Raw genomic sequence first — 57671 nt, 5'->3', positions numbered from 1 at the left:
TTTAGGCTGCTTTTGCCAGCCATGAAGACGGTAACCTAAAAACTGAATTTTTATGAGGTAATAATAGCGTTTTCGCTGCAAACCTGTATTTTTCGGTAAAGATAACAAGATAATCAAGAGCAGAAAGTGACGGCAAAATAGAGGTGTATGCAATCAGTAATAATAATATCCCTATTTTTAGTCCAAGTTTAAGCCTTCCTGCAAATGAGCAAAACAATCACAGAATTACTATACCAGGCCCGCATTCTAAAATTCTTTAACTATACCAGCACGGTAAAAATTAATAACAAAGGTTTTAAGATTCCCATTATGGGAGAAATGGGGTACACAAACCTTAGTACTTCTGAACCCTGGATGACGCGTTTACTGGAAATTCTTCTCCCGCAAAGCAGTGGAAATTTTTTAGATGTGGGAGCCAATATTGGGCAAACACTACTCAAGTTAAGAAGTGTAAACCCAAAAATAAATTACCTGGGATTTGAGCCTAATGCAGGCTGTCTTTTTTACTTAAGAAGACTGATTGAAGCTAATAATATCCAATTTGCTAAAATAATTCCGGTGGGTATATCTGAAAAGACTGGGATTGGAAAATTGAATTTCTTTTATGCAGATGATGCCGATAGTTGTGCTTCCATGCTTGAGGATTTCCGAAGTAAGAAGGTTTACAGGAAAGAATATATTCCTTTATTTCATTATGAAGAGTTAATTCCTGATTTGAAGGAAAAAACCGCTTTTTTAAAGGTAGATGTTGAAGGTGGGGAACTGGAGGTATTAAAAAGTTTTAAATCTAAAATTGCCTCAGATAAGCCTTTTATCCTGTTAGAAATTCTGCCGGTTTACAAACCGGAAAATCTCGATAGAAAAAATCGACAGGATGCTATACAGGACCTCCTAAACAGCCTGCAATATTCGCTTTACAGGATTTACAAAAAGGATGGAATGTTTAACGCAATCAATAAAGTGAATGATATAGGGATCCACTCCAATCTTGAAGAATGTGATTATGTTGCTGTCCCTTCAGCTAAAACAGAAGAATTTCTTGAAAGAATTGAAGATTATAAGATAAAGATTGCGTAATTATTGATATGTCTCCTATCGGAATAGTTTTTACTCAGTTCTGAATAATTTAATTCTTCTGCTTCTTAACTTCTTGGATCAATGCTGAAGATATTATCAGGAATGAAAAGCTCTTATGCTCGCCAAATTATTTTCTTTTATTCCGGAAACATTGCGAGCCTTGCATTTCCATAAATTGTGTGGTATTTCCTCTACAACAACTTCTAAATTTTTTAAGAAAATATTATTAGTTTTTATTTTTATTTAGTTCATTTATATTCTGAATCGATATAATTTTTAAATCATCAAATAATGATCAGGTTTTTTGCGATGCTGCTCTTTGGATTATTTTGTTTCTCCGGAAACCTGTATTCAGAGCAGTTAAATAATATTAATAAAAACACCCTGGTAGAAAAAACAGAACCTCTTGGTAAAGATAATATAGCTTATAAATGGGGGCATCTGGCGCTGGTGGCGACTGCTAATGATACTGAAAAATTTAAGCCCCGTCCCACGATAACTTCCCGCTATCTGGGCCTGATCTTTACGGCGGTGTTTGATGCCTGGTCCAGGTATGATGAAAGTGCTGTTCCCGTTTATCTTAAAGATGTGGCAAGAAGGCCTTCCCTGGAACAAAACCTAAATAATAAGGAAATTGCTATTAGTTATGCGGCCTTCCGGGCCATGAATGAATATTATTATAGCGATGAACAGCTCTTCAGGGATTTTATGCTGGAATTGGGGCTGGATCCGGACGATCACTCTTTAGATCCCTCCAATCCTGTGGGAATAGGGAATCTTGCCGCCAAAGCAGTTATTGAAGCCAGGCATAACGACGGGGCCAATCAATATGGCGAGGAAGAAGGTTCTCTAGGCAAGCATTATTTTGACTATTCCGGGTATGAGCCGGTAAATACTGCCGATGAAAATGTAGATCCTAACAGGTGGCAATCCAAATATTTTTCTGATGGGAAAGGAGGAAAATTTGCGCCTAAATGCCTTACCCCGTACTGGGACCAGGTAGAACCCATTGGTTTAAAATCGGCAGACCAGTTTAGGCCGGGACCCCCGCCTTTAATTGGTTCTGAACAACTTAAAAAAGAAGTGATGGAAGTTGTGGAGCTACAGGCAAATCTTACAGGGGAACAAAAGGCCCTGGTAGAGTTTATGCGGGATGGGCCTCAATCTGTTCAGCAGGCAGGCCACTGGTTGAATTTTTCGCAGCAGGTTTCGGTAAGGGATCAACACACGCTGGATGAAGATGTGAAAATGTATTTTTATGTGCAAATTACCGCCATGGATGCCTTTATAGCTTCCTGGGAATCTAAAATGTATTACGATTTTGCCCGTCCTTTTGCACTGGTTCATGAATATTATAAAGATAGCATCATCACCGGTTGGGGCGGCCCCGAAGAAGGCATGGTTAAAATGAAAGGAACCGGGTGGCGGCCTTACTCCCCTGCTACTTTTCTTTGTCCGCCATTTCCCAGTTATACTTCCGGGCACAGTACCATTAGCGGCGCCTGCGGGGAAGCTTTAAAATTGTTTACGGGAAGCGACAAATTTGGATCTCAGGTAAAGCTGATCCCCGGTGCGCTTACAGAGCCCAACCGATTAGAAAAAGAGGTAATCCTTAAATTTCCCACCTTTACAGAAGCAGCAGAAATGGCAGGTATTTCCAGGGTACTTGGCGGCTATCATATCCAGTCTGATAATCTTGCCGGGCTAAAACTTGGGCGCGACGTGGCACATGAAACCTGGAAATTTTATCAAAAACATCTTGGTGAAATGTAAGATTTCATCATTAAATAAAAATAAGCCATGTTTCAGGAGAAGACATGGCTTTTTTAGTTGCAGTAGTTTCTTATCTGTGCTCAGGTTTAAGTATTTTAGTGCCAATGGAAGATAAAATAAAGGAGCAGCTTTTAGGATTCTGGTCTACTCCTCCCCTATGGAAAAAGGACCAATTTGGGATGAAGCAATTTCATTTTCCGAAGAAAGATAAAGAATTTAATGGGCTGGATTCTGTTTATTCTTCTCACAATATTCTTGGGAAGAGAATGGAGAGCTTTTTTAAACACCTTATTAATTTTACGCCAGATTATGAGCTTATAGCCTCCAATATTCAGATTCACAGAGAAAAGATTACCATTGGTGAGATTGACTTTTTACTGAAAAACCCGCTGCAAAAAAAGTTTTATCATGTGGAACTGGTTTATAAGTTTTATGTTTATGATCCCGAAATTCAAAATGAAACTGAGCGTTGGATTGGCCCGAATAGAAGAGATACTTTACTCCAAAAAATTAAAAGGTTAAAAGAAAATCAATTCCCTTTACTCTTTAGACCCGAGACTGAAGAGTTTCTTGAAAACCACAATTTAGATCCTTCGGAAATCCTTCAGGAGGTTTGTTTTAAAGCTCAGCTTTTTCTTCCGAAGAAATTAAAGAAGGACACCTTTTCTCATATTAACAAAGAATGCATCAGCGGTTACTGGATAAAAGCAGGAGAATTCCGGGGAGCACCATACGAAAATGCCCTTTTTTACAGTCCGAAAAAGCCAGACTGGCCTGTAGATCCCATGCACAATAAAATATGGTACTCCTATTCAGAAATTATAGAACAGGTAAACGTATTTCTTCTTAAAAAAAGGTCCCCCTTAATCTGGATGAAAACTTCCGAAGAAAATTATGAGAAATTCTTTTTAGTCTGGTGGTAATTTATTTTAGCTAAGAGAGGCTTATAAAATCGTAAACATTAATTAAGAAACATTTAGCACCAATGGCCTTCAAAGCCCTTTGAATTGGCTATAATTCGGCTTATCTTGAAAAAAGCGAATAACCATAATAAAGGAAGCTGAAAATCCAAAATTCGCTTCCTTTTCAACCAAAAAATTTTAGATATGTCAATTATAAGTCAGGAAAAATTTAAAGAAATTTCAAACTTCCATGGAGAGCCTTGCGTGAGCATTTTTCTTCCTACGCAAAGAGGCGGAAAGGAAGTTTTGGAGCAAAAATCCAGGACGCAGTTAAAATCCATTTGGGATGAAACGAAAAAGGAACTGGAAGCAATGGAGGTTCCCGGTGAAAAAATAGAGCAATTAGGCAAGCCTGTACAGGAACTTATAGATGATGCCGAATTTTGGAGACATCAGTCCGATGGTCTGGCAATATTTTCTGCGGAAGGCTTTTTTGAAAAATTTACTGTTCCCGTAAACTTTGAAGCCTATAAGTATATTTCCAAAGAATTTTACGTGCGGCCACTGGTTCCTGTTTTTAATGGAGATGAACGTTTCTACCTGCTTGCGGTAACCCAGGACAGCGTTTCTTTTTATGAAGCAACAAAACACAGCATTGGGGAAATTGAAGTAGACGATCTTACGCCTTCCCAGCTGGAAGACAGGGTGGGTTATGATTATGAAGAAAAACACAGCAAGAGTAAAACGCAGAATTCCCAAACGGGTTCGGCCACAACGCATGGATATGATGCTGCAAACCGAGATGATAAAAATGAGATTCTCAGGTTTTTCAGGGCTATAGATAAAGGCCTTCATGAAATTTTGCGTGATGAAAAGGCACCTTTGGTAGTAGCCTGCCAGGATTATTTATTTCCTATTTACAAGGAGGCGAATTCGTATAAAAACCTGTTTGATGAAGTTGTTCCTGGAAATCCATCAGATTCCGATATGCTGGGCCTACATCAAAAAGCCCTTGGAATAATGGAGCCGCATCTGGAAAAAGAAAAAAGGAGTAAACTGGAAAATTTCAAAGAACATACTCCGGAGCAGGTTTCTTCTAAAGTAAGTGATATCATTCCGGCAGCTTTTGAAGGAAAAATTGATACCCTTTTCCTGGAAAACCGGGGAGAAGTTTGGGGAACTTATAATGAGGAAAACCGTAAAGTGGAAACCGAAGAACAGAGATCTTCAAAAAACACTTCGCTAACCAACCTTGCTGCCGCCAAAGTAATAGAAAACGGAGGAGCTGTGTATTTGGTGGAACATGCATTTATGCCTGAAAAAGACGCCGGTTTAAACGCTATTTTTAGATATAGCTAGAATCTTGATTATTCAAAAACATTTGAGGGCGGCAACTGCCGCCTTTTTTGTATCCAAAATGTTATCTTTAGGGTCTAAAAAAATTAAAATCTTATATGGACACCAATCTTGCAGTATTAATTGACGGTGATAATATCCCATCAGCATATATTAAAGAAATGATGGAGGAAATAGCCAAATTTGGCAATCCTACCGTAAAACGCATCTATGGGGATTGGACCAAGCCTCACCTCGCCAAATGGAAAGCGGTGCTTTTGGAAAATGCTATAAACCCCATTCAGCAATATGGGTACACCCAGGGAAAAAACGCTACCGATTCTGCAATGATTATTGATGCCATGGATATCCTGTATTCCAACAAAGTAGATGGGTTTTGCCTGGTCTCCAGCGACAGTGATTTTACCCGCCTGGCCACCAGGTTAAGAGAAGCCGGCAAAAAAGTGATTGGAATTGGAGAAAAAAAGACTCCGGAGCCATTTATTGTAGCCTGTGACCGCTTTATTTACATTGAAATTCTTAAAAATAAGGATAAAGAAACCGAACAGGAGTCTACCAAAGGCAAAACAGAGAAAAAGAGCAATGTAGATAAAATTACTCCAAAAGTGGTAAGGCTTCTTTCCGCCACTATTTCTGATGTTGCCGATGAGGATGGCTGGGCGTTTTTGGGTGACGTGGGAAGTTTGCTTCAAAAGAAACAGCCTAATTTTGATTCCAGGAATTATGGTTTTCAAAAATTAACACCAATGATAAACTCTATAGATAAGTTTGAAATTGAATCCAGGGAAAATCAGAATTCAAGATTTAAACTTATTTATGTTCGAAATAAATAATTAAACATGCGTAGTATTAAAAACATTCATAAAGCCGAATACCGGCCAATTGCAGACCTTATTACTTATTCTCCAATGCCCACTGGAAGTATCCAGATGATTGATCCTTTTTTATTTCTTAATCATCACGGGCCTCAAAAATATCCTGCAAATAATAATGGGTTGCCTTTTGGGCCGCACCCGCACCGGGGAATGGAAACTGTTACTTTTATTCTTGACGGGGACATCGCCCATAAGGACTCCGGTGGACATAAAAGCGTGATAGAAAGTGGTGGCGTTCAATGGATGACCGCCGGCAGCGGACTCATACACGCCGAAGTTTCTTCTGAAAAATTTAAAAAAGAAGGTGGTGACCTGGAAATTTTACAGCTTTGGGTAAATCTTCCTGCAAAATATAAGATGACAGAACCCAAATATCTGGGATTTCAGAAAGATCAAATTCCAACGATCTCCCTGGATGAAGGCAAAATTAAAGGGCAGGTAGTTTCAGGTAAACTTGAAGATACCACTGGAGCGTTTGATACTTTTACGAATGTTAACCTTTCTACCCTTCATTTTGAAGAAGGGGCAAAACTGGAACTTTCCATTCCCAGGGAAAACAATATTTTCTTTTATGTAATTAAAGGAGAATTTGAGGTAAATGAAACCCAGGTAAAAGCTTTGCATCTTGCCGAATTTAATAATGATGATGAAAAACTACTCATTAAAGCAAATGCTGATAGTACCTTATTGCTAGGTCATGCAAAACCGTTTGATGAACCGGTAGTTGCACGCGGTCCCTTTGTAATGAACAGCATGGAGGAAATAGACCAGGCCTACACCGATTTTCAATCGGGTAAGATGGGTGCATGGAGTGAATAAATTTTTTGTTAGTTATAATACTCTTAAACTACCCTGTCTTTCTTCCTGATTTCAGTAAATTAAGACAAACAAAAAATAGGTTATGGATATTACTTTAGAACAGGCACAGGCAGCAATAGAGGCTGCCAAAAAGAAAGCAACAGCAATAAATGTGATGATGAACATCGCTATTGTAGATTCAGGAGCAAATCTTAAGGCATTTGTCCGAATGGACGGTGCCTGGCTGGGTTCTGTAGATATAGCTGTAAAAAAAGCCAAAACCGCCAGGTTTTTTGATATGAACACTGGTGAAATTGGAAAAATTTCGCAACCCGGGAAATCGCTTTTTAATATTGAGCATTCCAATGGCGGGCTCATTACGTTTCCAGGTGGGATTCCCATTAAAAATACCGAAGGCGAAATTATAGGCGCGATTGGGGTATCGGGGGGCACGGTAGAACAAGACCACGAAGTTGCCACTTTTGGAATGAATGCGGTGAAATAGGCATTTTAACGAAATTACAAAAACAGAAAACCCCTTCTTGCGCAAGGGGCTTTTCTTTGGTGCTATTAATGCCTTTCTTCCAGCACCTTTACCACGTCCTTGAGCGAATAGCCCTTAGCTTTTAAAAGGATCAAATAATGAAAAAGTAAATCGGCACTTTCATTTAGAAACAGCTCTTCATTATCATCTTTGGCTTCTATCACGGTCTCTACCGCTTCTTCGCCAACTTTTTGGGCAATTTTGTTGATGCCTTCATCAAAAAGTGAAACAACGTAGCTGGATTTATCTTCCCGCAATTCCGGCTCCACTTCACTCATTCTTTTTCGTTTCGCGATAATGCCTTCCAGCTGAGAAAGAAACCCAAAATTTGGTTCATTTTTTTCTCCCCAGCAGGTATCGGTTCCTTTGTGGCAGGTGGGGCCTTCAGGATTAACGCTTATTAATAAAGTATCATTATCGCAGTCATTTTTAATAGCTACAAGATGGAGAAAATTTCCACTCTCCTCCCCTTTTGTCCATAACCGGTTTTTGGTCCTGCTAAAAAAAGTTACTTTTTTGGTCTCGCTGGTTTTCAGGAATGCTGCTTCATTCATATACCCCAGCATAAGCACATTTTTAGTTGAAGCATCCTGAATAATTGCCGGCACGAGTCCGTCTTTATTTTTACTGAAATCTATATTCATTTTATTAGTTTTTATTCCTTCCTCCATATTTCCCGTTTAACTAATCTACAGTCTAAAGTCTATCGTTTAATTTCCAACTTTTAAAGCCTGACTGCAATTCCATTCTTTCGCAATTCTTTTTTAAGATCATTAATTTCGATCTCTTTAAAATGAAAAACACTGGCGGCCAAAGCAGCATCAGCTTTACCTTCTTTAAATGCCTCGGTAAAATGTTGCATGTTCCCGGCACCGCCAGAAGCAATAATGGGAATATTTAAGTCTGAAGATAATTTGGCCAGTGCAATATTGGCAAAGCCATCTTTGGTACCATCATTATTCATGGAAGTAAAAAGAATTTCCCCTGCGCCACGTTTTTCCACTTCCTTGGCCCAATCGAAAAGATCCAGTTCTGTGGGAACTTTCCCGCCTACCAGATGTACCAGCCATTTTCCATTTACCTGCTTTGCATCTATGGCAACGGTGATACACTGGCTCCCGAATTTCTTTGCCAGCTCATTTATAAGCGCCGGATTTTTTACTGCGGAAGAGTTAATGGAAACCTTATCTGCGCCATTCTTTAGCAGGATATCCACATCTTCTACGGAAGAAATCCCACCTCCAACCGTGAACGGAATATTTACTTTTTCAGCCACTCTCAACACAAGATCGGCTAGTGTTTTTCTTCGTTCTTCGGTAGCCGAAATATCAAGGAACACCAATTCGTCTGCACCAGATTCAGCATAAACAGCGGCCAGTTCCACAGGATCTCCGGCATCCCGAAGATCTACAAAGTTAATCCCTTTTACCGTGCGGCCGTTTTTAATATCCAGGCACGGAATTATTCTTTTTGTAAGCATCTTTTTTAGTATTGAGTAGTGAGTACTGAGTATTGAGCACTAAGATTTTTCTGAATGCTCAATTCTATTGCCAACTACTTTTTTAAAATAAAATCTTCCAATTCTTTCAGGCTTATTCTTCCTTCATAAATGGCTTTACCAATTATGGCCCCTTCGCAGCCTATTTCAGCCAGTTTTGGAAGCTCATCAAATGTTGAAATCCCGCCTGAAGCAATCAAATTCAGTTTTCCGATTTCTAAAGTTTCTTCTAAAATCTTTCTATAGAGATCAAAAGAAGGTCCCTCCAGCATTCCGTCTTTAGAAATATCGGTACAAATCACGTATTGCACACCTTCCTGCTGGTATTCCTGGATAAAAGGAATCAGCTCCTTTTCCGATTCTTCCTGCCAGCCGCTAATGGCCACTTTTTCATTGTGAGCATCAGCACCCAGAATAATTTTTCCAGGACCAAATTTATTAATCCAGGATCTAAAAGTTTCAGGATCTTTTACCGCAATGCTCCCTCCAGTTATCTGCTGAGCACCACATTCAAAAGCGATTTCCAGGTCTTTATCTGATTTTAATCCGCCGCCAAAATCAACTTTTAAAGATGTATTTGAAGCGATTTCTTCCAAAATTCTATGATTTACAATATGTTTTGACTTCGCTCCATCCAGATCTACCAGGTGAAGGTATTCAATCCCATGGGCTTCAAACTTTTTAGCAACTTCCAAAGGATGCTCATTGTAAATCTTTTTAGTATTATAATCACCTTTAGAAAGCCTTACGCACTTTCCTTCAATGATGTCTATGGCCGGGATGATTCTCATCTTGAAGTTGAGTTTAGAAGTTTGAAGTACGATATTTCATACTGAATTTAATTATCCTTTTCCTGTGAATCTTCATAATTCTCATCTTGAAGTTAGAGTTTAGAAGTTTGAAGCACGATATTTCATACTGAATTTAATTATCCTTTTCCTGTGAATCTTCATGATACTCATTTTGAAGTTAAAGTTTAGAAGTTTGAAGTACGAATTACTTCAAATTATTTTTTCTAGTATTATTAATTGAAGTAACTATAATAGAAACTATTTCATTAGCCTCTTTGTGCAAAGCTCTTATTTCTTCATGATTTTCTTTTAAAACTTCTAGTAAAAGTTCCAGAAAGTACATGCTTTCATCAGCTTCCTCTTCAACAATTTTAAGTTTATTTAGAAAATCAGCTGTTGATTTAGCTCTTTGTGCCGCACGATAATTGGCGCCAACAGAACTGGATGAACGAATCAATTGATTAACGTAAGCATTGTATTCCCTGGAATATGGAATTTTTGAACAAAGTTTCCAGCAGTTTATCGCAAATAGCTTAGTCCTGTCTTTTAGGTTTTGCACAGTTTATTTCTTTATTTCTAATTCCATTCTTCCAAATTCGTACTTCTAACTTCGTACTTCTAACTTCAAAAAATTCTCCAGTATTTTCTCCCCTGCTTTGCTGCTTTTTTCGGGATGAAACTGGACGCCGTAAAAATTATTTTTCTGTATAGCTGAAGTATATTCTACTCCATATTCTGTAGAAGCAATGGTTTCTTTACATTCCGGAATGTAATAACTGTGCACCAGGTAAACATATTCATGCTCTTTTATCCCTTCAAAAAGAGCCGATTTTAAATCAAAAATCTCATTCCACCCAATCTGAGGCACTTTTAGTTTATTATTGAACTTTACCACCCGGGCATCAAAAATTCCCAATCCCGCAGTATCTCCTTCTTCACAATATTCACACATTAACTGCATACCAAGGCAAATTCCCAGCACCGGTTGCGTAAGTTGTGGAATAAGCTTTTCCAAACCGGTAGATTTCAACATTTTCATGGCGCTACTGGCCTCCCCCACACCCGGGAAAATTACTTTATCGGCATTCTTAATGGTTTCCGCATCGCTGGTTAGTACGGCTTCAAAACCAAGGCGCTTAACGGCAAATTTGATGCTCTGGATATTTCCCGCCCCGTAATCTATAATGGCTATCCTCAAGCCCCCTCTTGCTCCCCCATCGGGGGAATAATCTTTATTATTGTTAATCATAATTTGATTGAAATTAAAGAAGAATTTTAACTTCTAAATTCTTATTTCTAACCTCTTACTTCTAAAGCATTCCCTTTGTTGAAGGCAAAATCATCTTTTCAGCATCACGCTTTACCGCCATTTTTATCGCTTTTGCAAATGCTTTAAATATCGCTTCAATTTTATGATGTTCATTCGTTCCTTCAGCTTTAATATTGAGATTGGCTTTTGCGCCATCTGTAAAAGATTTGAAAAAGTGATGAAACATCTCTGTAGGCATTTTTCCTACCATTTCACGCCTGAATTCAGCTTCCCAAACCAGCCAGTTCCTGCCGCCAAAATCAATCGCTACCTGCGCCAGGCAATCATCCATTGGCAGGCAAAACCCATAGCGCTCAATGCCAAGCTTATTTCCTAAAGCTTTGCTGAAAACCTCTCCCAAAGCAATTGCGGTATCTTCAATGGTATGATGCTCATCCACTTCCAGATCACCTTTTACCGTTACTTCGAGGTCCATTTGTCCATGCCGGGCGATTTGATCCAGCATATGATCAAAAAAGGCAATTCCTGTGGCGATATTCGATTTCCCGGTCCCGTCCAGGTTCAGCTTGATAAAAATATCAGTCTCGTTGGTCTTACGGCTGATTTCTGCTGTACGGTCGTTCAGCTTTAAAAATTCGTAGATCTCTCTCCAGCTATCGGTTTTTAAGGCAATACAGCCATCCAGCTCTTCTTTCTTGTTTTTTACTTCTTCGGCTCCCAAATCTTCATGAGTATCAATAAAAATTCCTTTGCCGCCAAAGTTGAAGGCGAATTCAATATCGGTGAGCCGGTCGCCTACCATGAAGGAATTCTTCAAATCATACTCTGGCTTATCGAGATATTTTTCCTTCAGCAGACCAATATTAGGCTTTCTGGTGGGAGCATTGTCTTTAGCAAAAGTGCGGTCAATAAGCGCTTCTGAAAATATTATGCCTTCATTGGCCAGAGTTTTCATAATAAAATTCTGAATGGGCCAGAAATCATTTTCCGGAAAAGCATCGGTTCCCAACCCATCCTGATTGGTCACCATAACCAAGTCATAATCCAGCTCTTTGGCTATTTTTGACAAATAATAAATGCATTCCGGGTAAAATTCCAGTTTATCCAAACTATCGATCTGATAATCTTCCGGTTCGTGAATTAAAGTGCCATCGCGGTCTATAAACAATATTTTTTTCATAGTCGAATTGTCTTTTCTGAAGTAAGATGATTAACTAATCTCCTTAAGCGCTGCTATTAATTTTCTGTTTTCTTCTTTTGTACCAATCGTAAAACGCAGGCTATTTTCACAAAGAGGCTGGGTAGTGCGGTTACGAATCACGATCCCTTGGCGGAGCAATTCCTCATATCTTTTTGTAGCATTGTCTACTTTTACCAGAATGAAATTAGCATCTGAAGGATAAATCTTTTCAATGTATTTCACTTCATCCAAAGCTTTAAATACCGTGCTTCTTTCTTCCAGAATATCAGCTATTTCCAAATTTAATACTTCTTTATTTATAATTCGGCTTAAAGCACGCTGCTGGGTAAGTTCGTTTACGTTGTAGGGTGGTTTAATTTTATTAAGAATCTGAATAATCTCTTCGGAAGCATAGCAGATTCCTAACCTGATTCCTGCCATTCCGAAAGCTTTGGACAACGTTTGGGTAACTACCAGATTAGGATATTTTTCCAATTTTTTAAGCCAGCTTTCCTTCGCGGAAAAATCGATATACGCTTCATCAATAATTATGAGCCCGTTAAAATTCTCAAGAAGCCTCTCAATATTTTCTTCTGAAAAAGAATTACCCGTAGGATTATTCGGGGAGCATAAAAAGGTCATTTTAGTGCGCTCATCTGCGGTTTGCAGAATTTTATCCACATCCGGTTCAAAGTCGGCAGTAAGCAATATTTCCCTGTTCTCAATATTGTTGATATTTGCCAACACTTTGTACATCCCGTAAGTAGGCGGTAAAGTGATCACATTATCTGCTCCCGGTTCACAGAACGCCCTAAATAATAGGTCTAAAACTTCATCGCTGCCATTTCCCAACAAAATATTCCCGGCATCCACAGCTTTAATTTTCGCCAGTTCCTCTTTAAGATTGCGTTGCTGCGGATCGGGATAGCGATTTACGTCGGTTTGAAACGGATTTTCATTGGCATCCAGAAAAACCATTGCATTACCGGTGCTCTGGTATTCGTCCCTGGCGGAAGAATAAGGTTTCAGATCCTTTACATTAGGACGTACTAAATAATTAATGTTGAACTTTTTAGGCTGCATTGATTTTCTTCAAATTTGACACTTCGTAATTAATTGAGTTTTTTATTTGCCGTTAAAAGATGCTAAGACAAATTTAGCATCACGAAACTATAAAGCCTGACATATCATCCATTTTCAGATTATCACATTTTCAAATTGATATATTAACTTAATTTCTTCAATCTTAGACTCACCGCGTTTTTATGAGCCTGCAAACCTTCAGCATCAGCCATTACTTCTATTGCCGGGCCAATTGCTTTTATTCCGCTTTCTGAAATTTTTTGAAAAGTCATACTTTTCATAAAACTGTCCAGGTTAACCCCGCTATACTGCTTGGCATAACCATTGGTGGGTAAGGTATGATTAGTGCCCGAAGCATAATCTCCCGCACTTTCCGGCGTGTAATTGCCTATAAAAACAGAGCCGGCATTTTGCACATTTTCAGCATAAAAGTCATTATTAACCGTACAAATAATAAAATGTTCCGGGCCATATTCATTAATTAGCTCCAGTGCTGTTTCCTTATTTTCCACATAGATCAACTTGGAATTTTCTATAGCTTTTCCAGCAATTTCCTTCCGGGGAAGTTCTTTTAACTGATTTTCTACTTCCTTTTCAACATTATTAATCAGATCTTTTGAAGTGGAAACCAGGATCACCTGGCTATCTGCTCCATGCTCGGCCTGGCTCAGTAAATCTGAAGCCACAAAGGCCGCGTTGGCTGCCTCATCTGCCACCACCAGTAGTTCTGAAGGACCGGCCGGCATATCTATCGCTACATTATGCCTTGTGGCCAGCTGTTTCGCCACCGTCACAAACTGGTTGCCGGGGCCAAATATTTTATAAACTTTCGGGATGGTCTCGGTGCCAAAAGTCATTCCTGCAATCGCCTGAATCCCCCCAACTTTATGAATTCGGGTGATTCCGCATAAATCGGCCGTGTATAAAATAGCAGGATGCACATTTCCCTTTGTATCGGGCGGCGTGCACAATACCACTTCCTTGCAACCCGCAAGTGCAGCGGGAACGGCAAGCATTAAAATTGTTGAAAATAAAGGCGCCGTGCCCCCCGGAATATACAATCCTACTTTTTGAATAGGGCGCTTCTCCTGCCAGCATTCTACGCCGGCAGTGGTTTCTAACCTTACCACTTCCGTTTTCTGGGCGGCATGAAACTTTTCAATATTGGTTTTAGCGAGGAAAATAGCGTCCTTAAGTTCCTGGGAAAGTTTATTTCTGGCATCATCTGTTTCCATTGCCGTAACCCGTGTTTCTTCCGGTTTAAACCCGTCAAAAAGCTCGGTATATTTTTCAATGGCCGCATCCCCGTTTTTAATCACTTCAGAAAAAATCTGGTTGACCGTTTCTTCAATATCTTCAACAGTTTTGGTTGGACGCTTTAAAATTTCCAGCCATTCTGAAGGTTCGGGATTGTATATTTTATTCATAATCTAATATTTGAATTTTCTGAAATTGCGTCTACATGACCATTTTTTCAATAGGCGCAACCAGGATTCCTTCAGCGCCACTATTCTTCAGTTCATCTATAACTTCCCAAAAGCGTTCTTCGTTTATAACAGTATGTACCGAGCTCCATCCTTCTTCAGCTAAAGGCAAAACCGTTGGGCTGCGCATCCCGGGAAGTAATTTGATTATTTGTTCCAGATGCTCATTTGGGGCATTCAGCAAAATGTATTTAGAGGTGCGGGCATTAAGTACCGATTTTATCCTGAACTGCAGCTTTTCCAGAATCTGTTTTCTTTCCGAAGAAATCTGTGGAGATATGGCTAAAACCGCCTCGCTTTTAAGCATTACCTCTACTTCCTTCAGGTTATTCTTAAACAAGGTACTCCCGCTGGAAACGATATCGCAAATCCCATCGGCAAGTCCAATATTAGGAGCAATTTCCACAGAACCATTAATGATATGAAGCTCTGCCGTGATTCCCTTTTTTTCCAGGAATTCATTTACGGTATTTGGATAGGAAGTAGCAATTTTTTTCCCATTAAGATCTTCAATACCCCTGTATTTCATAGATTTTGGAACAGCCAGTGAAACCCTACATTTCGAAAAACCAAGTTTTTCTCCCTGGATGATATCTTTGCCTTTCTCTATAAGCACATTTTCACCAATAATGGCTGCATCTACCACCCCGTCTCTCAGGTACTGCGGAATATCGCCATTCCTGAGGTACATCACTTCCAATGGGAAATTGCGTGCCGAAGCTTTGAGCTGTTCCTTGCCATTATCTATAGAAATTCCAGCATCTTTCAAGATTTTAAGGGAATCCTCATTAAGCCGCCCCGACTTTTGAATTGCTATTCTTAATTTTTCTTTACTCATTTTTTTAATTTTTCCTCTGCTGAACTTATTTCAACAATTTTAAAAAAGCAATATCTTTAATACTGCAACTGAATTATACAAAACAAAAAACCCGTTTGAATAGCTCAAACGGGTTTTAATATGGTAAAAATTACAGCATACCAAACTTACCTCGCCTGAGCGCAGAAGTAAATATGATGGTGGTGATGTAATTGATTTGCTTTCATAACCTGCACAAATCTAAACATAAAATTTAAAAAGCAAAACAGCTTTTTATTTTTTATGAAATATTTTTCTAATTGCTTCCAAGGATTACCGGCATTCCACTTTCCCCGGAGCCAATAATCACTGTTTTTGCGTTGTTGGATTTTGCTAATTCTAAAGTAGCCTGTATGCCTTTTTCCTGCAAAACCTTGTCGGTTAAAGATTCACTTAAAATCCTGTTGGCGCGTGCTTTACCTTCAGCATCTATTCGCTGGCGCTCTGCTTCCTGCTGTGCTTTGGTAAGGCGGTATTCGTATTCCAGGGATTCCTGCTCCTGCCTTAACTTTCTTTCTATAGCTTCTTTAATTGTTGAAGGCAAAGAAACATCCCGCACCAGCACCTCATTAACCTGCACATACTGCTCCCGGAGCAGGATCTGGGTTTCTTCCAGAATTTCCTTCTGGATGGCCTCTCTTTTGCTGGAGTACAATTGTTCGGGATTATACCTTCCCACCACGGCACGGGCAGCAGATCTCACTGCAGGTTGCAATAAGCGTTCTATATAAGCTTCACTTTTTTCTTTATGCAATTTGCCTAAATCTTCATAAGCCGGTTGAAACCACACCGAAGCATCAAGATTAATTTCCAGCCCGTTAGAAGAAAGTACGTTCATTTCTTCATCTATAGACTGCTGGCGCACTTCATAAACAAAAACTTTATTCCACGGGGCAACAATGTGAAACCCTTCACTTAACGGAGGTTCATCTGTAACTACCCCGCCTCCAAAGGTTTTATAAAGTACTCCGGCCTCTCCGGATCCTATGGTAACCGTAGATTTCGCCAAAAGTATAATGACGAATACTACAACAATAAATAAGGGGATTGCAATCTTAGGTAATCTTTCCATTTAAAATATTTAGTTGATAAATTTAATTCAGGGTTATCCGTTTCCTATAAAACCTGGGTAAAGGGACATGCCGCCGTCTACAAAAATAGTGGTTCCATTTACATATTCAGATTTATCTGAAGCCAGCCATAAGGCAACTTCAGCCACATCTTCCGGCTCTCCCAGGCGGTTATATGGAATTAGTTTTAAAAGCTCAATCACCTGCTTTTCATCTTTCCATACATTTTCATTAATAGCCGTTTTAATGGCTCCCGGGGCAATACTATTCACCCTTATTAACTTATTGGCCACTTCCTGGGATAAGGTCCTCATAAACTCTGTAAGGCCTCCTTTGGCAGCGGCATAATTAATATGGCCCGCCCACGGGATTTCCTGATGAACAGAACTCATAAAAATGATTTTCCCGGCAGATTTGCTTATGCCCTCCACCACGCCGCGCTTAAGAAAATAGCGTACGGCTAAACGGGAACATAAAAAAGCACCGGTGAGATTGGTTTTAATTACCAGCTCCCAGTCTTTTAATGTCATTTCATCTAAAGGAGCATCTTTTTGAATCCCGGCATTACTTACCAGGATATCAAGATTATTATATTTGGTAAAGACCTTTTCAAACATTTCTTCCACAGATTGCTCGTCTCCAACATCTGCCTGCAAAGCGAAAGCCTCTCCCCCTTCGTTTTTGATGGTATCTACCGTAAACTTAGCGCCTGCTTCATCGCTGTGATAATTCACCGCCACCTTTGCCCCGGCCCTTGCCAGGAAAATACAAATACTCTGGCCCAGGCCGGAACTTCCCCCGGTAACCAGGGCCACCTGGTTTTTCAAACTCTTTTCCATACTTCGCAATTTAAATTAAACCGGTATATTTTCTGTAAAACCATTCCCCTGCCAGAAGTAACACCAACAGGAACAGCAAATAATACCAGTCGATCAAAGGTACTGTTTTTTCATGGCTTTTCTGAAGCGGGGTAAGACCTTTATTCTGAAGCAGATCCCGGATTAAGCCTGAGGCGTTCTCTGGAAAATATATCTTTGTGCCATTAGTGTTGGCCAGCAGTTTAAATTTGTCCAGATTGGCCGAAGCAAACTGTTGCTCCACATTAAATTCTACCACCGTGAAATTGCCCGATTTTGAAAAAGCAGTATTCCCTACATTTACCTCAAAATTGTACTCTCCCGGTTCCAGATTGCCCAGATCCACTTCATAATGATTATTGCGAAGCAACAGAGGAGCTTCTATAGCTTCCTCATTTTGGGGATTGAGTTTGATGTTTAAAACGGCATTGGGGTCAAACTGATAATTTTCATCAAAGTATTGGGCCAAAATTGTAATATTAGTATTCCCGTAGTAAAAAGATTCATAATCTATCCGCAAGCGTTCCCTCCTGCTTTGAGAGGAAAAATTCTGAATTATTTCTCCGAAGAAAGTATCAAATTCTTCAAAATTCTGATTTTTAAGAAAAGATTCTGCACGCCACTTCCAGATATTTTCGCCCATTAGGAAGCCAGATCTTGAAGAAGAACCTTCAGCAATGGCCAGCAAAGGCTCTCCGGTTTCCACTCCTTCAATTTTCTGAAATAAAAGAGGTTCTACCGAATTGGATGTTATTTCCACCGTTCCAAACTGGTCAAGCAAGGGAGGAAAATCTTCAAAACCTATATCTTCAAATTGAAAATTATTAAAACCAGGATTGGGAACCGCAAAAATTTCCTGTTCCTTAAAAGCAGCATCCTTCGCCAAAAGATCCTGGTTGTTATTTAAAAAATCCCAATCGGTTTCAGTACCGGTGATGATAAAATAATCCTGATTATTTTGTTTTATTTTCTCAAAAACAGATTTAAAGTTAAGGTTTGGCTGATAGATAATAACCAGTTGATAATCATTTAAATCAACATCAACATCGTCTAAATATTTTATTTCTGCCTGTCGCTGTTCATTGGCTTCAATAGATTTTTTGAGGGCTCCAAGATCGGGATGAGGAGTGGTGGCAAGAAGAAGAACTTTAGTACGTTCATCTATGACTTCAACCGCAAATTTTTCAGAATTATTGATCCTGTTCTTTTCAGTAGCAGCAGGAATAACTTCAGCTTCATAGATTAATGCTCCAAGACGCGAAGCAGGCAAAGTAGTATGGACTACCGCAGAATTATTTTCCGCAGTAAATTTGAGATTTTCAGTATATAAAACAGTTTCTCCTGAACGGATCTCAAATCTTGTTTCCAAAGGTTCTTCCCCGGAATAATTGATTATGGCCTCTATGGGAAAGCGATTGTTCAAAAAGGCATAGCGGTTAACATTTAGAGCTGCCAGATCGAGATCCAGAAAGCGGGTGGTGTCCCCAACCAATACAGGAAAAAGGGAAGTATTTCCTGCCGATTTAAAATAGCTGAAATCGCGCCCGATGTTCTGGTTTCCGTCTGAAATTAATACCAGTGCAGAATTGGCATTTTTATTAATTTCATCCAGCTGGTTTAATGCTGAGAAAATATCGGTTTGTGGCTCGTTGAAATCCAGGCCTGCTTCTGCAGAAAGGTTTTTTCCAAAACTGTACTGCTGAATATTAAAACGCTCCTGAATTTCTTCATTTTCTATAAGTCTTTGAACAAAATCGCGCAGCGTAGCTTCCTGCTCAAGTTTTGCTATAGATCCCGAATTATCTATGGCTAATAAAAGATCGGGCTTTTCAATGCTGAAAGTAGTAGAGCTTATTTTGGGATTAATCAGTAATAATAACAACGTAAAGATGGACAAAAACCTGAGAAAAAAGAAAATGTAGGCGGTTTTCCCCTTCCTTCTATTCTTGTACAGGTACTGAAAAAAAGCAAACCCCAGCGCAAAAATAACGGCCAGGGTTATATATAAAATATCGCTAATTATCATTGGAAGTACGAGGTTAGAAGTACGAGGTTAGAAATGCGAAACCTAAAGTGCTAAGTGCAAGGTTAGAAATGTGATTTCCGGAACTCATACAACCTTTACAGTAAATTTTCTTCTGCATTTCTTCATTTCATTTTTTTAAATATTTGCACTTCAAGCTTCTAAAGGCTCACTTCTTAAGTAAGCATGCCGCCATTTACATGAAGTACCTGCCCGGTAACATACGTACTCAAATCACTGCCGAGAAAAACACAGGCGTTCGCAATGTCTTCAGGCGTGCCTCCCCTTTTTAACGGTATGGCATCCCTCCAGCCCTGCACCACTTTCTCATCAAGCTTCTCCGTCATTTCGGTTTCTATAAAGCCGGGTGCAATTACATTGGTACGGATATTACGCGAGCCTAGTTCCAGGGCCATAGATTTAGAAAACCCAATAATCCCTGCCTTTGAGGCCGCATAATTGGCCTGACCAGCATTTCCTTTAACTCCTACAACAGAACTCATATTAATAATGCTGCCGCTTCTTTGCTTCAGCATCGTACGCTGGATGGCTTTGGTCATATTAAAGATGGACTTCAGGTTCACTTCAATCACCTGGTCAAAATCTTCTTCGCTCATACGCATAAGCAAATTGTCTTTAGTGATCCCGGCATTGTTCACGAGAACATCTATAGAACCAAAATCTTCAACTACCTCTTTTATTAATTTCTGGGCCTCTTCAAAGTTAGCGGCATTAGATTGATAGCCCTTTGCCTTTATTCCCATTTCTGAAAGTTCCTTTTCAAGCTCTTCTGCAGCTTTAGCGGAAGAGGCGTATGTAAAGGCCACATTTGCTCCATGTTCAGCAAAAATCTTCGCAATTCCCCTTCCTATTCCACGGCTTCCACCGGTGATAATTGTATTTTTTCCTTCTAAAAGTTTCATGTATTTGTAAATTAGAGTATACGTATACTAGTTTAACTTCAAATATAGCAAAAGCTAAAAGGCCTGAAATAAAAAATCCTTCTGAAATGGCTATTTTAACCAATTCTCAGAAGGATTTGATGTATAGAGTATGAGTGAAATTATCCTTTTAAAACTTCTGCTACTTTTTTACCTATTTCCGCAGGAGAATCTACCACGTGAATTCCGTTTTCTTTTAAAATTGCCTTTTTAGCCTGGGCTGTATCTTCGCTCCCGCCAACTATGGCTCCTGCATGGCCCATGGTTCTGCCGGCAGGTGCGGTTTCCCCGGCGATAAAGCCTACAACGGGCTTTTTATTGCCATTTTCTTTAACCCATTTAGCGGCATCGGCTTCTAATTGTCCGCCAATCTCGCCAATCATTACAATACATTCGGTTTCAGGATCATTCATTAAAAGTTCCACTGCTTCTTTGGTTGTGGTTCCTATAATTGGGTCACCACCAATACCAATGGCGGTTGTAATTCCCAAACCTTGTTTTACTACCTGGTCTGCCGCTTCATACGTTAATGTACCAGATTTTGAAACAATCCCCACTTTTCCTTTTTTAAATACAAATCCAGGCATAATTCCCACTTTCGCTTCTTCGGGAGTAATTACGCCGGGGCAGTTAGGCCCAATAAGGCGGCAATCTTTATGTTTTATATATTCTGAAGCTTTCACCATATCGGCTACAGGAATACCTTCAGTAATAGTAATAATTACTTTAATTCCGGCATCGGCAGCTTCCATAATCGCATCGGCTGCAAAGGCCGGCGGAACAAAAATTATAGAAACATCTGCCCCGGTTTTTTCAACAGCTTCAGAAACTGTATTAAAAACTGGTTTATCCAGATGTTCGCTTCCGCCCTTACCGGGAGTTACCCCACCAACAACGTTAGTCCCGTATTCTATCATTTGACCTGCATGAAAGGTACCTTCACTTCCGGTAAACCCCTGCACTATTATCTTCGAATCTTTATTTACTAAAACGCTCATAAATATGTATTGATTTTAATCGATAGCAAAAGTAGGTTTTTAAAAATAAAGTTTAAAGCCTTTTAAGAAGTTTATTGAGTAAAAGACCTGAATCACGCGGGGTTTTCAAGCCGAATTTTTTCGTAACAGTAAAAGTTTAGCGAAAAAAGAAGAAAGAATGATTACTACCGTTATTTGCGATAATTACAGCCTTTTTAATGCCTTTTCCGGCAAAGCAAAAGCCGGCAATTGTACCGGCTCTTCCTTAAAAAATTATAATCTCACCACAGTAATTTACCTAATGGAATCCCTGATAATGCGAAAAACAGAATCCCTGCGCATAAGCATTTGGCGGCGTCTTTTTTCCAGTTCCTTCCTTCGCTCTTCCATTTGCGCGCGCATATCATCACTTATTTCCATCCTACTCTGCAATTCCTGCTGCCTGGATTTAAACTCCTCCTGCCTTTCTACAAATTCTTCCTGTCTTTCCTGCATTTGCGCTTCTCTTTCCTGCATTAGCGCCATCCGTTGTTCCAGCCTTTCCTGCAGGCGTGCACTGTCTTTAGAGAAATTTAGCTGCATGGCTTCAGACCTTCTTTTTTCAAGACGAAGGCTATCTGGTGCCGGTGGAGCAGGTGGAGCAGCAGGTGCTGGAACATTTGTTTTTTCCATTGCAGGAGGTGGTGGCGGTGTGGGAAGTTTTTCATGTGGCGGCTCTGGAGGTGGCGGCGGTAATAAACTTCCTCCTTTAATCTTTGCGAATTTTGTTTTTAAATACTCCTGATTTAATTTTTTGAGAAAGCTTTCTTCTGCATTGGAGATGGAAATATTCAAATTTGTATTTTTAATCTCCTCTTCTGTCCAGCCCTCGGTAACTTCATTTAATTTATTGCTGAAATTTTTAAGCCTGGCTTTTTCACCATTCAGCATAACATTTTCTCCGCTTATTAAAATAGAGATGGATTTTTCTTTTTGCTGAAGAAAACTTTTCATAGAAACCTGCTCTATGGGTTTTGGATGAAGCAAACTTTTATCTGGGGCTTTTCCTGTTTTAGCTGAAGGTTTTGCTACAATTTCATTATTAAATAAAAACAGGCAAAGGGCAATTACTAATGGCAGAAGGCTTAATCTTGCTGCCATTCTTTTTTCTGAAAATGGTTTTGAAATCATAAGTATTCGTTTTTTGACCTGGCGGCCCGGCTTTTCTTTAAAAATTTTCTTGCCGAAAATCGTCAGGCGGGTTAATGAATGATTAAATGCACTCGACATTGCGTTGTGATGAGCACCTGCCGAGTAATGAACTAAAAGTTGGGAGTAAGTGAGTATGTGATGATCTTTTGCGATTACACTTGCATCTGCAAGAAATTCGTGGTTTACCCTGATAGACCTTTTATACATGATAAACAAAGGATTAAACCAGAATATAATTTGAAGCACTTCTACTAAAAGGATATCCCAGGTATGTTTTTGCAGCACGTGTGCCTGTTCATGCTGTAAAATTTCAGGCGCAATTTTATCTTCTTCAAAATCATTTTTATTCAGAAATATATATTTTAAAAAGGAATGCGGTGCGGTTTTCTTCCGAAGTAAAACATTGGTATATTTTGCTGAAATCACTTTCCTGTTAAACCTGATTTTATTTCTAAACTGAAGCAGGTTCCGCAGAAACCTAAAGCCAAAAACTGAAAATCCTATCATGTAACCCGCCCATAGGATATACGGAAAAAAATCTGCCGTGCTCCAAACCGACTGCTGAATATTGTTATTTTCGGCAGCCTTTATAAAAACAGCCTCTTTCTGAATCTGAGCAGGGAGCTCTATGGCTTCGGTTTCATAAGAAATAGTAATTAAAGGAATGCAAAGAGATAACAGCATTGCTCCCAGGAGGTAGAACCTTTTAAACTGGTGCATTTTTTCATTTTCCAGCGCTAATCTATAGAATGAAAAAAGCAACAGAAGGCATAGCGTCGATTTTAGAAGATAAATAATCATGCTTTCTTCCTTTTAATTTGTTCCTCTATAAGCTGCCGTAAATCTTCCAGTTCGTCCTGGCTTAAATTGGATTCTTTGGTGAAAAAAGAAGCAAACTGAGAGGCTGAATCATTGAAAAAATTCTTGATAAGGCCATTTACCTGCTTAGAGAAATAATCTTTTTTCCTTACCAGCGGGAAATATTCCCGGGAACGGCCATATTGTACATAATCCACAAAATTTTTGTCCTGCATGCGCTTTAGCAAAGTGGCAATAGTGGTTGTTGCCGGTTTGGGATCTGGATAAGCCGCAATGAGCTCTTTCATAAAAGCTTTTTCCTTCTTCCAAAGGATCTGCATAAGTTGTTCTTCTGAATTTGAAAGCTGCATTGTTCTACAGAATTAGAATTTACTCTACAAATGTAGAATAATTTTTTAATTCTACAAACATAGAGTGAATAAAATTAAAAAATCCCTGTCTGGTTATGACAGGGACTTATGATTTCGAAAACTGTGGTACGATTAGTCGGCTAACTGGCTTATCTGGTGGCCATTTTTAAGCTTATTATTTTCTATTTGCCAGATCGCCATGAAGTGCGCTAACGGAATTTCTTCATCGGGATTTTCGATAGTGCTTACGTAATAAGTAAAATTAATTACCACTTCTTCACCCTCTTGCAAAATGTTCTTAACTTCAATACGCAAAGATTCATAGGAATCGGCCATCTCAGCAGCAAAGGCCGAAATGTCTTCATACCTCATCAATCTCATCCCCGTACTGCTATTCCAGGTAAGTTTGGCATCAGGATGCAGGTATTTTGTAATAACATCGGGATCTGTATAAAAGCATTCATAAAATTTTTCTATGGTTTCTTTTCCCTGTTTACTCATATCTGCTATTTTATTTTATCGATCAATTTAGGCAATTGTCGCAAGAGCGCCAACTCTTTTAATTTTGCACGGGATTCCATCGCTGGATTGCCGGTATAAATTTTTCCTTCCTGGGTAGATTTGGTAATACCGGCCTGCCCCATCATGACACCGCCTTTTTTTACAGTTATGCCACTGCGCATTCCAACCTGGCCCCAAACTGTTACTTCATCTTCAATAATTACCGCTCCAGCAATACCAACCTGGGAGGCAATTAGGCATTTTTTTCCAATTACCGTGTCATGGCCAATCTGTATAAGGTTATCCAGTTTTGTACCTTCCCCAATGGTGGTATCCCCGGTGACTCCCTTGTCTATAGTACAATTGGCACCAATATCTACGTTGTCTTTTATCACCACCCGGCCGCCGGACTTTAATTTATCAAAACCCTCCGGCCTGTTTTTGTAGTAAAAGGCGTCACCGCCCAGGACGCTGCCGGAATGTATCGTGACATTGTTGCCAATTATGGTATAATCATAAAGGCTTACGTTGGCATGAATAAGGCAATTATTACCAATTTCCACATTATTTCCAATAAAAACGTTAGGCTGGATAATTGTCCCCTCTCCTATTTTTGCTGAAGAAGCTATGTTTTGCCCTGACTTCTGAAAAGGCCTAAAATATTCGGTAAGCTTATTGAAATCCCGGAAAGGATCATCGGAAATTAGTAATGCTTTTCCTTCAGGACATTCCACTTCTTTATTAATTAAAATAATGGTTGCGGCGGAATTCAGCGCCTTGTCATAATACTTTGGATGATCCACAAAAACAATATCACCGGGCGTGACCACGTGAATTTCATTCATTCCTTCCACAGGAAAACCTTCATCCCCCACATAATTGCAGGAAAGGATTGTGGCTATTTGCTTAAGCGTATGTTTTTGCTGAAATTTCATGATAGACGGTAGTCGTTAGACGTTAGAATTAAAAACTATAGGTTGTTGGGATACTCTTTTAATTTTATGCAAACATTCATTTTTCATTTAAATTAAGGAAAAAACCACCCCGGCCTGTGGCCACCCCTCCTTAAAAAGGATGGGAGCTATTTTTGTTATATTTAAATGTCCTGGATTTCCATTGTCAATTTTCCATTGTCAATTCTTTTCCACTTCTGCCTTCGTCCTTCTTACCTCCTACTTTCCTTTAACTACTCCTTCATACGTTCTTTATACGTACCTTTTTCGGTTTCGATCTTGATTTTATCACCTTCATTTATAAATAGCGGCACATTCACTTCTGCTCCTGTCTCCACAGTTGCCGGTTTGGTGGCATTTGTGGCAGTATTCCCTTTTACGCCCGGCTCTGTATGAGTGACCTCCAGAACAACGCTTGCGGGCATTTCAGTAGAAAGAGGGATGTTATCCTCAGTATTGATTAATACGGTAAGTATTTCTCCTTCTTTTAAAAGCTGGGGCATATCCAGGGCATTTTCGGTTAGCCTGATTTGCGTATAATCTTCTACATGCATAAAATGATAAAATTCCCCATCATGGTAGAGGAACTGGTATTTATGCGTCTCCACCCTCACATCTTCTATTTTATGTCCTGCGGAAAAAGTATTGTCCACAACCTTTCCGGTAGTGACACTTTTTAATTTTGTACGAACAAAGGCAGGGCCTTTCCCGGGTTTTACATGAAGGAATTCTATAATTTTATAAATATCATGATTGTACCGAATGCACAATCCTTTTCTAATATCACTAGTACTTGCCATTATCTATTTTAGTTTGAGCTGAAGTATCCTTTCATGATACCTCTTTGTGAGTTTTTAATAAATTCCAAAATTTCATCCCTTTCTGCGCTTGCCTGCATTTCTGCTTCAATTATAGCGACAGCCTGGGAATTGTTATAATTCTTTTGATACAAAATGCGGTAAATATCCTGGACTTCCCTGATTTTTTCTGTAGTAAAACCTCTTCTTCTCAGCCCAATGGAATTAATACCCACAAAAGAAAGTGGTTCCCTTCCGGCCTTTACAAATGGGGGTACATCTTTACGTACCAGGGACCCGCCCGTTACAAAAGCATGGTTTCCAATACTACAAAATTGCTGAACTGCCGCCATACCTGCGAGTATTACATGTTCCCCTACATTAATATGCCCGGCCAGCGTGCTGTTGTTTGAAAAAATACAGTTATCTCCCACAATACAGTCGTGGGCGATATGGCAATACGCCATGATCCAGCAATTTTTTCCAATTACCGTTTTCATCCGGTCTGAAGTACCACGGTTAATTGTTACACATTCCCTGATGGTGGTATTATCCCCAATTTCGGTTACTGTATCTTCATCATTAAATTTTTTATCCTGAGGGATCGCAGAAATTACTGCGCCGGGAAAAATATTGCAATTTTTACCAATCCTGGCCCCTTCCATTATAGTAACGTTAGAACCAATCCAGGTTCCCTCCCCAATTACAACATTGTTGTGTATAGTTGTAAAAGGTTCTATGACCACATTTTTGGCGATTTTGGCACCAGGATGCACGTATGCTAAAGGTTGGTTCATAAATTCTTTTATTTTGATTTTACAATTTGTGCCATTAAAACAGCTTCAGTCGCAATTTTTCCATTTACATAAGCGTATCCCTGCATCTGGCAAATTCCGCGGCGGATTGGCGCCAGGAGCTCCAGTTTAAAAATAAGGGTATCTCCGGGAACTACCTGTTGCTTAAACCTTACGTTGTCTATTTTCATAAAATAAGTAAGGTAATTCTCCGGGTCCGGCACCGATTTTAAAGCAAGAATCCCACCGGTTTGGGCCATAGCTTCTACCTGTAATACCCCTGGCATAACCGGTTTCCCTGGAAAATGTCCCACAAAAAAGGGCTCATTCATGGTCACATTTTTCATTCCCACCACCGAACTTTCGGTTAACTCGTAAATTTTATCTACAAGTAAAAACGGGGAACGGTGCGGCAAAGTATTCATGATGTCTATAACGTCCATCAATGGCTTCTGGGAAAAGTCGATTTTTGGAGCATTGTTCCTTTTGGAATCCTTGATCTTTTTGGCCAGTTTTTTTGCGAATTGTGTATTTACATGATGTCCCGGTTTATTGGCAATTACCTTACCTTTTATTTTAGTGCCCACCAAGGCAAGATCGCCAAGCACATCCAATAACTTATGCCTGGCAGCTTCATTAGGATAATGAAGCGTTAAATTATCAAGAATACCATTTGGTTTTACGGCAATTTTATCCCTTTTGAATGCATGCCTTAATTTTTGAAGTGTCTCCTCTCCAATTTCTTTATCTACGTAAACAATAGCGTTGTTAAGATCTCCACCTTTTATAAGCCCATGTTCCAGTAGAGCCTCAAGTTCATGTAAAAAACTGAAGGTGCGGGCATTGGCTATTTCATTCTTAAACTCCTTTAAATTAGAGATACTGGCGTTTTGAGTTCCTAAAACTTTTGTTCCAAAATCCACCATTGTAGTCACCTGGTATTCTTCTGCAGGCATCACTATAATCTCGCTTCCGGATTTTTCATCATGATAGCACATCACCTCGTCTACCACGTACTCCTCTCTTTCAGCTTCCTGCGCTACTACTCCCGCTTTTTCCAGGGCTTCCACAAAAAATTTAGAAGACCCGTCCATAATTGGAGGTTCTGATGCATTGAGCTCTATAATTAGGTTATCTATTTCCAAACCCACACAGGCAGCCAGCACATGTTCCGAGGTTTGGATGCTCACCCCGTTTTTTTCCAGGTTTGTTCCCCGCTGGGTATTAACAACATAATTAACATCGGCCTCAATTACCGGGCTTCCTTCAAGATCTACCCTTTTAAAAAGATATCCTGTATTTTCCTCAGCCGGTTTAAAGGTAAGAGTTACCTCCTGCCCTGTATGCAGCCCCACCCCTTTAAGGGAGACTTCATTTGCAATGGTCTTTTGCTTTGACACCTTTTCAGCCATTATTTTTCAGTTTTTTTTCCAGTTGGTTTAGCTTATCTATCGTTTGAGATAAATTTTTAAAATGTATATAAGATTTATTGTAGTTGCTATATCCTATTGCAGGGGAACCCTGTAGCATTTCATCATCTTTTATATTGCGTCCTACCCCGGATTGTGCCTGGATTTTTACCCGATCTCCTATAGTAAGATGGCCCGAAATCCCCACCTGACCACCTATAAGGCAATTTTTCCCGATTTTGGTGGAACCGGCTATTCCGGTTTGTGCTGCAATAGCCGTATTTTCACCTATTTCCACATTGTGGGCAATCTGGATCTGGTTATCCAGTTTCACACCCTGCCGCAATATTGTGGAACCCAGCGTGGCCCTATCTATAGTTGTAGCTGCCCCAACATCTACATTATCTTCAATAACCACATTCCCTATTTGAGGCACTTTACTGTACACTCCATTCTCATCCGGGCTAAAACCAAAGCCATCGGCTCCAATTACCGCTCCGCCATGGATCGCACAATTATTACCTATAATGGTTTCAGAATAGATCTTTACCCCCGCAAAGATAGTTACGTTATCTCCAATCTTCACGTTATCGCCTATATATGAGCTAGGATAAATTTTTACATTATCTCCAATTTTTACATTTTCTCCTATATATGAAAAAGCACCAAGATAGAGTTTCTCCCCGTGGTTTACAGTTTCTGAAATAAAGCTGGGCTGCTCTATTCCGCTTTTATTGAGTTTAATTTCATTATAGTAAGCCAATAAAGTTGAAAAGGCCTTGTAAGCATCCTTTACCCGAATAAGGGTGGTATGCACTGGCTGATCTACTTCAAAATCTTTATTTACAATAGTGATAGAAGCATTGGTCTTGTAAATATAGGAGGTGTATTTAGGATTGCTAAGGAAAGTAAGTGAACCTTCTGAACCTTCTTCAATTTTGGCCAATTCAGAAACCTCGGCTTCAGGATTTCCTTCCACTTCCCCTTCCAGTATCTCTGCTATTTGTGCTGCTGTAAACTTCATTCTGGCAAAAGTAAAAAAAATGCGCTAATCTTAAGACTTAGGATAACAGATATAATATTTTACCACGGTTTTGGATAAGGCTTTCAAATTTAATTGGTCTGAAACCTTAATAACGTCATTAATTTTGCCGTTTTTATGAAGAATATTGATGTTGTTCTTTTCCTTTTTATATGCCAGATTCGTTATTTCTCCACTAAAAACAAAGTAACCGGCTTCATGAGCGGTAAGTGAATGCTTCTTCTGAAGCAGCTGTTTATGCTTTTCAATTTTTTGAAGCGAAGGCTTCTTTTTCTTGATTTTCACCTTCAGCAAATCCCTGTTAATGATCATACTGCAAAGGTTTCGCAGTACAAAATCTTCGCATTTTACCCACTCTTTCATTGCGCATACCACATCATAATCATCAAGCCGGGCAAATTCAGCTAAAACTTCTTTTGTAAAGCTTTCGCGGCTAATTTTTCTCTCCAGAAAGAAATTTAGGGCTGAACTGGATGCCACTTTATGCCCATTTTCAATTAATTCTTTGGCACGTCTTAGAACCCTTATTAACAATTGCTCTGCCACAAGGCTGGTTTTATGTAAGTAAACCTGCCAGTACATTAGCCTTCTGGCCACCAGGAATTTTTCTACGGAATAAATTCCTTTTTCCTCTACCACCAGTTCATCATTTACCACATTAAGCATGGTAATTAGGCGTTCGCTGTTAATGTTTCCTTCCGCGGCACCAGTGTAGAAACTATCCCTTTTAAGGTAATCCAGCCGGTCCATGTCCATTTGGCTGGAAATTAACTGGTTCATGAAAGGACGATTATATTCCCCTTTAAACATGCTGATGGCCAGCGTTAAACTTTGGTTAAAATTACAGTTCATTTCTTCCATAAAGAGAAGCGAAATGCATTCGTGATCTACCCCTTCCACAATACTGTGTTCCATCGCATGAGAAAAAGGGCCATGCCCTATATCGTGCAATAAAATGGCAATCTGCAGGGCTTCCTCCTCTTCTTCAGAAATTTTAACTCCCTTATATTTAAGCATCCGCACCGCCTTTTGCATTAAATGCAGGCAACCCAGGGCATGATGAAACCTGGTATGATGTGCACCCGGGTACACCAGGTAAGAAAGGCCCATTTGAGAAATCCGGCGCAGCCGTTGAAAATAAGGATGCTCAATAAGATCAAAGATCCGCTGGTTAGGAAGGGTAATAAATCCGTAAATTGGATCGTTTAATATTTTGAGTTTTGTTTGTGAAGCCAAGCTTTATAGTTTAGTATTACAAATATACATATTGAAGCCTATAACAGGCATTTGTTGAACCGAAAAGCCGCATAAGCAAAAAAGGCTGTAAATATTCTAAAATGAACAACATCAAAATACTTTGGGTAGATGACGAAATAGATCTCTTAAAACCACATATCATATTTCTGGAAAACCGGGATTACAAGGTTACCACCTGTAAAAGCGGGACTGAAGCCCTGGAGAAGCTGGAAGAGGAGAGTTTTGATATTGTTTTTCTGGATGAAAATATGCCGGGCCTTACCGGCTTGGAAACTTTATCTGAAATTAAGGAGAAAAGCGAGAACCTTCCTGTAGTGATGATCACCAAAAGCGAAGAAGAATATATTATGGAGGAAGCCATTGGCTCCAAAATAGCCGATTACCTTATAAAACCGGTTAATCCAAACCAAATCCTGCTTAGTATCAAAAAAAACCTGGATCTGTCCAGGCTGGTTTCTGAAAAGACAACGTCCAGCTATCAGCAGGAATTCCGTAAAATCGCTATGGACCTTGCGCAGGTTAACACATTTGAAGAATGGGCTGATATGTACCAGCGCCTTACCTATTGGGAACTGCAGCTGGAAAATATTGAAGACAGCAGTATGAGGGAAATCCTGGAATCCCAAAAGCAGGAAGCAAATACCCAGTTTTGTAAATTTATTGATAAAAATTACGCCGCCTGGTTTTCAAGAGATGCCGAAGCTCCCATTATGTCTCATACGCTATTTAAAAAAAAGCTGGTGCCCGAATTGAGCAAAGAGCAGCCCACGCTTTTAATTGTGGTGGACAATTTGAGGTATGACCAGTGGAAAGCCTTTGAACCTACAGTGAGTAACTTTTATAAAAAAGAAAAAGAAGCCCTCTATTACAGTATTCTTCCTACAGCAACCCAGTATGCCCGTAATGCCATTTTCTCCGGACTAATGCCGGGCGATATGGAAAAGCTTTTCCAGCAATACTGGAAAAATGATACCGATGAAGGGGGGAAAAACAATTTTGAAGAAAATTTTCTACATGAGCAAATCAAGAGACTGGGTCTGGATTATAAATATGAATATCATAAAATAAGCAGTTTAAAAGCAGGAAAAAAACTAGTTGAAAATTTCAAGACCCAAAAGAGCAACGACCTTACCGTGGTAGTTTACAATTTTGTGGATATGCTTTCCCACTCAAAAACAGAAATGGAGGTTATCAAAGAACTTGCCTCCAATGATAAGTCTTACAGATCCCTTACCCAAAGCTGGTTTAAAAACTCTCCGCTACTCGAGATTATCCAGCAGGCACAACAATTAGGCTTCAAACTTATCATCACTACAGACCATGGTACCATAAATGTAAAGAACCCGTCCAAAGTAATAGGAGACAAAGAAACCAGCTTAAACTTAAGATATAAAACGGGCAAAAGCCTTACCTATGAAGATAAGGACGTGCTGGCAGCTACCAATCCCAAAAGCATTCACTTACCAACCCTTAACATGAGCAGCTCCTTTATCTTTGCAAAAGGAGACCTCTTTTTTGCTTATCCCAATAATTACAATCATTATGTAAGCTACTACAGGAATACCTACCAGCATGGTGGAGTTTCCCTTGAGGAGATGATAATCCCCTACATAATTTTATCTCCAAAATAAAAAATACCGATAAAGTGCTTAATTTATCCGATAAAATACATTAGGTAAGATTCCCTATAGGACTGATATTCAGAAGTATGTGGTTTATAACAATAAATTACTTACCTTTACCATCCCTAAATCTGAATATTAAATGTCGTTAACCTACGATCTGGACCAGTTGGATATGGCCGTACACCATATTCTCAGTCATACAAAAAGCAGGACTTTGCTTTTTTATGGTGAGATGGGTGCCGGTAAGACCACTCTTATTAATGCCCTTTCGCGCCAATTAGGTGCAGAAGAGCCCGCTTCCAGTCCCACTTTTTCTCTAGTTAACGAATATCTTTCTCAGGAGGGACGCATTTTTCATTTCGACTTTTACCGTATTACCTCTGAAGCTGAAGCTTTAGATATGGGCATTGAAGATTATTTTGATACTGATGCCTGGAAATTTATTGAATGGCCTCAAAAAATTCTTTCTCTTCTTCCCGAAGATGCCCAAAAAGTGGAAATTACGGTCAAAAATGGAAATCGAAGATTGTTAAAACTATGTTAAAAAATCTAGGAAAAAGAAAATAATAGCCAAAATGGACTTGTAAGAAAAAAATTACATATTATTGTTTTCAATTAAGCTGTTAGAATATTTTTTGGCAACTAAACGAAAATTCAAATAAGTTTACCTTACTTTTGAAAAGTGAAATTTTCAGAAAGCGGGATTTTCTTGCTCAAAAAAAGGCTGCAAAAGTACAATTAATATATTTAGCGGCAGGGTTTTATGTTTTTTATAGGTTTGTATCAGAAACAAAACGAAATACCAATCTTTAAAAAACACAAATATGAAAATCAAAGCAGTATTATTCGCAGCAGCAATTTTTGGAGCAAGCTTTTTTGTAACTTCAACTACTGATAATAACCATGATAAAGAAATCATCAAAAAGCAAGCAATCGATCGCTCGGCCATCAGGGTACCTACTCACGGGTAGTTTAATAGCTTTATTTATTGCTTTTTCACCATATTTATTTTATTTGTATGAAATTTTCCCAGACGGTCCCGTCTGGGAAAATTCTTTTTTTACCTATCACAGTCTTTATTATGAGAGTGTTTTAGCGGCAGCTTGGACTTATTTGGGGAAAGTTATTCCCCTATTGCTACTCATGATTTGGTTTTTTACCTGTAAACATTGGTGGTATCATGTTATTCTTGTACCTATTTGCATGTATTCAGTTCAACTAATATTAGCTTTTTATGAGGATGTTTATATGGAAGTTAACCCTATGGATACCAATCAATTAATCTACCTTGCACCATTCTTTATAATAATTCTTTCCATTGTTTATCTTATTAGAATTAAAATCTTTGATAGAATCTACGGATTAGAAAACCTTAGCGAACTGGAAGAAACTGATGTATCTGTTTTTTCCCATATTTCGGAAAGGGACAGAAAAGAAATTAAATCATTCCGGGAAGAAAATGAAGGCATTGAAGAAGAAATGTTGGTGGAAGACTACTACCGGAAACTCTGATTCCTGCTTCTTCTTATTTATTTTCCTAAATTAGTCGTACTTTAACTCTTATTGCAAAACAGTATGGCGAAACAGGTATCTCCTTTTACCAAAGAACAACTTATTCCGCAGGAAGAAACCCTTGAAATCCACAAGAACAAGGGGGAATTATTTATAGGAATTCCCAAAGAAACTTCATACCAGGAAAAAAGAGTATGTCTAAGCCCCGATGCCGTAGCCGCTATTACTTCAAACGGGCACAGGGTGCTTATAGAATCTGATGCCGGGAAGTGGGGCCGCTTTAGTGACCGCGATTACAGCAATGCCGGAGCTGAAGTCACCAGAGATACCCGTAAGGTTTTCTCCTGTCCTACCATCCTTAAAATTGAGCCGCCTTCTATGGAAGAGCTGGAAATGATTAACCCGCAAACGGTTTTAATTTCTGCACTTCAGCTAAAAACACAGTGTAAGGAGTATTTTCAGAAACTTGCTGCCAAACGCATTACCGCCCTTGGCTTTGAATTTATCCGGGATGAAGATGGTTCTTATCCCATTGTTAAAGCCCTGAGCGAAATTGCGGGCACGGCTTCAGTGCTTATCGCTTCAGAAATTATGAGCAACCATGCCAGAGGCAATGGGCTTATGTTTGGCAATATTAGCGGTGTTCCCCCCGTAGAAGTAGTAATTTTGGGCGCGGGTACAGTGGGCGAATTCGCCACCCGCTCTGCCCTGGGACTGGGAGCAAACGTTAAGCTTTTTGACAGCTCCCTTACCAGGCTGAGAAGTATTCAATCTAACCTGGGACAAACCTTTTACACCTCCACTATTCAGCCTAAAAATTTAACCAAAGCGCTACGAAGATGCGATGTGTTAATTGGTGCTGTAAGAGGAAAAAACCGCTCCCCGGTTTTAATTACTGAAGATATGGTTTCCTCTATGAAAAGAGGCGCGGTAATTATTGATGTGAGTATAGATATGGGGGGATGTGTGGAAACCAGTGAAATTACCTCACACGACAATCCTATTTTCGAAAAACATAATGTAATCCATTATTGTGTCCCCAATATCCCTTCAAGATATGCGCGCACTTCATCTCTTTCCATCAGCAATATATTTACGCCTTACCTGCTTCACATTGCCGAAGAAGGTGGCCTGGAAAACACCTTACGTTTCGATAAAGGCCTTAGAAGCGGACTGTATTTTTACCACGGAATTTTAACCAACAAATCTATTGCCGACTGGTTTGACCTTAATTATCGGGATATCAACCTTCTTATCTTTTAATTCTAAAAGAAAAGATCATAGAAACAAAAGGCATGAGAAAAGAACCAGGATAAAGAGGTAAAGATTGATAAATTTAAATTAGAATTGAGTACTGTTTAATTTCCCATAATTCCACATAAGCTTTTTCAATATTATCATTATCGGCTTTAACATCCGGACCTGGTTTAATACTTTTGCAATATTCTAAAATTCCTAAATGAAATTAATTCACAGGTTCGCCTATTTTGGCTTTGGACTCACCCTGGGAGTCATTTTTTTAGTATTCTTCCTTAGCGGGAAAAAGACTTCCTGCAGCTATTTTCCGAACGCGCGGGTCCTAAAAAATATCAGGGCTAATAAATGGACTTTTTCAGAAGAAGCGCTTCGTTCTTTCGAAAATAAAGATGTAGATACCTCAGTAGTGTCTAGGATCCTGCAAAACGGTGACGTAGATTTTGGGCAAAGTGAGACACAAAGAGAACCTTGCCGCATCTACTATATTTCAGGAGCTTCTCAAGAGCTAAAAAATCTGGAACTACAGGTTGAGAATTGTGATAGTACGGCCACCATTATGGATGTAAAGCTAAAGAAGTGAAAAAGTGGAAAGTTGTCAGTTCTGAGTTGTGAGCTGTGGGGTTTTAAAATTCCTCTGCTGAAAACAATTCTGAATAACCTGAAACCTAAAGCCTTAAAAAATTGTGTCTGCTATCTTTCAGGTGTTTTGAAAAAGATTTAGGAATTTGTGGATAAAATGCTCTTGGTTTCAGTGAACAGCTGAAAAAGTTGTCGGTTTTGAGTTGTGGGTTTTGAAATTCATCTGCTGAAAACAATTCCTACTAACCTAAAGTCCTAAAAATTGCTGTAAACCATAAGTTACAAGTGAAAAAGCTCGTAGCCTATAATTTACAGCAAAAAAGTAAACTACAAAATTTGAGCAGAATGCTCTTTGGTTTTAACTTTTTGGATCACTTCTTCAATTTTACCATTTTCATCTATAATAAAGGTGGTACGGTGAATGCCGTCATACTCCTTTCCCATAAACTTTTTAGGCCCCCAAACCCCATAAGCGTTTATCACTTCCTTGTCTTCATCGGCCAATAAAGGAAAAGGCAGTTCATACTTATTTTTAAAATTTTGCTGCCTTTTCTTAGAATCGGCACTCACGCCTAAAATAGCGTACCCATTTTCCTTAAAACTTTTCCAGTTATCCCTCAAATTACATGCTTCTGCAGTACAACCGGGTGTGCTTGCTTTTGGGTAAAAAAACAAAACCAGCTTCTTTCCTTTAAAATCTGAAAGCTTTACGCTATTTCCATCCTGATCTTCTGCTGAAAACTCCGGAGCTTTGTCCCCTGCTTTTAATGTTGTCATAATTTCTATTTTTGCCTAAAATTAATCAATATGAACAAAAAGCAAAAGGTAGCATTCGTTATAAAAACACTTAATGATATTTATCCTGAAGTTCCCATCCCCCTGGACCATAAAGATCCGTACACTTTACTGATTGCTGTTTTACTTTCAGCCCAAAGTACAGACGTAAAAGTGAACCAGATAACCCCCCTGCTTTTTGAAGTTGCCGATACTCCGCAAAAGATGGTAACACTTTCAGTAGAAGAAATTAAAGATATTATTAAACCCTGCGGACTTTCTCCCATGAAATCAAAAGGCATTCATGGCTTATCTAAAATTTTGATCGAGAAATATAATGGACAGGTTCCTGCAGATTTTGAAGCGCTGGAATCACTCCCCGCTGTGGGTCATAAAACCGCAAGTGTGGTCATGTCCCAGGCTTTTGGTGTTCCGGCTTTTCCCGTAGACACCCATATTCACAGGCTTATGTACCGTTGGAACCTTAGTAACGGGAAAAACGTGGCCCAAACCGAAAAAGATGCCAAAAGGCTTTTCCCCAGAGATCTCTGGAATAAATTGCACCTGCAGATTATCTGGTATGGTAGGCAATTTTCGCCTGCCCGGGGCTGGGATCTTGAAAAGGATATTATCACTAAAACTGTGGGAAGGAAAAGCGTGATTGATGACTATTATAAAAAGAAGAGCAGGAAATAAAGTTGAAAAGAAAAAGACCTGCTGGCTAACCACAGGTCTTTTTTCACATTTTCAATTAAGAAGCAAACTAAACTTCATAATTTTTCCGTCTATCACACTTAAAGCTTTTGAATAATTTAAAAGAAAATCTATAGTTTCTTTTTTCGGCTTTAAATTTTTCAGATTTTCTTCAGCTGAAGATTTCTTAAAGTAAATTTTCCCCATTTAATAATTTTTTGCGTTTGGTTTTAAGTAAAACGCCAATAAAAGGGGATTATTGTTTAGTGATTTGTTAAAATTATGTTACGCTTATCGATCAGTTTCCGAAGATTTATGAGCGCATAACGCATGCGGCCCAAAGCCGTATTTATGCTCACGCCGGTACGTTCAGAAATTTCCTTAAAACTCATGTCTTTATAAATACGCATGGTAAGCACTTCCAGCTGATCTTCAGGAAGTTCCTTTATAAGTTCCTGCACATCGCTTTCTATTTGGTCTTTAATGAGTTGTGTTTCGGCGTTAAGGCCCGTATCACTTAAAACTGAAAAAATATTAAAATCGCCGTTATTTTCAAATTTCGGCATCCTTTTATTTCTTCTGAAGTGGTCTATCACAAGGTTATGGGCAATGCGCATTACCCACGGAAGAAATTTTCCCTCCTCATTATATTTTCCACGTTTAAGCGTATTAATTACTTTGATGAAAGTTTCCTGGAAAACATCTTCAGCCACGTCTCTGTCAAAAACCTTTGAAAATATGAAGCTGTAAATTCTGTGTTGGTGGCGATTAATTAAGGTAGAAAGGGCCTGTTCATCACCGTGCATATACTCTCTTACAAGATAAGCGTCGGTTATCTGTTCGTTTACCATACTAGTTACTTTTTCAGGAACAAGAAGTTCCCGGGGTTAGGTTTTAGTTTAAAAGTAACTTTGTACTATAGGCAGACAGATTTGTTGTATGGTGTCAAATATAGCAAGATAAAATTGAGATATACAAATAAAACATTAAGTATTTAACATTACTCTAAGAATTGACCGGCTTTTTACACTGCTGCTTATTAAGTACCTTTGCATCCTTACTTTAGAAAAAAGAAAATGAACATTGACGTTGCGAAGGTAAACCCCAAACAGAATATTATTATTAAAGGTGCTAAACTGCACAATCTTAAAAATATAAATGTTGTTATTCCCAGAAACAAGCTGGTGGTTATCACCGGCCTTTCCGGTTCTGGAAAATCCAGCCTGGCCTTTGATACACTTTATGCTGAAGGGCAACGAAGGTATGTAGAGAGCCTGTCTTCTTATGCGCGCCAGTTCTTAGGACGCTTAAATAAGCCAAAAGTGGATTACATAAAGGGGATTGCGCCGGCCATTGCCATAGAGCAAAAGGTAAATTCCACCAATCCCAGGTCTACCGTGGGCACTTCTACTGAAATATACGATTACCTGAAACTGCTTTTTGCCAGGATTGGCAAAACCTATTCTCCCGTTTCCGGTAACGAAGTGAAAAAAAATACGGTTTCTGATGTTATTTCTTATGTAAAAAGTTTTGAAGAAGGTGAAAAGTTACTACTCCTTGCCCCCATTCATATTGAAAATGGGCGGTCCCTGGAAAAAAAAATTAACATTCTTGCCCAGCAGGGATACAGCCGAATTAAGGTGGGAGATACCGTACAGCGAATAGATGAAGCCGATCTTAAAGATTTAAATCCCGAGAAAACTTCCCTGGTGGTAGACCGGATTATTACCAAAGATGAAGAAGACTTTTTTAACCGGCTTGCAGATGCGGTGGAAGCAGCTTTTTTTGAGGGAAAAGGCGAGCTGTACATTCAGAAGATGAAGGATGGGGAGCAGCATCACTTCAGCAATAAATTTGAGCTGGATGGGATGAGTTTTCTGGAACCAAACGTGCATTTGTTCAGCTTTAATAATCCTTATGGCGCCTGCCCTAAATGTGAAGGCTACGGTGACGTGATTGGAATAGATGAAGACCTGGTTATCCCCAATACCGGTTTATCAATCTACGAAAATGCCATTTTCCCCTGGAGAGGTGAGAGCATGAGCTGGTACAGGGACCAGCTGGTGAATAATTCCCACAAATTCGATTTTCCCATCCATAAACCTTATTACGAGTTAACTGAAGAGCAGAAAGCGCTGGTTTGGAATGGCAATCAATATTTTGAAGGCCTAAACCAGTTTTTTGAATTTTTGGAGAGCAAAGCCTATAAAATTCAGAACAGGGTTATGCTTTCCCGTTACCGTGGGAAAACAAGATGTTCCATGTGCAAAGGTAAAAGGTTACGGCCGGAAGCACATTATGTCAAAATTAACGGGCTTAATATTACGGACCTGGTGGAAAAACCATTGGATGAAGTACGGGCGTTTTTTAAAAATCTCGAGCTTAACGAATACGACACGCAAATTGCCAAACGCCTCCTGACTGAAATCCGAAACCGGTTAGAATTTTTATCTAATGTTGGGCTGGATTACCTTACCCTCAACAGGAAATCCAACACGCTTTCCGGCGGGGAATCGCAGCGCATTAACCTGGCCACCAGCCTTGGGAGCAGCCTCGTGGGATCTATGTATATTCTTGATGAACCTTCAATTGGGCTGCACCCACGGGATACCGAGAGGCTAATTGGCGTACTTCAACATCTTCGAAACCTTGGCAATACGGTTATTGTTGTGGAACACGATGAAGATATTATGAACGCCGCCGATGAAATTATAGATATTGGCCCGGAAGCAGGAACTAACGGCGGCGAGGTAGTCGCTACGGGAAACCTTCCGCAAATCTTAAAATCTACTTCCTTAACGGCAAAATATCTTAATGGGGAGATGAAAATTGAAGTTCCGCAAAAAAGAAGGACTTCAAAACAATTGATTACCGTGGTTGGAGCACGGGAGAACAATTTAAAAAATATTGATGTCACTTTTCCGCTGGGAATTTTTACAGCAATCACCGGAGTTTCCGGAAGCGGTAAAAGTACTTTGGTGAAGAAGATCCTCTACCCTGCGGTTCAAAAAGAACTGGGAGGTTATGGCGAAAAAGCCGGACAATTTACTGAGGTCAAAGGAAGTTTTAAAAATCTGGGCAGTGTGGAATTTATCGATCAGAACCCGATTGGCCGCTCTTCCCGTTCTAACCCGGTGACCTATATCAAGGCGTACGATGATATCCGTAATCTATATGCGAATCAGCGTTTGTCTTCCATAAGAGGCTATAAAGCCAAACACTTTTCATTTAATGTAGACGGCGGGCGTTGTGATACGTGTAAAGGTGAAGGTGAAGTAACCATAGAAATGCAGTTTATGGCAGATGTTCACCTGGAATGTGAAGCCTGCGACGGAAAACGCTTTAAAAAGGAAGTACTGGAAGTTACTTTTGCTGATAAAAATATTGATGACGTGCTGAACATGACCATTGACGATGCCACCGACTTTTTCAGCGAAAACAATGAGGAGAAAATCGTAAATAAACTGAAGCCGCTTAAAGATGTTGGGCTGGGGTATGTAAAACTTGGGCAAAGCTCTTCCACCCTTTCCGGTGGGGAAGCACAACGAATCAAGCTTGCTTCTTTTCTGGTAAAAGGAAACACAAAAGAGAAAGCTTTATTTATTTTTGATGAACCCACTACAGGTTTGCATTTTCATGACATACAAAAGTTGCTGAAATCTTTTAATGCGCTTATTGAAAAAGGGCATTCTGTGGTAGTTATTGAACATAATATGGACCTGGTAAAATGCGCAGATCATGTTATAGACCTTGGGCCTGAAGGTGGCCAGAGAGGTGGAAATCTTGTTGCTGAAGGCACTCCGGAAGAAGTTGTTAAAAATAAGAATTCCTATACCTCAAAGTATCTAAAAGAAAAAATGTAATCTTTAAATATAACAGTATTGCTGATAAATCATCTATTTGATTATCAATAAATAAAATATAAAATATAGCGTTATGCTTTGATGATCACTAGGCGGAAAATATTTTCTATTGAAATTTAACATCTCTCTCAATTTCGTAAATTTATAATATGAAAAAACAGCGGATATATTTGGATACTTCAGTTTTCGGCGGCTATTTTGATCCTGAATTCGATGAATTTACCAAACCACTATTTAGGCGAATAAATAATGGGGAATTTATAATTCTTTTATCTGCCGTACTGCAAAGGGAACTTAAACCAGCACCCCAAAAGATTGTGAAGTTGATTACAGGATTAAAAAGCGATTTTACTGAATTCCTTGATGAAAATGACGAGGCAGTGGAATTGGCAGTTGAATATATAGCCGAAAAAGTTGTGGGACAAACAAACTTTGCTGATTGTCTGCACATCGCACTAGCAACAATACATCAAGCTGACTTACTCGTGAGTTGGAATTTTAAGCATCTCGTAAATGTAGAGCGAATACGTGGCTACAATTCCATCAACATTAAAAAAGGATATAAACAATTGGACATTCGCTCACCAAGAGAATTGATGAAGTATGGAAACTAAAACAAAAAAAGGCTTTGATGCCGTGAAATTTGCAAGGGAGCAAAAAGATAAGTTAAGTGCCGAGTTGGCGAAAATGACCAAAGAAGAAATTATTGCTTACTTCAAAAAAGTGAGAATGGAAAGCCGACTAAAGCCCAGTTCCTAATAATATACATAAAAAATTGGCAGGAAATAGTTAAACCGAAAGCTTGGTATATTTAGAATGAGCGCCATATTCTTGATTGATTTTTGAGAAGTAAATGACTTTAAAATTTTCTGGCATGCACTTTGTTTTATTTAAGATGACTTTAACCGGTCTTCACTTAAAACTTAAGCACCATGAAAAATTTTACCTTTTTACTAGCATTATTTTTTGTGGGATTGTCGGCTTCGGCTTCCACAAATTCGAACCTTCCGGTAGGTTATGGTGATTCTTTCATCTTTGTTGAAGATGGAGTGGAATTTGCCGTTTATCCTAATGGTGAATTTGACTTTTATTTTAACCCGGATTTCAGAAGAACAAGCATTGTAAATATCGCTACCCCTCATGTAAATATTAGTTACAACTCGGGTTATAATTATGATCCTTACGTGCAGTATGATGATTATGGAGCAGTGATCCAGATAGAAAATGTTCCGGTGTATTATGATTACTACGGAAGAATTATTCAGGCAGGCGATGTGCTGATTGACTATAATTATTATGGCCAGGTAGCACGGGTAGGAAACCTGTTTATAAATTACGACAGGTTTAACCGTATTTCTTATTCAGGTTACATTAACCGGTATAACCGGCGCTATATTCCCCGGCCATGGCATTCTTACTACACCCGGCCAGGTGCTAATGTTAGCATTGTCTATAACCGTCCCTACAGGGCTTATTATCAGCCTAACCGTATTACTTATAATCAATATGTAACCTATTATAATAACCATTACTACAATAAGCCTTACAGGAAAAATTTTTACAGGCCTAATGATAACAATATTTCTTACTCCCGCGGCAGAGTTGTAACTGAAGAAAGAGACGTAAGAACAGATGCCGTAAGGTCTAACCGAAGTGTGGCCCAGAGGGAGAATATTACTTCTCCTCAAAAACGTACATCTTCTCCAGCCATTAGCAGGAGTAGCAGAAGTAACAGCAGGAAACAGTTACAAAATAATAGCAGCACACGAACTGAAGTAAACAGGTCCAGGACCTCTTCAGCACGAATAGAAAGAAGCATAAATTCCAGAGGAAGTGAAGCTGGAGAAACCTCCCGAAGAAGCACTCCTTCGGCTAAGATAAATAACACTCAAAGCAGTAATAGGAGTTCCCAAAGTAGTAGCGTTAGACGCAGCATCCCTGCAAAAAGCCAGGGAACTACAGGCTCCCGAAGGGCGGTTTCCAGAAGCTCCTCAAGGGCTTCTGCAGCACCGGCAAGAACCGCAGGAGAAAGTTCAAATTCTTCCGCTTCACGAAGAAGTTCGGCACGGAATGTGAGAAGTAATAATTAAAATGTTCATAATTTAATTTTTTGGTTGGTTAGTTGGAAAACCCCCTTGATGTTGAGAGACACCTGGGGGTTTTCTGTTTATAGGCTTTTCAGCTTTAAATATTTTTTCAGCAGCTCATTTACGTCACTGGAAAAATTGAATTTCACTGCAACAGCCAGGTAGAGAACACTAATTATTAAAGATTTTAAAGCAATGTTTATAAGCGGATGGAATGGAAATTCCCAAAAATAAAACCCTGCGCACATTAGGGCTGTAAAAAGCAAAATCACCCACGTTAATCTTGTAAATGGGTAGATTTTAAATTTTTTATGAACCAAAAAGATCTTCGTGGTATTATAGATAAAAAAGGCGAGAAAACTTGCTATCGCAGCACCTTCAATCCCGTAAAGGGGAATAAAAATCATATTCAGCACAAAAGCAAGCAGGGTTAGAAAAACACCAATTCCCAATACAATCCTGTAATAATCTGAATTAAACAAAATACTGTTATTGCTGCCCAGCATATTATCGTAGAGTTTCACCAAACTTATAAGCAGCACCACCATAATGCTTAAATTATATTCTTCAGGAATCAATTTGTAAAGTTCATTGAGATTGGTGATAATGAGAATAAATATGATCCCGCTTACAATAAGTAGGTTTATCGAGCTTCTTTTGTACAAATCTTTCAGCCCGTCCTTATCTTTAGCGTTTAAAAAATTGGCCGTCATAGGATGAATGATCTGGTGCATGGCCTTCTGCGGAACAGAAATCACGGTGGCAATATATATTCCAATTCCATAAATTGCCACATTTTCGATGGGAAGATAATATTCAATCATCACCTTATCCAGATCAAGCAAAACCATGGCTACTGAAGAGGCAATAAGGATAAGCGCGGAATATTTTAATACCGGCATCAAATTCCGCGGAAATCTTAATCCAATTTTAGGAGTGTAGAGGATAAAAGCATAAACGGCCATCGCCAGGGCACGAAAAACAAAAACCCCGGCAGTACAGTAAATAAAGGTATTCACGCTAATCCAGTTAAAATACACCGCCAGCAGGAACGCACTTATACAAAAACGATGAAAAACTTCTTTCATAAAGTTCCCAAAAACGCTTTTGTAATACACCTTGGACCAGGAAAAAAAAACTTCAAAATATGCCGTTGCCACAGCGACTACAAAAATTAACCAGATATATGGCTGCACGAGTTCATTTTTATCTGAAAAATATTTAAGGAGCAAATCATAGCAGAAAATCCCTGCAATACCAAATACTACTGAAACGGCCAGCGGCAGCAGTAAAACAAGGTTAAGAAGCCGGTCCTGCTCTTCTTTGCTTTTATAAAAAGTAAAGAATTTAATGATCGTACTGTTAACCCCAAAGGCTAGAAAAGGCCAGATTAAATTAGCCGCTGATAGTAAAAAACTCACCAGTCCATAGTATTCCTGTTCCAGGAAATAAGTAAAAAGAAAAAGCGTATTTACAGCCCCAATCCCAAAGCCTATATAGGTGGTGACCATATTTTTAAAAGACTGGTTAATAATGATCCCCATAGCCTAGATTTCCTTTAGCAAATTAGCCAGTTTAGCAGTAAGGTGTTTACGGTGATAGTGATCTATTTTCAATGATTCCGCTTGTAGTCGATTATTTTTATAGGCTGAATAAAGATCAACTAAATGGCGTTTGATTTTTTCTTTTTCTGAATATTCAAAAAACTGTCCGGCAGCAGTGTTCTCCAAAATTTTGTAAACATCCCAGTTTTCAGGTCCTAGTGCCAAAATTGGTCTTTTTGCGGCCATATATTCAAATACTTTCCCGGGAATTATTCCCCTGGTTTCTTCGCTGTTTATTTCTATAAGAAGCAAAACCTGGCTGCAACGTTGAATTCTTATCGCTTCTTCATGCGGCACATACTGCTGAAGTTTCAGATGCTTTTCCAATCCTTCGGCTTTTATAAAAGTTAATACTTCCCCGCTCACCGCTCCAACCAGCCGTAGCTCAAAATCTTCCGCAAAACCTTTATTTTCCCTCACCAATTCACCAAAAGCTTTCCAGAGGTTCAAAGGATTCCTGCCGGAAAGCAATGAGCCAATATGTGAAAAAGTGAACTTTTTATCCAGGCTGGGATTTTCCGAAGCAATTTCTGTATCAAATCCATTGGTAATTACAGATACCGGTTTAGGAGTTTTTGCTTCAAATTCTTTTTTTGTGGTAAAACTGGTCACAAGTACATGATCTGCCGTATTTAATACTTCTTTTTCCAGGATTGCATGTTTCTTTTGGGAACTTTTTGAAAGCCTTAGCTTATTATGGTAACCAATATTGGTCCAGGGATCACGAAAATCGGCAATCCAGGTAATGTCCTTTTTTTGTTTAAGCTGAAGGCCAATAAGATGCAGGCTATGCGGCGGCCCGGTTGTGATAATGCTACTTATTTGCTGCTCATCCAAAACTTTGTCAAGGTATTTTACTGAAGGTTTTACCCAAAACTTCCTGGCATCAGGAATAAAGAAATTTCCCCGGATGTAAAGCATCAGTTTTTGCAGAAAACTCTGTTTCTCCTCCTTTACAATAATCCCGGAACTAATAGTTTGGGTATCTTTTTTTGAAAAAATTCTGGCTGCGGTATAGGGTTCTAAAATTTTATGCTTCAGCACCTTAAGACTCTTCGGAATTTCAGCTTCCAAAGATTCATCGGTTAAGGGATAGCTGGGATTTTCAGGAGTATAAATTATGGGTTCCACATCAAAATCCCGCAGGTACTTTGCAAATTTAAGCCAGCGCTGTACTCCGGGGCCACCCGCAGGAGGCCAGTAATACGTGATAATGAGTACCTTCTTCATCCACTAGCCTTCTTCGTTTTTTCTGCGGAAACCGTAAAAAATTCCGCCCAACATTACCAAACCTAAAATCACAGAACTGGCCAGGGCAATGTTGCTCCCGGTTTGAATAACTTCAGGTTCAAATTTAAAAGTTATGGTGTGATCTCCCGCAGGAATATTCATCGCCCTTAATACATAATCTGCCTGTACATGCGGCACTTCCTTTCCATCTATATAGGCCTGCCATCCCGGCTGATAATAACTTTCAGAAAAAACCGCCAGCTGCTCTGTTTCAGAAGAAGTACGATAAACCAGCTCATTTGGCTGTTCGCTTACCAGGTTAATTTCAGCATCGGCATTAAAGCCAACATTTTCACCTAAAACTTCTTTAAATTTATTGTTGATAACCGCAGTATTCTGAAGGTCTGCTTCTTTAAGTGCCAGAATTTCTTCATTGGCAGAATTTACCCATTTTACATTCTCTACATACCAGGCGTTTCCAAAAGCATCAGGGTTCTGTTGCGCCTGCACTCCCCCCTGCTCTGTGGGAACAATAAAATATTTAATATTCAGCATATTTAATATTTTCATATTGTTCCGGGAAACATAAAAATCGAATAAATCCTGCATCCTTCCCGGTTTAGCACCATGATAACCGCCTATGGAATTATGAAAATAAGAAGCACGGCTGCTGCTAAAAGTGTTGCCGGAAAGATCGAAAACACGGTAGCGGGAAGTATCCTGGAGAATTTGCCTGTCGGCCTCGGTTTTTTGAAAAGGCTGTTCCATCTGCCTTGCCTGTACAAAATCTTCATTATTCACATACCGGCGATCCACTCCTACCAGATCAACCAGAAAAAGGACAGCAAACCCGGCAACCACAATTTTATCTGAAATTTTCTTTTTAAGATAAAGCACGACTATTCCTGCGGAAAGGATCACGAACAAGAGGCTGCGCAGGGTATCTGAAACCAGAAGCGATTTCCGGTCTTCTTTTAGAGCCCTTACAAAATCAATCCCTAGCTGCTGAATTAAAGCTGAATCCCCGCTTCCGCTAAAATCAAAGAACACAGACTTCATCAATAAAAACAGGACACATAAACCACCGGTGAGTATAGTTGCCCATTTTAGCGCTTCGGTTTTGGCTTCTTCCTTTTCAACTTCGCTGAATAATTTCCAAAGTCCGAAAACTGCCAAAACAGGAACACAGAGTTCAATGATAACCTGTATGGAAGTCACCGCCCTGAATTTATTGTACAGCGGTACATAATTGATGAAAAATTCTGAAAAGGCAGCGAAATTACTTCCCCAGGAGAGTAAAAGCGCCAGGATACTTGCTCCCGCGATCCACCATTTTAAACGCCCTCTTATAAGGAACAAAGCGAAAATAAACAGGAATAGCACACTTGCGCCAACATACGCCGGAGCGCCTACAAAAGGCTGGTCTCCCCAATAAGCCGGGGCGTTTTCAGCAAAATTAGCGGCCTGGGTGGGAGAAGCGCCCAGCTTTAACAAGGCGTTGTAAACTTCAGAATCTTTGCCTACATTTTCCTGGCTGGAACCTCCCATAAAACGGGGAATAAAAAGGTTAAGAGTTTCCGGGATCCCATAACTGTAGCTGGTGATATAATCAAAATCCAGGCCTGAAGAGGTTTTACGTGACCCATCAGGATTAATGGTGAGACCGGTATCTCCGCGGGTACTAAAAGCAGTATATTCCTGTGTAGCAAGTAGATTGGTTGCATTGGCCCCTACCGCCAAAACAACGGCCACCACCATAATTCCTATAGATTTAAAATAATGCGGGAGCATCTTTTTACGGAAGGCATCAATAAAATAAGCAATTCCAAGGCATACCACGAGTAGCAGCAGATAATACGTCATCTGGAAATGGTTGGCGCCAATTTCCAGCGCCATGGCCAGGGCAAGCAGGATAAACCCAAGAATATACCTGGACCTGAAAATTAGAACAATTCCGCCTAAAACCGCCGGCATATAGGCAATAGCATGCGCTTTGGCATTATGGCCAACGCCTAAAATAATAATAAAATAAGTGGAGAAACCAAAAGCCAAAGCTCCCAGAAAAGCGAGTTTACAATCCAGCTTTAAACATAAAAGTAAAATGTAAAATCCTATAAAATAGAGAAACAGGTAATCTGCCGGCCGGGGTAAAAACCTTAGCACCGCATCTAATTTTTTAATGTAGTTATGCGGGTAATGTGCGCCTAACTGGTAAGTGGGCATCCCGCCAAAAGCGGCATCTGTCCAGTAAGGTTCTTCCCCGGTTTGTTCCCTGAAATCGGATTGTTCCTTAGACATCCCGATATATTGCACAATATCGCTCTGAAAAATTTCTTTTCCCTGCAGTACAGGATTAAAATATGCTAAGGCAATAATTACAAATCCCGCCAGGACAAGCAGGTGAGGAAGAAATCTTTTTAAATTGACCATCAATCAAATTTTAAGGTTGAAACATATCCTGAAAAACATGATCTTCAGAATTTGCGGCCAGGTTTTAAATATTCAGGGCCTTTGTCTAAATTAATAGTGACCAAGACGGCGCTTAGATGATGGTTCGAAATTAATCAATTTCTTCGTAATCGATATACTCCCCAACGTTTTTGTGAGATTTCCTGCCTCTGCGCGGTTTCTTATCTATGCTCACCTTCCCTTCCTTCTCCTGTTGTGGTTGTTGAAACTGACTAAACTGGTCCTGAAACTTCTTCCCCATTTTCTTCATGAAATATTTCAGAATTAATGGCCCAAAAAAGCGGAATAATATTTTCAATCCAAAATACACCAACATTATGATTAATATCGTTCTAAGTATTCCGGAAAATGATGCTTCGTACATGCTAAACATTTTTGCAAAAATAAAAAGATGTGTACAGAATTCTCATTTTTCGTGCCATAAAAAAATAATAAATTCTCCTATCTTTGAAAGACCTAACACAGCAATTATGCGGAAAATCCTTGCCTGCCTCAGCTTACTCAGCCTGATAACTTTTAACCTAAGGGCGCAATATACCGAAACCATAAATTCCAACCGTCCCGGCGAATCCCAGGGAGGATATGCCGTTGGCCGTGGAGTTTTGCAACTGGAAGCCGGGCCTTATTTTGGTAATGACGATCATGCCATTTACCGCGAAGAAACTGATATTCTTGGAGCCAGTTACGGCCTTAGGTATGGTTTATTAACAGAAAATCTTGAACTAAACCTCTTTGGCTCCTTCCAGTCAGAAACCACGACTATAAAAATTGGCAATACCGACGAGGAATTTAAAAGAAGTAACTTCAGGACAAATACTATAGGCGCCAAATACCTCGTTTTTGATCCCTATAAAAATGCTGAAGAAGATAAACCTAATCTCTACAGCTGGAAAGCCAACCAGCGGTTTAAATGGAAAACGCTTATTCCTGCAATTTCTGTTTACGGAGGCGCTAATTTTTCTTTCGGGGATAATCCATATTTATATGAAGGCGAAGCCAAATTTAGCCCCAAAGCAGCCATTATCACTCAAAACAACTGGGGAAGATGGGTTTTGGTTATGAATTTTATCGCAGATAAATTTACCGAAGAATTCCCTTCTTATGGAGCTATCGTTACAGTTACCCATGCGGTGACCCAGAAATTTGCTGTTTTTGGAGAATACCAGGGATACATAAGCGATATCTATGCTGATGATATCCTTAGGGGAGGCGCGGCATATCTTCTCCTGGATGATCTTCAGATAGATATCTCCGGGCTGGTAAACTTTAAAGATACGCCACAGCGGTGGCAAATTGCTGGCGGTTTTTCCTACCGCCTGGATTTTCATGATCAGGACGAAGTGCTGGAGGATTCCTACGATGGACCTAGAGATAAAAGAAAGCAACGCAGCAAAGACAGTGGCTACCAGTTTGAAGAAGATGATAATTAGCCGAAAATTGCTTCTATTAAATCTAATAATCCGGAGAAAACGTTGTAGGTTAATACTTCCCTGATGTAGCTAAAATCTTTCTGTTCTATTGCCTTTTTGTAGCTCCATTATATTACTTTTGCAGCCTCATTTTGAGAGAGAAAATTGGAACTTCCCTTTTCTCTTTTCGATTTTTCGCACTATGTTGAATCATGTTCACGGTACGGTAACCTATAAAATTTTATATAATTGAAATTTTCAAAGTTCCAGCCCTCTTCGCCGGCAAAGAATGCTTTGCCCAAAATTTTACAAAAACTTTCTTTCTGGCTTAGCTTCCTGGCGATGTTTTTCCTGATTACAGACCTTGGCTTCAGCCATAGTAAAACTATGGACCAGGCCCTGAAATTTTACTATTTTGCCGCCCTTTTTGTAGGTACTGCTTCAATTATTACACGATACATAATAAGCAGCTACAAACTGGAACTTAAGGTTAAAGTTTTTGATGCGGTTATCATCAGCCTTTTTGTTCTCCTTATTTTTATACAGATTGATGGCGTGCTGGAAATGATGCCGTTTTTGTCTTTTCTGAATAAAATGGGATGGGTTTACCTGGCCTTATCCATATATTTTATTCGGGAATTCTCTGAAATACAAATAGGCTTTAAAAGAGAATATCTTAACCCGGCTCAATTGTTCATCATGAGTTTCCTGTTAATTATTATGGTGGGTACTATTTTGCTAATGTTGCCCAAAGCCACGCATGAAGGGATTTCCCTCGTAGATGCGCTTTTTACCGCCACCAGCGCGGTTTGTGTCACAGGATTGATTGTGGTGGATACCGGCACTTATTTTACCCAATTTGGCCAGACCATTATTCTTATTTTAATCCAGCTTGGTGGATTGGGAATTATGACCTTTGCCAGTTATTTCAGTTACTTTTTTAGGGGAAAAAGTTCTTATGAGAATCAGCTAATGTTGAAGGATATTACCAATTCAGAAAAAATTGGGGATGTTTTCAGTGTACTTAAAAAAATTGTTGCGCTCACCTTTTTAATTGAATTCTTTGGGGCGATATTTATCTATTTTACCATAGATAAAGCCACTATATCTTCTATAGGGCAGCGTATTTTCTTTGCGGTGTTCCACACAGTTTCGGGGTTTTGTAACGCCGGATTTTCTACCCTTAAAAACAGCCTTTATGAACCTGAATTCAGGTTTAATTATCCCATGCAGCTCATTATAGCGGCCCTGTTTATTTTAGGCGGAATAGGATTCCCTATTCTTTTTAATCTTTATAAATATCTGAAGCATAATTTTCGCAACAGGATCCTAAACCTCTTTCGCAAGGAGAATGTAGTGTATTCCCCCTGGATCCTAAACCTGAATACCCGCATTGTTCTTTTTACCTCGTTTTTTTTAACGGTGGCCGGTACAGGCCTGTTCTATTATTTTGAATATAATAATACGCTACAGGAACATTCCTGGTTTGGTAAAATTGTGACTTCGTTTTTTACGGCAGCCACGCCAAGAACGGCAGGTTTTAATTCCGTAGACATGTCGGCACTAAACTTTGCTACTTTAATGATTATTTTATTGCTCATGTGGATTGGAGCTTCTCCAGCCTCCACGGGAGGTGGTATAAAAACCAGCACATTTGCCATTGCCACTTTAAACTTTTTAAGCATTGCGAAAGGCAAAGACCGCGTAGAAGTTTATCGCAGAGAAGTATCTGCGTTATCTATAAGGCGCGCTTTTGCCATCATTGCGCTTTCGCTAATGGTGATTGGGATTGCAGTATTTCTTATCGCTTCGTTTGACAGTGATAAAAGTTTATTAAGCATTGCCTTTGAATGTTTTTCAGCATACAGTACGGTGGGGCTAAGTGTGGGAATTACCGCTAAATTAAGTGCCGCTTCAAAACTGGTTATTATTGCCACCATGTTTATTGGCCGGGTGAGTATGCTTACTATCCTTATTTCAATTATGCGAAGGGTAAAACATTTAAATTATAAGTATCCCACAGAAGAAATTTTAATAAACTAGAAAAAACAACAACCTGAAATTATTGATTATCAAGGTGGCTCACTTTCAAGAATTTGGATTTAAAATCGTGAAGAGCAGCCCTATAAAATTATAAACATGAAATACATAGTAATAGGACTCGGAAATTTTGGTGCTTCTTTAGCTGAAAAACTTACGGGAATGGGTAATGAGGTAATAGGTGTAGATTTGAAGTTGAGCCGGGTAGAGGCGATTAAAGATCACATTACCCACGCAATAAACCTCGATGCTACAGAGGTTGGAGCGGTATCCAATCTTCCCTACAAAGATGCAGATGCTATTGTTGTTGGCATTGGAGAAGACAAGGGAGCCAATATTATGGCTACTGCGCTAATGAAGCAGCTGAAGGTAAAAAGGCTTATCAGCCGGGCGGTTTCGCCATTACAGCAAACCGTTTTGGAAGCAATGGGTGTAGATGAGATTATACATCCTGAAGAAGAAACTGCAGACAGATGGGCGAAAAAGCTCAATTTACACGGCGTAGTGGATTCTTTTGAAGTAAATAAAGATTTCAGCATTGTAGAAACCACTGTTCCTAAAGAATATGATGGAAAAAGCCTGGAAGAAATAGGACTCAGGAGAAATTACAATGTAATTGTACTCACTACAATAAAGCTTTTAACTGAAGAAAATCAGCTTGGATCCATGAAAGAAATTCAGAGCGTTCAGGGAGTGGCTTCAGCTAAAACGGTTCTTAATGAAGGAGATATTATGGTAATCTACGGCCATAATAAAGATGTTAAAAAGCTGATTAAAGATCAAAATAAATTCAGGTAAACCCAAACCATCACCGGGCATAGCTTTATAAACAAAAAGGTTCAGCAAATTGCCGAACCTTTTTATTTATTTGTGAAAACCAACTTTTATCTAAGGTTTTTCAGCCATAGCTGCAGATACAGCAGCAGAAAGTCTTTTGTAAGTTCCGTTTTCCAGCCTTTCCCTAATGGCAGAAAAAGCATCCAGGGTTTCTTCAACATCTTTTAAGGTATGCGAAGCGGTAGGAATCATCCGTAGTAAAATAAGGCCTTTAGGAATAACAGGATACACCACTATAGAACAGAAGACACCGTGATTTTCCCTAAGGTCCTTCACCAGGGCCATGGCTTCAGGAATACTTCCTTTAAGATAAACAGGAGTCACACAGCTTTGAGTGGTTCCAATATCAAATCCGCGCTCTTTAAGACCGTTTTGAAGCGCATTTACATTCTCCCAAAGTTTCTCTTTAAGCTCTGGCATGGTACGCAACATTTCAAGACGTTTTAAAGCTCCAACCACAAGCTGCATTTGCAGGGATTTAGCGAACATTTGGGAACGCAGGTTATACTTCAGGTAATCCATTATCTCCTTATCGCCGGCAATAAATGCACCTGTACTTGCCAGGGATTTGGCAAAAGTGGCAAAATAGACATCTATTTCATCCTGAACGCCCTGCTCCTCTCCTGCCCCGGCACCGGTTTTACCAAGTGTTCCAAAACCATGGGCATCATCAACAAACAGCCGGAAGTTGTATTTTTTCTTCAGCTCAACAATTTCCTTAAGCTTTCCCTGCTCCCCGCGCATTCCAAATACACCTTCAGAAATTAATAAAATTCCGCCTCCGGTTTGTTCGGCGATCTTTGTAGCGCGCTGCAGGTTTTTTTCGATACTCTCCATATCGTTGTGCTTATAGGTAAAGCGCTGGCCCAGGTGAAGCCTTACCCCATCTATAATACAGGCGTGGGCATCTACATCATACACAATAACATCAGATTTTGATACCAGCGCATCTATGGTGGAAACCATTCCCTGGTACCCAAAATTAAGAAGATAAGCAGCCTGTTTATGTACAAAAGCAGCTAACTCGTCCTGCAACCTTTCATGAAGATCTGTATGGCCGCTCATCATCCTGGCTCCCATTGGATAAGCAGAACCGTATTGTTTTGCGGCTTCAGCATCTATTTTACGAACCTCCGGGTGATTCGCAAGTCCCAGATAATCATTGATACTCCAGGTAATTACTTCTTTTCCCCTGAATTTCATCCTGTTAGAAATTTCTCCTTCAAGTTTAGGAAAAACAAAATATCCTTCAGCCTGTTCTGCCCATTTTCCCAGCGGGCCTTTATCTTTGTATATTTTATCAAATAAATCCTTCATTGATTCTTTTTTATACGAGCCACAAAAGTACTCAAAATCGGCAGAATTGCCCAAAGTTATTTTACTGCTGTAGCAGCTAAAAAGAAAAGCATCCATTTGAGGATGCTTTTAAGGGAATTTATAGGATGTGACCTGCAAATCTATTTTATAAACTCAATTTGTTGCGCGGCAACTTCGTTTTTAGTATCAAAAAAGCCCTGGTCATTCATCCAGTCATCACTGTAAACTTTGCTCATATAACGGGAGCCATGATCTGGGAAAATAGTCACCACTTTGCTGTTTTCATCAAATTCCCCTTCTTCGGCAAGTTGTTTTATTCCCTGCATGGCTGCACCACTGGTATATCCCAGAAAAAGGCCTTCGGTTTTTGCCAGCTCCCGGGCAGTATGGGCACTCTCCTCATCGGTAACTTTTACAAACTTATCGATGGCATCAAAATCGGTAGCGGTGGGGATAAGATTCTTCCCTAAGCCTTCTATCCGGTAAGGATAGATTTCTTCAGAATCAAACTCCCGGGTCTCATGGAATTTTTTCAATACTGAACCATAAGCATCTATTCCTATAATTTTTACTTCAGGGTTTTGCTCTTTTAAATACCTGGCCGTACCGGAAATAGTTCCTCCCGTCCCGCTGCAGGCGATAAGGTGAGTAATTTTTCCTTCCGTTTGCTTCCATATTTCAGGCCCGGTACTGCGATAATGCGCATCCATATTAAGCTCATTGAAGTACTGGTTAATGTAAACCGAATTTTTAGTTTCAGAATGTATCCTTTTTGCCACCTGATAGTAAGACCGGGGATCGTCTGCCGCAACGTGCGCGGGGCAAACATAAACTTTTGCTCCCATGGTCTTGAGCATATCTATTTTATCTTTTGAAGCTTTGGAACTAACGGCAAGGATGCACTCGTAACCTTTTATAACACTTACCATGGCAATACTAAAACCGGTATTGCCGGAAGTGGTTTCTACGATGGTGCTTCCCGGCTTTAAAATTCCCTTTCTTTCAGCTTCTTCAATTATATATAAAGCGATACGGTCTTTTGCGGAGTGGCCGGGATTAAAGGCTTCTACTTTAGCATAGAATGTACCTTTAAAGCTTTTGGTTATTTTATTTAATTGAATAAGGGGTGTATTCCCAATAAGTTGTAATACATTTTCATACACTTTCAACTCTTCTTTCATAAAACCCATTTATGTTACAGAAAAAGGTTTTAAAAAACATCAAATCCCCACTAAAGGCAGAGAAACAAGGTCTTTTAAAACTTTTCAAAGTTAAGGCAAAATTTTTAATTATTCTTTAATTCCTTCCAAATCCAGTAAAAAGACATATTCTTCGGCTACTTCCTTTAGCGCTTCAAACCTTCCTGATGCGCCTCCATGCCCGGCATCCATATTGGTATGCAGCAGCAGCAAATTATTGTCTGTTTTTAATTCCCTCAATTTGGCCACCCATTTTGCCGGCTCCCAGTATTGTACCTGGGAATCGTGCAATCCGGTGGTGACCAGCATATTGGGATATTCCTGAGCCTTCACATTGTCATAAGGAGAATATGATTTCATGTATTCATAGTACCCCGGGTTATTAGGGTTCCCCCATTCATCATATTCTCCCGTGGTTAAAGGAATACTGTCATCTAACATGGTGGTTACCACATCTACAAAGGGAACCGCGGCAATAACGCCATTATAAAGCTGCGGCGCCATATTTATTACAGCTCCCATCAATAATCCCCCGGCAGAACCACCCATGGCGTAAAGATGTTCCGGAGAGGTGTAACATTCTTTAATAAGATGCTTAGACACATCTATATAATCGGTAAAAGTATTCCTTTTATTGTACAGCTTTCCATCTTCGTACCAGCCTCTTCCCAAATATTCGCCCCCGCGAATATGCGCGATGGCATAAATAAAACCACGATCCAGCAGGCTTAGCCTTACTGAAGAAAAATAAGGATCTATGGTAGATCCGTAAGAGCCGTAGGCATATTGCAGCAGCGGGTTTTTCCCGTTACGATTAATACCTTTTCTATAAACCATAGTAACAGGAATTTTAGTGCCATCTTCAGCAGTGGCCCATATGCGCTCTGAGCTATAGTTATTCTTGTTGAATTCGCCCCCAAGAACCTCCTGTTCCTTCAACACAGTTTTTTCCTTAGTTTCCATATCAAAGTCTACCACAGAAGTTGGCGTGGTAAGCGAGTTATAGGTATAGCGCAGCGTGGTAGTGTTAAAAGCCGAATTTATGGAAGTATATGCCGTATAGGTTTCATTATCAAAAGGAATATAAAAATCTTCCTTTTGATCCCAGCGAATGATCCTAATTTTATTAAGACCATTATGCCTTTCACTTACTACCAGAAAATCCCTAAAAATATCAATATCTTCCAAAAGATAATCCTTACGATGCGGGATTTCATCTTTCCAGTGTTCCATCCCGGTATGATCCACCGGGGTCTTCATCAATTTAAAATTAACAGCTTTATCCTTATTTGTAAGAATATAAAAGTGATCTTCAAAATGAGAAATACTATACTCCAGTCCTTTTACACGCGGCTGAAAAATGCGGAATTCCCCGTCGGGGTTATCGGCTTCAAGAATACGATATTCGGTGGTAAGGGTACTGCTGGAACCAATAATTATGTACTTTCTGGACTTAGATTTATACACATACGTATTGTAGGTATCATCATTCTCCTGAAATACCAGTTCATCTTCAGCAGGATCGGTGCCCAGGATGTGTTTGTAGATTTGAAAAGACCTTAGCGTTTGCTCGTCTTTCTTGGTATAATAAAGAGATCTGTTATCATTAGCCCAGGTAGAGCTACCGGTAGTATTTTCTATGGCTTCAGGATAGAATTCCCCGGTTTGTAAGTTTTTAATCCTGATGGTATATTTCCTACGGCTTACAGTATCTGTGGCAAAAGCGCACATCGTATTGTCAGGACTCACATTTAGTCCTCCCAGCCGGTAGTAATCAAATCCCCGGGCCATTTCGTTTACATTGAATAAAATTTCCTCCGGGGCGTCCAGGCTTTCCTGCTTCCTGGAATATACTGGATAATCCTTGCCGGTCTCAAACCTGGTAAGGTACCAGTAGCCATTAAGCTTATAGGGAACAGACTCATCATCTTCCTTTATCCTGCCCCTCATTTCTTCAAAAAGTTTTTCCTGAAAAGCTTTGGTATGAGCAGTCATTTTTTCATTATAACCGTTCTCCTGCTCCAGATAATCAATCACTTCAGGATTTTCCCTGTTGTTCATCCAGTAATAATTATCTATTCTCACGTCCCCGTGAATTTCAAGTTTCTTCGGAATTTTCCTTGCCTTTGGAGGCAAAATATCTGTTTTCAAATGTATTCGGTTTTTGAGCATTGGCAAATGTAAAACATCCAAAGAAAAAAACAGATATTATACTGATAACTTGCCCTTTTCAATGGGTATTTTTGGTAAATTTGAACGTAACCAAAAAAAGAAGACTATGTTTGGAGATATGATGGGTATGATGAATAAAATTAAAGAAACCCAGGAAAAAGTTGAAGCAACCAAGGAAAGGCTAAAAACAGTGCTTATTGATGAAGAATCCAGTGACGGACTGCTGAAAATAACCATTACCGCTACCAGGGAAATCAAAAATATTTCTATTGCCGATGAATTGCTTGAAGATAAAGAACAACTTGAAGATTATTTAGTGCTTACGCTGAATAAAGCCATTTCCCGCGCTTCAGAAGTTAATGAAGCAGAACTTGGCGCTGTTGCCAAAGAAGGAATGCCAGATATTCCAGGAATGGATATGTTCAAATAGACTGTAGACTGTAGACTGTAGACTGTAGGCTGTAGGCTGTAGGCTGTAGGCTGTAGGCTGTAGGCTGTAGGCTGTAGGCTGTAGGCTGTAGGCTGTAGGCTGTAGG

Annotated in this window: 56 protein-coding genes (1 of these 56 running past the window's edge); 22 read left to right on the top strand and 34 right to left on the bottom strand. The window is 39.5% G+C overall.

Translation table 11 applies throughout. From position 1 onward, the window contains the following. Nucleotides 1-81: the 5' portion of a tRNA pseudouridine(38-40) synthase TruA gene (gene truA, locus AB8M93_RS14320; protein WP_373058860.1), read on the bottom strand. 714 nt of this gene lie to the left of the window's left edge; only the first 81 of its 795 coding nucleotides appear in the window; it begins with the start codon at nucleotides 79-81; its stop codon lies off the left edge, out of view. A gap of 123 nt (nucleotides 82-204) precedes the next feature. On the opposite strand from truA, the gene AB8M93_RS14315 reads away from it, so the two are divergent. The 7 genes from AB8M93_RS14315 (at nucleotide 205) to AB8M93_RS14285 (ending at nucleotide 7286) form a co-directional block, all read left to right on the top strand. Beyond that, on the top strand, nucleotides 205-1077 hold the full coding sequence (locus tag AB8M93_RS14315) for an FkbM family methyltransferase (RefSeq protein ID WP_373058858.1): 873 nt from the start codon (nucleotides 205-207) through the stop codon (nucleotides 1075-1077). Nucleotides 1078-1368: 291 nt separating this feature from the next. After that, the gene (locus AB8M93_RS14310) at nucleotides 1369-2850 is read left to right on the top strand and encodes a vanadium-dependent haloperoxidase (RefSeq protein WP_373058856.1); all 1482 of its coding nucleotides are present in this window, start codon (nucleotides 1369-1371) and stop codon (nucleotides 2848-2850) included. 104 nt (nucleotides 2851-2954) lie between these two features. Beyond that, on the top strand, nucleotides 2955-3773 hold the full coding sequence (locus AB8M93_RS14305; protein ID WP_373058854.1) for a DUF1853 family protein: 819 nt from the start codon (nucleotides 2955-2957) through the stop codon (nucleotides 3771-3773). Nucleotides 3774-3956: 183 nt separating this feature from the next. Then, a complete protein-coding gene (locus tag AB8M93_RS14300) occupies nucleotides 3957-5111 on the top strand; it encodes a baeRF7 domain-containing protein (RefSeq protein ID WP_373058852.1) in 1155 nt (384 codons plus the stop codon). 95 nt (nucleotides 5112-5206) lie between these two features. Then, on the top strand, nucleotides 5207-5941 hold the full coding sequence (locus tag AB8M93_RS14295; protein ID WP_373058850.1) for an NYN domain-containing protein: 735 nt from the start codon (nucleotides 5207-5209) through the stop codon (nucleotides 5939-5941). A gap of 6 nt (nucleotides 5942-5947) precedes the next feature. After that, the gene (locus AB8M93_RS14290; protein WP_373058848.1) at nucleotides 5948-6802 is read left to right on the top strand and encodes a pirin family protein; all 855 of its coding nucleotides are present in this window, start codon (nucleotides 5948-5950) and stop codon (nucleotides 6800-6802) included. Between the two features lie 82 nt (nucleotides 6803-6884). Next, nucleotides 6885-7286, top strand: a complete 402-nt coding sequence (locus tag AB8M93_RS14285; RefSeq protein WP_373058846.1) for a GlcG/HbpS family heme-binding protein — start codon at nucleotides 6885-6887, stop codon at nucleotides 7284-7286. Nucleotides 7287-7351: 65 nt separating this feature from the next. On the opposite strand, the gene hisIE is transcribed toward AB8M93_RS14285, so the two are convergent. The 23 genes from hisIE to AB8M93_RS14170 all read right to left on the bottom strand — a co-directional run bounded on the left by hisIE (nucleotide 7352) and on the right by AB8M93_RS14170 (nucleotide 30447). Then, nucleotides 7352-7969: a bifunctional phosphoribosyl-AMP cyclohydrolase/phosphoribosyl-ATP diphosphatase HisIE gene (gene hisIE / locus AB8M93_RS14280; protein WP_373058844.1), complete on the bottom strand. Its 618-nt coding sequence runs from the start codon at nucleotides 7967-7969 to the stop codon at nucleotides 7352-7354. Between the two features lie 80 nt (nucleotides 7970-8049). Beyond that, entirely contained in the window at nucleotides 8050-8805 is a 756-nt protein-coding gene (gene hisF, locus AB8M93_RS14275) for an imidazole glycerol phosphate synthase subunit HisF (protein ID WP_373058842.1), read from the bottom strand. Between the two features lie 74 nt (nucleotides 8806-8879). Then, entirely contained in the window at nucleotides 8880-9614 is a 735-nt protein-coding gene (gene hisA / locus AB8M93_RS14270) for a 1-(5-phosphoribosyl)-5-[(5-phosphoribosylamino)methylideneamino]imidazole-4-carboxamide isomerase (protein ID WP_373058840.1), read from the bottom strand. 205 nt (nucleotides 9615-9819) lie between these two features. Beyond that, nucleotides 9820-10173, bottom strand: coding sequence for a four helix bundle protein (locus AB8M93_RS14265; protein ID WP_373058838.1), 354 nt, complete (start codon nucleotides 10171-10173; stop codon nucleotides 9820-9822). Nucleotides 10174-10218: 45 nt separating this feature from the next. Beyond that, nucleotides 10219-10812, bottom strand: coding sequence for an imidazole glycerol phosphate synthase subunit HisH (gene hisH / locus AB8M93_RS14260; RefSeq protein WP_373058906.1), 594 nt, complete (start codon nucleotides 10810-10812; stop codon nucleotides 10219-10221). 112 nt (nucleotides 10813-10924) lie between these two features. Continuing rightward, nucleotides 10925-12064: a bifunctional histidinol-phosphatase/imidazoleglycerol-phosphate dehydratase HisB gene (gene hisB / locus AB8M93_RS14255; protein WP_373058836.1), complete on the bottom strand. Its 1140-nt coding sequence runs from the start codon at nucleotides 12062-12064 to the stop codon at nucleotides 10925-10927. 30 nt (nucleotides 12065-12094) lie between these two features. Further along, nucleotides 12095-13147 carry a histidinol-phosphate transaminase gene (gene hisC / locus AB8M93_RS14250; protein WP_373058834.1) on the bottom strand — a complete coding sequence of 351 codons (1053 nt, stop codon included), beginning with the start codon at nucleotides 13145-13147 and terminating at the stop codon, nucleotides 12095-12097. A 143-nt stretch (nucleotides 13148-13290) separates the two neighbouring features. Further along, nucleotides 13291-14574: a histidinol dehydrogenase gene (gene hisD, locus AB8M93_RS14245; protein WP_373058832.1), complete on the bottom strand. Its 1284-nt coding sequence runs from the start codon at nucleotides 14572-14574 to the stop codon at nucleotides 13291-13293. 31 nt (nucleotides 14575-14605) lie between these two features. Next, a complete protein-coding gene (gene hisG, locus AB8M93_RS14240) occupies nucleotides 14606-15469 on the bottom strand; it encodes an ATP phosphoribosyltransferase (RefSeq protein WP_373058830.1) in 864 nt (287 codons plus the stop codon). A 274-nt stretch (nucleotides 15470-15743) separates the two neighbouring features. Continuing rightward, nucleotides 15744-16559: a prohibitin family protein gene (locus AB8M93_RS14235; protein WP_373058828.1), complete on the bottom strand. Its 816-nt coding sequence runs from the start codon at nucleotides 16557-16559 to the stop codon at nucleotides 15744-15746. A 33-nt stretch (nucleotides 16560-16592) separates the two neighbouring features. Then, the gene (gene fabG, locus AB8M93_RS14230; protein WP_373058826.1) at nucleotides 16593-17396 is read right to left on the bottom strand and encodes a 3-oxoacyl-ACP reductase FabG; all 804 of its coding nucleotides are present in this window, start codon (nucleotides 17394-17396) and stop codon (nucleotides 16593-16595) included. A 10-nt stretch (nucleotides 17397-17406) separates the two neighbouring features. After that, complete coding sequence (locus AB8M93_RS14225) at nucleotides 17407-19440, bottom strand: vWA domain-containing protein (RefSeq protein ID WP_373058824.1); 2034 nt, start codon at nucleotides 19438-19440, stop codon at nucleotides 17407-17409. Between the two features lie 173 nt (nucleotides 19441-19613). Then, nucleotides 19614-20360, bottom strand: coding sequence for a 3-oxoacyl-[acyl-carrier-protein] reductase (gene fabG, locus AB8M93_RS14220; protein ID WP_373058822.1), 747 nt, complete (start codon nucleotides 20358-20360; stop codon nucleotides 19614-19616). A gap of 140 nt (nucleotides 20361-20500) precedes the next feature. Beyond that, nucleotides 20501-21376, bottom strand: coding sequence for a succinate--CoA ligase subunit alpha (sucD, locus tag AB8M93_RS14215; RefSeq protein ID WP_373058820.1), 876 nt, complete (start codon nucleotides 21374-21376; stop codon nucleotides 20501-20503). A 273-nt stretch (nucleotides 21377-21649) separates the two neighbouring features. Further along, nucleotides 21650-23266, bottom strand: coding sequence for a M56 family metallopeptidase (locus AB8M93_RS14210; RefSeq protein WP_373058818.1), 1617 nt, complete (start codon nucleotides 23264-23266; stop codon nucleotides 21650-21652). A gap of 77 nt (nucleotides 23267-23343) precedes the next feature. Continuing rightward, complete coding sequence (locus AB8M93_RS14205; RefSeq protein WP_373058816.1) at nucleotides 23344-23715, bottom strand: BlaI/MecI/CopY family transcriptional regulator; 372 nt, start codon at nucleotides 23713-23715, stop codon at nucleotides 23344-23346. A gap of 132 nt (nucleotides 23716-23847) precedes the next feature. Then, complete coding sequence (locus AB8M93_RS14200) at nucleotides 23848-24216, bottom strand: nuclear transport factor 2 family protein (RefSeq protein WP_373058814.1); 369 nt, start codon at nucleotides 24214-24216, stop codon at nucleotides 23848-23850. A gap of 5 nt (nucleotides 24217-24221) precedes the next feature. Continuing rightward, entirely contained in the window at nucleotides 24222-25151 is a 930-nt protein-coding gene (locus tag AB8M93_RS14195; protein WP_373058812.1) for a UDP-3-O-(3-hydroxymyristoyl)glucosamine N-acyltransferase, read from the bottom strand. A gap of 251 nt (nucleotides 25152-25402) precedes the next feature. Then, the gene (gene efp, locus AB8M93_RS14190; protein WP_373058810.1) at nucleotides 25403-25969 is read right to left on the bottom strand and encodes an elongation factor P; all 567 of its coding nucleotides are present in this window, start codon (nucleotides 25967-25969) and stop codon (nucleotides 25403-25405) included. Nucleotides 25970-25977: 8 nt separating this feature from the next. After that, a complete protein-coding gene (gene lpxA, locus AB8M93_RS14185; RefSeq protein ID WP_373058808.1) occupies nucleotides 25978-26763 on the bottom strand; it encodes an acyl-ACP--UDP-N-acetylglucosamine O-acyltransferase in 786 nt (261 codons plus the stop codon). 8 nt (nucleotides 26764-26771) lie between these two features. Continuing rightward, a complete protein-coding gene (locus AB8M93_RS14180) occupies nucleotides 26772-28172 on the bottom strand; it encodes a bifunctional UDP-3-O-[3-hydroxymyristoyl] N-acetylglucosamine deacetylase/3-hydroxyacyl-ACP dehydratase (RefSeq protein WP_373058806.1) in 1401 nt (466 codons plus the stop codon). Beyond that, complete coding sequence (gene lpxD / locus AB8M93_RS14175) at nucleotides 28165-29193, bottom strand: UDP-3-O-(3-hydroxymyristoyl)glucosamine N-acyltransferase (protein WP_373058804.1); 1029 nt, start codon at nucleotides 29191-29193, stop codon at nucleotides 28165-28167. The genes AB8M93_RS14180 and lpxD overlap by 8 nt, the downstream gene beginning before the upstream one ends. 30 nt (nucleotides 29194-29223) lie before the next feature. Next, nucleotides 29224-30447, bottom strand: coding sequence for an HD domain-containing protein (locus AB8M93_RS14170; protein ID WP_373058803.1), 1224 nt, complete (start codon nucleotides 30445-30447; stop codon nucleotides 29224-29226). 101 nt (nucleotides 30448-30548) lie between these two features. Between AB8M93_RS14170 and porX the strand changes: the two genes are divergently transcribed. From porX to AB8M93_RS14140, 6 genes are all read left to right on the top strand, one after another. Next, complete coding sequence (porX, locus tag AB8M93_RS14165; RefSeq protein WP_373058801.1) at nucleotides 30549-32099, top strand: T9SS response regulator signal transducer PorX; 1551 nt, start codon at nucleotides 30549-30551, stop codon at nucleotides 32097-32099. 133 nt (nucleotides 32100-32232) lie between these two features. Continuing rightward, entirely contained in the window at nucleotides 32233-32637 is a 405-nt protein-coding gene (tsaE, locus tag AB8M93_RS14160) for a tRNA (adenosine(37)-N6)-threonylcarbamoyltransferase complex ATPase subunit type 1 TsaE (protein ID WP_373058799.1), read from the top strand. A 280-nt stretch (nucleotides 32638-32917) separates the two neighbouring features. Beyond that, the gene (locus AB8M93_RS14155) at nucleotides 32918-33064 is read left to right on the top strand and encodes a hypothetical protein (protein ID WP_373058797.1); all 147 of its coding nucleotides are present in this window, start codon (nucleotides 32918-32920) and stop codon (nucleotides 33062-33064) included. Nucleotides 33065-33296: 232 nt separating this feature from the next. Beyond that, nucleotides 33297-33605, top strand: a complete 309-nt coding sequence (locus tag AB8M93_RS14150; RefSeq protein WP_373058795.1) for a hypothetical protein — start codon at nucleotides 33297-33299, stop codon at nucleotides 33603-33605. A gap of 63 nt (nucleotides 33606-33668) precedes the next feature. Next, a complete protein-coding gene (locus tag AB8M93_RS14145; protein WP_373058793.1) occupies nucleotides 33669-34868 on the top strand; it encodes an alanine dehydrogenase in 1200 nt (399 codons plus the stop codon). A gap of 196 nt (nucleotides 34869-35064) precedes the next feature. Beyond that, nucleotides 35065-35442, top strand: a complete 378-nt coding sequence (locus tag AB8M93_RS14140; RefSeq protein ID WP_373058791.1) for a DUF4258 domain-containing protein — start codon at nucleotides 35065-35067, stop codon at nucleotides 35440-35442. Nucleotides 35443-35768: 326 nt separating this feature from the next. Here the strand turns inward: AB8M93_RS14140 and bcp are convergent, their stop codons facing one another. Then, nucleotides 35769-36218 (bottom strand): thioredoxin-dependent thiol peroxidase, encoded by a 450-nt coding sequence (gene bcp, locus AB8M93_RS14135; protein WP_373058789.1) that lies wholly within the window; start codon nucleotides 36216-36218, stop codon nucleotides 35769-35771. 30 nt (nucleotides 36219-36248) lie between these two features. On the opposite strand from bcp, the gene nth reads away from it, so the two are divergent. Next, nucleotides 36249-36911 (top strand): endonuclease III, encoded by a 663-nt coding sequence (gene nth / locus AB8M93_RS14130; RefSeq protein ID WP_373058787.1) that lies wholly within the window; start codon nucleotides 36249-36251, stop codon nucleotides 36909-36911. 51 nt (nucleotides 36912-36962) lie between these two features. Here the strand turns inward: nth and AB8M93_RS14125 are convergent, their stop codons facing one another. Both AB8M93_RS14125 and AB8M93_RS14120 read right to left on the bottom strand, forming a co-directional pair. Beyond that, nucleotides 36963-37115, bottom strand: coding sequence for a hypothetical protein (locus AB8M93_RS14125; protein ID WP_373058785.1), 153 nt, complete (start codon nucleotides 37113-37115; stop codon nucleotides 36963-36965). Between the two features lie 56 nt (nucleotides 37116-37171). After that, complete coding sequence (locus AB8M93_RS14120) at nucleotides 37172-37759, bottom strand: RNA polymerase sigma factor (protein ID WP_373058783.1); 588 nt, start codon at nucleotides 37757-37759, stop codon at nucleotides 37172-37174. 225 nt (nucleotides 37760-37984) lie between these two features. On the opposite strand from AB8M93_RS14120, the gene uvrA reads away from it, so the two are divergent. The 4 genes from uvrA to AB8M93_RS14100 all read left to right on the top strand — a co-directional run bounded on the left by uvrA (nucleotide 37985) and on the right by AB8M93_RS14100 (nucleotide 42861). After that, complete coding sequence (gene uvrA / locus AB8M93_RS14115; RefSeq protein ID WP_373058781.1) at nucleotides 37985-40771, top strand: excinuclease ABC subunit UvrA; 2787 nt, start codon at nucleotides 37985-37987, stop codon at nucleotides 40769-40771. Between the two features lie 149 nt (nucleotides 40772-40920). Further along, entirely contained in the window at nucleotides 40921-41385 is a 465-nt protein-coding gene (locus tag AB8M93_RS14110; RefSeq protein ID WP_373058779.1) for a PIN domain-containing protein, read from the top strand. Beyond that, a complete protein-coding gene (locus AB8M93_RS14105) occupies nucleotides 41375-41530 on the top strand; it encodes a hypothetical protein (RefSeq protein ID WP_373058777.1) in 156 nt (51 codons plus the stop codon). The genes AB8M93_RS14110 and AB8M93_RS14105 overlap by 11 nt, the downstream gene beginning before the upstream one ends. A gap of 173 nt (nucleotides 41531-41703) precedes the next feature. Continuing rightward, complete coding sequence (locus AB8M93_RS14100) at nucleotides 41704-42861, top strand: hypothetical protein (protein ID WP_373058775.1); 1158 nt, start codon at nucleotides 41704-41706, stop codon at nucleotides 42859-42861. Nucleotides 42862-42938: 77 nt separating this feature from the next. On the opposite strand, the gene AB8M93_RS14095 is transcribed toward AB8M93_RS14100, so the two are convergent. The 4 genes from AB8M93_RS14095 to AB8M93_RS14080 all read right to left on the bottom strand — a co-directional run bounded on the left by AB8M93_RS14095 (nucleotide 42939) and on the right by AB8M93_RS14080 (nucleotide 48525). Next, on the bottom strand, nucleotides 42939-44402 hold the full coding sequence (locus AB8M93_RS14095; RefSeq protein ID WP_373058773.1) for an oligosaccharide flippase family protein: 1464 nt from the start codon (nucleotides 44400-44402) through the stop codon (nucleotides 42939-42941). A gap of 3 nt (nucleotides 44403-44405) precedes the next feature. Further along, nucleotides 44406-45692 carry a glycosyltransferase family 4 protein gene (locus AB8M93_RS14090; protein WP_373058771.1) on the bottom strand — a complete coding sequence of 429 codons (1287 nt, stop codon included), beginning with the start codon at nucleotides 45690-45692 and terminating at the stop codon, nucleotides 44406-44408. Between the two features lie 3 nt (nucleotides 45693-45695). Then, nucleotides 45696-48122: a YfhO family protein gene (locus tag AB8M93_RS14085; RefSeq protein WP_373058769.1), complete on the bottom strand. Its 2427-nt coding sequence runs from the start codon at nucleotides 48120-48122 to the stop codon at nucleotides 45696-45698. 130 nt (nucleotides 48123-48252) lie between these two features. Continuing rightward, nucleotides 48253-48525: a DUF4834 family protein gene (locus tag AB8M93_RS14080; RefSeq protein WP_373058767.1), complete on the bottom strand. Its 273-nt coding sequence runs from the start codon at nucleotides 48523-48525 to the stop codon at nucleotides 48253-48255. 106 nt (nucleotides 48526-48631) lie between these two features. Here AB8M93_RS14080 and AB8M93_RS14075 point away from each other — a divergent pair, with 106 nt between their 5' ends. From AB8M93_RS14075 to AB8M93_RS14065, 3 genes are all read left to right on the top strand, one after another. Further along, nucleotides 48632-49591: a transporter gene (locus AB8M93_RS14075; RefSeq protein ID WP_373058765.1), complete on the top strand. Its 960-nt coding sequence runs from the start codon at nucleotides 48632-48634 to the stop codon at nucleotides 49589-49591. 321 nt (nucleotides 49592-49912) lie between these two features. Continuing rightward, complete coding sequence (locus AB8M93_RS14070) at nucleotides 49913-51613, top strand: TrkH family potassium uptake protein (protein WP_373058904.1); 1701 nt, start codon at nucleotides 49913-49915, stop codon at nucleotides 51611-51613. A 96-nt stretch (nucleotides 51614-51709) separates the two neighbouring features. Beyond that, nucleotides 51710-52408, top strand: a complete 699-nt coding sequence (locus AB8M93_RS14065) for a potassium channel family protein (protein ID WP_373058763.1) — start codon at nucleotides 51710-51712, stop codon at nucleotides 52406-52408. Between the two features lie 90 nt (nucleotides 52409-52498). Here AB8M93_RS14065 and capB read toward each other — a convergent pair whose 3' ends face one another. The 3 genes from capB to AB8M93_RS14050 all read right to left on the bottom strand — a co-directional run bounded on the left by capB (nucleotide 52499) and on the right by AB8M93_RS14050 (nucleotide 57114). Beyond that, the gene (capB, locus tag AB8M93_RS14060; RefSeq protein ID WP_373058761.1) at nucleotides 52499-53764 is read right to left on the bottom strand and encodes a cysteate-C-fatty acyltransferase; all 1266 of its coding nucleotides are present in this window, start codon (nucleotides 53762-53764) and stop codon (nucleotides 52499-52501) included. A 140-nt stretch (nucleotides 53765-53904) separates the two neighbouring features. After that, nucleotides 53905-54945 carry a cysteate synthase gene (gene capA, locus AB8M93_RS14055; RefSeq protein WP_373058759.1) on the bottom strand — a complete coding sequence of 347 codons (1041 nt, stop codon included), beginning with the start codon at nucleotides 54943-54945 and terminating at the stop codon, nucleotides 53905-53907. Nucleotides 54946-55053: 108 nt separating this feature from the next. Beyond that, nucleotides 55054-57114: a S9 family peptidase gene (locus AB8M93_RS14050; RefSeq protein WP_373058757.1), complete on the bottom strand. Its 2061-nt coding sequence runs from the start codon at nucleotides 57112-57114 to the stop codon at nucleotides 55054-55056. A 127-nt stretch (nucleotides 57115-57241) separates the two neighbouring features. Here AB8M93_RS14050 and AB8M93_RS14045 point away from each other — a divergent pair, with 127 nt between their 5' ends. After that, nucleotides 57242-57565, top strand: a complete 324-nt coding sequence (locus AB8M93_RS14045) for a YbaB/EbfC family nucleoid-associated protein (protein WP_311535646.1) — start codon at nucleotides 57242-57244, stop codon at nucleotides 57563-57565. Nucleotides 57566-57671: the final 106 nt, after the last annotated feature.

The sequence above is a fragment of the Autumnicola aciditolerans genome (genome assembly GCF_041679265.1).
GTDB lineage: Bacteria > Bacteroidota > Bacteroidia > Flavobacteriales > Flavobacteriaceae > Autumnicola.
Note: the sequence above shows the minus strand (reverse complement) of the source record. Positions and strands in the feature narration are given on the sequence as shown.

Coding starts and splice junctions, on each gene's coding strand:
- AB8M93_RS14315 (WP_373058858.1), top strand. CDS start 205: ATGAGCAAAACAATCACAGAATTACTATACCAGGCCCGCATTCTAAAA.
- AB8M93_RS14310 (WP_373058856.1), top strand. CDS start 1,369: ATGATCAGGTTTTTTGCGATGCTGCTCTTTGGATTATTTTGTTTCTCC.
- AB8M93_RS14305 (WP_373058854.1), top strand. CDS start 2,955: ATGGAAGATAAAATAAAGGAGCAGCTTTTAGGATTCTGGTCTACTCCT.
- AB8M93_RS14300 (WP_373058852.1), top strand. CDS start 3,957: ATGTCAATTATAAGTCAGGAAAAATTTAAAGAAATTTCAAACTTCCAT.
- AB8M93_RS14295 (WP_373058850.1), top strand. CDS start 5,207: ATGGACACCAATCTTGCAGTATTAATTGACGGTGATAATATCCCATCA.
- AB8M93_RS14290 (WP_373058848.1), top strand. CDS start 5,948: ATGCGTAGTATTAAAAACATTCATAAAGCCGAATACCGGCCAATTGCA.
- AB8M93_RS14285 (WP_373058846.1), top strand. CDS start 6,885: ATGGATATTACTTTAGAACAGGCACAGGCAGCAATAGAGGCTGCCAAA.
- hisIE (WP_373058844.1), bottom strand. CDS start 7,969: ATGAATATAGATTTCAGTAAAAATAAAGACGGACTCGTGCCGGCAATT.
- hisF (WP_373058842.1), bottom strand. CDS start 8,805: ATGCTTACAAAAAGAATAATTCCGTGCCTGGATATTAAAAACGGCCGC.
- hisA (WP_373058840.1), bottom strand. CDS start 9,614: ATGAGAATCATCCCGGCCATAGACATCATTGAAGGAAAGTGCGTAAGG.
- hisB (WP_373058836.1), bottom strand. CDS start 12,064: ATGAAAAAAATATTGTTTATAGACCGCGATGGCACTTTAATTCACGAA.
- hisC (WP_373058834.1), bottom strand. CDS start 13,147: ATGCAGCCTAAAAAGTTCAACATTAATTATTTAGTACGTCCTAATGTA.
- hisD (WP_373058832.1), bottom strand. CDS start 14,574: ATGAATAAAATATACAATCCCGAACCTTCAGAATGGCTGGAAATTTTA.
- hisG (WP_373058830.1), bottom strand. CDS start 15,469: ATGAGTAAAGAAAAATTAAGAATAGCAATTCAAAAGTCGGGGCGGCTT.
- AB8M93_RS14235 (WP_373058828.1), bottom strand. CDS start 16,559: ATGGAAAGATTACCTAAGATTGCAATCCCCTTATTTATTGTTGTAGTA.
- fabG (WP_373058826.1), bottom strand. CDS start 17,396: ATGGAAAAGAGTTTGAAAAACCAGGTGGCCCTGGTTACCGGGGGAAGT.
- AB8M93_RS14225 (WP_373058824.1), bottom strand. CDS start 19,440: ATGATAATTAGCGATATTTTATATATAACCCTGGCCGTTATTTTTGCG.
- fabG (WP_373058822.1), bottom strand. CDS start 20,360: ATGAAACTTTTAGAAGGAAAAAATACAATTATCACCGGTGGAAGCCGT.
- sucD (WP_373058820.1), bottom strand. CDS start 21,376: ATGAGCGTTTTAGTAAATAAAGATTCGAAGATAATAGTGCAGGGGTTT.
- AB8M93_RS14210 (WP_373058818.1), bottom strand. CDS start 23,266: ATGCACCAGTTTAAAAGGTTCTACCTCCTGGGAGCAATGCTGTTATCT.
- AB8M93_RS14205 (WP_373058816.1), bottom strand. CDS start 23,715: ATGCAGCTTTCAAATTCAGAAGAACAACTTATGCAGATCCTTTGGAAG.
- AB8M93_RS14200 (WP_373058814.1), bottom strand. CDS start 24,216: ATGAGTAAACAGGGAAAAGAAACCATAGAAAAATTTTATGAATGCTTT.
- AB8M93_RS14195 (WP_373058812.1), bottom strand. CDS start 25,151: ATGAAATTTCAGCAAAAACATACGCTTAAGCAAATAGCCACAATCCTT.
- efp (WP_373058810.1), bottom strand. CDS start 25,969: ATGGCAAGTACTAGTGATATTAGAAAAGGATTGTGCATTCGGTACAAT.
- lpxA (WP_373058808.1), bottom strand. CDS start 26,763: ATGAACCAACCTTTAGCATACGTGCATCCTGGTGCCAAAATCGCCAAA.
- AB8M93_RS14180 (WP_373058806.1), bottom strand. CDS start 28,172: ATGGCTGAAAAGGTGTCAAAGCAAAAGACCATTGCAAATGAAGTCTCC.
- lpxD (WP_373058804.1), bottom strand. CDS start 29,193: ATGAAGTTTACAGCAGCACAAATAGCAGAGATACTGGAAGGGGAAGTG.
- porX (WP_373058801.1), top strand. CDS start 30,549: ATGAACAACATCAAAATACTTTGGGTAGATGACGAAATAGATCTCTTA.
- tsaE (WP_373058799.1), top strand. CDS start 32,233: ATGTCGTTAACCTACGATCTGGACCAGTTGGATATGGCCGTACACCAT.
- AB8M93_RS14155 (WP_373058797.1), top strand. CDS start 32,918: ATGAAAATCAAAGCAGTATTATTCGCAGCAGCAATTTTTGGAGCAAGC.
- AB8M93_RS14150 (WP_373058795.1), top strand. CDS start 33,297: ATGTATTCAGTTCAACTAATATTAGCTTTTTATGAGGATGTTTATATG.
- AB8M93_RS14145 (WP_373058793.1), top strand. CDS start 33,669: ATGGCGAAACAGGTATCTCCTTTTACCAAAGAACAACTTATTCCGCAG.
- AB8M93_RS14140 (WP_373058791.1), top strand. CDS start 35,065: ATGAAATTAATTCACAGGTTCGCCTATTTTGGCTTTGGACTCACCCTG.
- bcp (WP_373058789.1), bottom strand. CDS start 36,218: ATGACAACATTAAAAGCAGGGGACAAAGCTCCGGAGTTTTCAGCAGAA.
- nth (WP_373058787.1), top strand. CDS start 36,249: ATGAACAAAAAGCAAAAGGTAGCATTCGTTATAAAAACACTTAATGAT.
- AB8M93_RS14125 (WP_373058785.1), bottom strand. CDS start 37,115: ATGGGGAAAATTTACTTTAAGAAATCTTCAGCTGAAGAAAATCTGAAA.
- AB8M93_RS14120 (WP_373058783.1), bottom strand. CDS start 37,759: ATGGTAAACGAACAGATAACCGACGCTTATCTTGTAAGAGAGTATATG.
- uvrA (WP_373058781.1), top strand. CDS start 37,985: ATGAACATTGACGTTGCGAAGGTAAACCCCAAACAGAATATTATTATT.
- AB8M93_RS14110 (WP_373058779.1), top strand. CDS start 40,921: ATGAAAAAACAGCGGATATATTTGGATACTTCAGTTTTCGGCGGCTAT.
- AB8M93_RS14105 (WP_373058777.1), top strand. CDS start 41,375: ATGGAAACTAAAACAAAAAAAGGCTTTGATGCCGTGAAATTTGCAAGG.
- AB8M93_RS14100 (WP_373058775.1), top strand. CDS start 41,704: ATGAAAAATTTTACCTTTTTACTAGCATTATTTTTTGTGGGATTGTCG.
- AB8M93_RS14095 (WP_373058773.1), bottom strand. CDS start 44,402: ATGGGGATCATTATTAACCAGTCTTTTAAAAATATGGTCACCACCTAT.
- AB8M93_RS14090 (WP_373058771.1), bottom strand. CDS start 45,692: ATGAAGAAGGTACTCATTATCACGTATTACTGGCCTCCTGCGGGTGGC.
- AB8M93_RS14085 (WP_373058769.1), bottom strand. CDS start 48,122: ATGGTCAATTTAAAAAGATTTCTTCCTCACCTGCTTGTCCTGGCGGGA.
- AB8M93_RS14080 (WP_373058767.1), bottom strand. CDS start 48,525: ATGTACGAAGCATCATTTTCCGGAATACTTAGAACGATATTAATCATA.
- AB8M93_RS14075 (WP_373058765.1), top strand. CDS start 48,632: ATGCGGAAAATCCTTGCCTGCCTCAGCTTACTCAGCCTGATAACTTTT.
- AB8M93_RS14070 (WP_373058904.1), top strand. CDS start 49,913: ATGTTTTTCCTGATTACAGACCTTGGCTTCAGCCATAGTAAAACTATG.
- AB8M93_RS14065 (WP_373058763.1), top strand. CDS start 51,710: ATGAAATACATAGTAATAGGACTCGGAAATTTTGGTGCTTCTTTAGCT.
- capB (WP_373058761.1), bottom strand. CDS start 53,764: ATGAAGGATTTATTTGATAAAATATACAAAGATAAAGGCCCGCTGGGA.
- capA (WP_373058759.1), bottom strand. CDS start 54,945: ATGAAAGAAGAGTTGAAAGTGTATGAAAATGTATTACAACTTATTGGG.
- AB8M93_RS14045 (WP_311535646.1), top strand. CDS start 57,242: ATGTTTGGAGATATGATGGGTATGATGAATAAAATTAAAGAAACCCAG.